Origin of the sequence: Intrasporangium calvum (assembly GCF_028446585.1) — a bacterium.
Taxonomy (GTDB): Bacteria; Actinomycetota; Actinomycetes; order Actinomycetales; family Dermatophilaceae; genus Intrasporangium; species Intrasporangium calvum_A.
The window spans coordinates 1-52,551 of the sequence record NZ_JAPFQL010000009.1 but is presented as its reverse complement, the minus strand read 5'-3'; the positions used below and the strand labels follow the sequence as shown (position 1 = coordinate 52,551).

Below are 52,551 nucleotides of genomic sequence, written 5' to 3'. Positions count from 1 at the left end.
AGCTCGTCCGCCCGGGCCGGTGTCCGGAGCGGACGAGCTGCTCTTTCGGTGTGGAAGCCGAGACCAGCGGGCCCCGGAGGGTCCGCGGTATCGGCGGCGCGACTTTCCCGCCTGGGCCCGAACCGGACAGCCCGACACTCCCGCACGTGCGGGAAAGTGGTCGAGCCTGGACGCCCAGCGGGCTACTCGGCGGGGCCGCCGTAGGCCTGGGGACGCTCGTAGTCGCCGAGGATCTCGGCGAGGGCAAGCGGGCGCGCCGCCTCCGCGTGACGCCCGGCCCGCTGCAACGTCCGACCGAGCAGCAGGTGCGCATAGCCGTCCGTGGGCGACTCCTCGATGAGGCCGCGCAGGACCGCCTCGGCCTTGCGGAACTGAGCCGAGTGGAAGTAGGCCCGTGCCAGGAACTCTCTCAGGTCGGTGGTCGAGTGCAGGAAGGGCTGCGTGTCGTCGGTGGCGGCTGCTTCGGCCTCGGCCAGGAGTTCGGCGAAAGCCGAGGCCGCTGCGAGGTGATCACCGCTCTCGAAGAGGCCTCGGGCCCATCCGTAACGCAGGCTGAAGGGCGTCGAGGTGGCGTTCATGCCCACCAGAACGCCGGGTCCAGCCTCAACATTCCACCGCCCGCGGGGCCCAGAGGCCCGGGCGCCACGGCTACTCGTAGTGCGGCGGACGCTGGTCCTGGAGCCACTGGTCGCGCGACCCGCTCTCGAGCGTCTCTCCCCAACCGCGATCGGTGTCGTCCGCGGTCGAGCCGTAGGACTCGTCGGTGGCCGACTCGGCCGTGCCCTTGCGAAACACTCGTCGGCGGCGACGACGTCCCGGGACCGGCTCGGCACCGTCTTCAAGAGGCGAACCGTTGCGGGACGGGGGCGCGCCGTCGGGACCCCCACCAGCCGGCTCGTCTCGTGCGGGCTCGGCCTGAACCGACTCGGGACGCGGCGGCGCGGCCACGGGCGGCTCGCCGAGCATCGTCGGCCGCCGATCATCCCGAGCCACCCGCACGATGCGAGAGATCTCGCGGGCAGGGTCGCGGAACAGGTCGGTGGTCCACACCCGCAGGTGGAGCCAGCCGAGGCGGGACAGCTGCTCGGGACGGAGTCGATCCCGGTCGCGCGTGCTGCGCATCGACGCGTAGCGCGGCCCGTCGGTCTCGACGGCCACGAGCACCCGACCGCGATGGTAGGGGTCCTCGATCGCGAGGTCGATCCGCTGGTCGGCGCTGCCGTAGTCCTCGTGGACCACGAAGCCCTCGCGACGCAGCCGGGCGGCCAGGTCGTCCCGCAGGGCATCGCGGCTGGGCTCGCGCGCGGCGGTAGCGGTCCCGGGCAGCGAAGCGCCCCTGGACTCCGCGTAGGCGAGGAAGTCACGGAGCATCACCGCGCCGCGTGCCCTCAGCCGAGCCGGATCGAGGTCGGCCGCCAGCAGGGACGAGACGACGGTCATCCGCGCACGGGCCCGCGTGATCGCGACGTTGAGCCGGCGCTCACCGCCCTCCGTGTTGAGAGGGCCGAACCGGTGCAGCACCCGGCCGTGCGGCGTCTTGCCGTAGCCGATGGACAGGATGATGGCGTCGCGCTCGTCGCCCTGGACCCGCTCGAGGTTCTTGACGAAGAAGTGCTCGTCCCGGTCCGGGTCGAAGAAGCCGGCCACCTCGGGGGCATCGCGCAGCGCCGCGGTGATGGCCTCCTCGAGGCGGTTCGCGTGCTTGATGCCGAGAGCGATCACCCCCAGCGACTCCTTCGGCCGGCGCCGAGCATGGTCGAGCACGAGGCTGACGACTCGCTCGACCTCGGCAGTCGTGGACTCGATGGTCTGCTCGCCGGGTTGTACGACGGCCTGCCCGTCCACCGGCTCGAACGTCAGGGCCGACTCGACCGCGGTGCCCGGGAACGTGGTCAGGCCGCCGTCATACATCGCGGCGTTCGCGAACGCGATGAGGCGCTCGTCGCGGCTGCGGTAGTGCCAACCCAGCCGCCGCGTCGGGAGGGCGGCGGCCAGCACATCGAGCACCGACTCGAACCCCGCGGTGAGCACGTCCTCCTCGGGTGGGACGGCACCCTCGTCGTCGGAGACGACGGTGAAGAAGTTCGTCGGCGGCAGTTGTCGCTCGTCGCCGGCGACGACGACCTGCCGCCCGCGCGAGACGGCGGAGATCGCCTGGGCCGGCTGGACCTGGGACGCCTCGTCGAAGATGACGACGTCGAACCAGCGCCCGGGAGGCAGCGTCGAGGCGACGACGAGCGGGCTCATCGCCCAGCACGGCTTGATGGCGGTCAGTGCTGCCGAAGCGGCGGGCATGAGGTCTCGGAGGGGCTTGTGCCGGCGGGCTCGCCCGGCTTCGGCGCGCACGAGCGCCTCCTGGGCCGGGTTGTCCCCCAGCACCTCACGGATGTTCCGGGCAACGGCCTCACGGACGCGCTGCACCGTGGCGCGCAGGTGCGCGCGGTCGGCAGCCGCGAACTCCTCGGCGACGCGACGCAGCCCTTCCCCGTCGTGGGCACCGTAGGCCGGGTCGCGCAGGCTGATCTCCTGCGCCAGTGACGCCCACCAGACGAGGTCGACCTCGGCGGGGACCGCGGCGGGGGCGACGCCGCGCGCAGCCAGGTCGTCCACCAGCGGCCCGAGCCCGGCTGCCCGGAGCTCGTCGAGGACCGCAGTGACGTGCGGCAGGACGGCGACCCGCTCGGGGCGAGCCGCCAGGGCGACCAACCGGTCGCGCAGATTCGCGAGAGAAAGCCCGGTGAGCTCGCCGCCACCGTCACCGTCGGTCGGCAGCCGTTCCTCGAGCCAGCGGAGGTCGGCGAGAAGCCGGTCGCGCACCTCGAGCGCCTCGTCGAGTCGGGGCGAGATGGAGGGCCGGCCCCCGCCGCCGACGAGGGCGAACCACTGCCGTCGCTGCTCCCTGGCGGAGACCAGCTCGGCGTGCAGGTCCTCGGGCGGCCTACCCGGACGCAGCAGCCGCTTGGCCTGCTGCCGCACCTTCCAGCGGGTGACCCAGCCCATGTCGACGTCGTGCTCGGCCCGCCACTGCGCACTCGCCGTCGCTGCGATGTGCTCGTCGAGCGGGATGTCGAACACTTCGGGCCGGAAGACCTCCAGGGTGTGCCGCACCGCCGACATCGTCTCGAGGGCCGACTGCCACTCGGCGATGGAGCTGGCCGCCGGGACGTGCGACTCGCCGAGGATGGCCCCCAGCCGGGCAGCCGCCTCGTCGAGCTCGGCCGTGCTGTAGCGGGTGGCGATGTCGAGCGCCCTCGCCGCCTCGTCGGGGGTGAGGATGCGCGCCCCGAACCACGGGTCGTCGCCCTCCTGCGACCAGGCCCCCAGCCCGGCGGCGTCGCGCAGCCGACCAGAGAGGGCGCGGATCCGGTCACGGTCGATGCCGGCCAGGGTCGCGCCGCTGAGCCGGACGCGCGACGTCGGCGACGGCTGCCTCGTGGCCAGCTCCGCGAGGGCTTCCTGGACCTGGTGCACCGACACGCCCCACGGCTGCCGTACCGCGTGCATCGCCCGGGTGTGCGCCACGAGCCGGCCCCGCCGGTCGCGCAGGACCGACACGGGGATGTCGGCCTCGCCGCGTCCGGGCGCCGACGCCACGTCGAGACCTGGCACGTCACGGTCCTCGCGCATGGCCCAGTCGAGCGTGCGGGCGAACTGCTGGGCAGCCGCACGCCGGTTGGTCATGCCGTCGTAGGCGTCGAGCACGAGGTCGCCGAGCCCGAGACGGTCGAGCCGGCCGACGACGGCGTCGATGGCGGCGCGCTTCTCGGCGACGAAGAGCGTGGACTTGCCCTCGGCGGCGAGAGCGGCGATGAGGTTGGCGATGGTCTGGGACTTGCCGGTGCCCGGCGGACCCTTGATGACGAGGTGCGCGCCGGCCCGGACGGCGTCGATCGCCGCGTGCTGCGACGAGTCGGCGTCGAGGACGAGGTGCTCGTGCTCCGGGTCGGGCTCGGGGTCGGACTCGGGCACGCGCAGCCGCACCGCCGCCAGCGCCGACTCGTCCCCGGCGAGGGCCGCGACGACGTCATGGTCTGCGAGGTCGGAGCCCTGGAGCGCGAGGTCCGCGACCATCGGCAGCTTGGCGTAGGAGAAGGTGCCGACGACGAGGCGTGGCGCGATGGCGAGGTCCGGCACGTGGGCGCACTGGGACTGGAGCGCGGCGAAGACGGGATAGGGGTCGAACGTGTCACCCCGGGTGGCGAGGTCGGCGAGCGCCTCGCCGTCGATCTCGAGCCCTTGCTCGGACCGCAGGTACTCGATCAGGACCGGGTTGAACTCGACCTCGGGCCCCAGGACGATGTCGAAGTCCTCCTGTGCCGGACCGGTAGGGCGCAGCTCGAGCGGCCAGAGCAGGACGGGCGCCGCCGGGGGCCGAGGTGCCCGCGCGACCGTCCAGGTGGCCATGCCGATCGCGAGGAAGCCGGCCGCGATGCCCCGCTCCTCCTTCAGCTCCTGCGCCTTGGCGCGGATCGCCCGGGCGCGCCGCCTCGCCTCGGCGAGCGCGGCCGGCTCGCGCATGAGGTCGGACAGCCGGGTACGACGGCCGGCGAGAAGCATGGAGACACCGCCGGGGTGGGCGGTGGTGAGGTCGAGGGTGCCGGATGGCAGGTCGCGATACCAGAGCAGGGTGTTGCGGCCGCCGAGATCGACGAGCGAACGCTGCCACGCCTTCACCGCTGCCGCGACTCGGTCGGCGCGTGGGTCCCCCGACATCGCCTCGGCCGGCTGGGCGGCGGGTCGTGGGGCGTCGGTCATTCCTGCAGGCTAACCAAGAAGGTCACCCCAGAGGCCACCGGCAGGCGCCGCAACACGCCCGGCGCCACAAAACTCACACCGGTGGCAGCACGGTGAGTTCACCGGTTCCGGGCGTGTTGCGTCACAGGGTGGGTCCGGACATGGCCGCCAGATGTCGTATGCCGCTGAGCCGGCCCCGCGCCCAAAGGTGGCGTCCGTGCGGGGCGAGCCCAGCGGCATACGGCTCAGGTGGGTCCTTCGGCGTCCTCGAGACGACCTGACATCGCGCGCTCCGGCGGGAGGGTCAGGTGAACGACACCGCCGTCGAGGTCCACCCACGTCTTGTGGGGGTCACCCTCGGAGCCTGGAGTCGGAGCCTCGATGCGCTTGCGGTCACGCAGCCGGGTCACGGGAGCAGGTGGTCGAGCACGCGACCCATCACGGCGACGCGTCCCTCCGAACCCGTCACACCCTCGAGGCCGAAGCCCATGAGCAGCGTGTCCGGGGTGGAGATGGCGGCCCCGACGGGGAAGCCGGAGGCGTCGGTGGCGATCCAGTCGTTCGCGTTGGAGCCGCCGCCCTCAGGCGCGCCGCTGACGTCCCAGCCCTCGAGCCCGGATTCGAAGGACGTGTTTCCCTCTCCGGTCGACACGACGATGTCGTCGACGAACACGCCCAGGCCCTGGACGGCCCAGTCGCTCGCATAGGCGATGGAGACCTCGACCTGGCCACCGGCGTAGGCGGACAGGTCGACGGACCACTGCTGCCAGGCACCGGAGTTGCCGCTCGCGGCGTTCCACGAGCCGGTCGTGCCGGTCGGCGTGCACGCGCCCGTCTCGCTGTCCCACGTCTGGTAGTGGTCGAGCTGCGGGTGCAGGTCACGCCAGCCCTCGGCACAGCTGTCGCCGGTGGAGGTGGTGGTGTGGCCGTTCTGGTCCGGAAGTGTCGTCCAGTCCTCCCCGCCGGCGGTGCGGGCCTCGACGAAGAGGTAGTCCCAGGCCGGCTCGGTGTCGTAGGAGGTCCAGAAGGAGAGGGTGGTCCCCCCGGACGGCACGGTGATGGTGCGGGTCAGTCGCTTGTAGGAGATGTCGGCGATCTGCGAGTAGGCGTACTGCTCCCCGGTGTGCGGGGCGTAGGGCCCGCCCGGCTTGTCCCACACGGCCGACGGCCAGCTCTCGAACTCCTTGAACTCCTCGACCGGGAGGATCCCGCTCGTCGCGACATAGGACATCGTGTCGTCCTGGTTCTTGGCGCTCTTGGGCCCGTTGAGGGTCCAGGTGAGGCCGGTGAAGGGGTCGTCGATGCCGTTCACGCCGAAGGTCTTGCCCTGGGCGTCGAGCCCGTCCCCCTCGACGGCGACGTAGCCGCCGAACCAGTACTGCAGGACGTCGTTGGTCCCGTCACCCGAACCGGCGAGCGGCAGGCAGCGACGCTCGTCGACGCCGGCTGGCAATGGCACACAGGCGATCTCGCCCTTGGGGTCGTAGAGCTGGCCGCCGACATTGCCGGTGTACTGGTTGCCGGCGAAGTCGCTCGTGTAGGCGACCCTGCCGCCCTCGTTGAGGTAGGCGCGGAACTCGAGCATCTCGTCGAGCGCGAGCCGGTCGACGTTGCCCGGCCCGCGGCCGGGGGTGCGGGTGATGATGTCGTCGGCCGAGTACCAGATCGCGGCGTCGTAGTGACTCAGCACGCCGAGCAGGTCGGGAGCCGTGCGGCCCCGGGCGTCGACGTCGTAGACGTCGGCCTGCACGCCGTTGGCCTTGAGCGCGTCGAGGTAGTAGTCGACGTAGTGGGGACCGGTCCCCTTCTGCAGCGGGGAGGCCCCGGTGTAGTCCTCGGCCGCGACGACGACGACGCGGTTGCCGGTCTCGGACACAGCCTGGTAGGTGAACGACGGGCTGGTGGCGCCGCCGCCCTCGAACCAGACCTTGACCGAGTCGCCGGGACTCGTGCCCGTGACGACGCCGCGCATCTGGCGGTAGTGAGTGGCGGCCGGCGAGTATCGCTCTCCCCCAGCCCACTCGGACGTGGGGGCAGACTTGACGGCACCGCCGTTGACCTGCCACTTCACCGTGACCGCGCCGAGGCTGCGCTTGGCGATGACGGCCACGGGCTGCGGGTCGCCGTAGGAGTAGGCGAAGGTCAGATCCGTGTGCGGGTTGCCCCTCTTGTACGGGTCGTCGCTCTCCAAATAGAAGGGCTTGGTGTCGATGCCGAGCACGGACACCGGGTCGTCCGGGTCAAGGGCCGACTTCGCCACGGACTGGGCGAAGGGCAGGTTGCGCTCGAACTCCTCCTGCACGAGGGTCTCGTCGTCCGGGAAGACGAAGCCACAGCCGTCACACCCAGCCGACAGCTCGGGGGTCCAGGCGAGGGCGCCCGTCGCGACGTGGGCGTAGTCGGTCGTCTCGCCGTTGGTGACGTAGAGGACGTCCGAGCTGAGGCCGGGGTGGAAGTCCTTGATGGCGGGCTCGTCGAGGTTGCCCGACATGGCGTAGTAGATCGGGTCGTCGGCGGTGGGCGTGCCGATCTGCCAGCCCTCGGCGTAGAGCAGCCACTGGCCGTTGGAGTGGTAGTTGACCTGGAAGGCGAACCCGATCTTGTCCAGCAGGCCCTTCATCGCGGCCGTCTCCGGCTCGGACACGGGCGCGGTGCCCCGGTAGGTCTCGCTCGACTGGATGGAGGAGGAGCCCTCCTCGTCGTAGGCCCAGTGGTTGGGGAAGTTGCGGTTGAGGTCGACGCCGTCACCGGTGGCGATCAGGCCGTCATTGTTGTTGTCGCGCAGGTTCTTTCGCCACAGACGCTCGACCTCGAACGTGTACTGGTAGCCGTCCGGGTTGGCGACCGGGACGAACCACAGCTCCGTCGACTGCAGGAGGCTGCGCACGGCGGGGTCGTTGGCGCGCCACCGGTCGATGTACCAGTTCATCAGCCGACGGTCGATCTCGGTGGAGATCCACTCGCGAGCGTGCTGGGTCGCGCTGTAGAGGACGGCGGGGCGGCTCCCGTCGGCGATGCCGTTCGCGCCCTGGGTCAGCTTGATCGCGAGGATGTCGCGGCCCTGGACTGTCGTGCCGATCTTGACGAGCTTGGCGACCTGCGGGTTGGCGGCGGCCGCCTGCACGAGCTGGTCCCTGATGCCGCCCGGCTCGTCCCACGAACGCCACACGGTGAAGCCGCCGGCCGCCTCAGCAGCCGCGAACTCCTTGACCGTCTTGCCGCCCTTGACGCGCGTCAGCTGCGGGTCGATGCCCTGCTTGCGCAGCTGGTCCCGCTGGGCCGGGGTCAGGATGAGGTCGACAGTGACCTCGTTGGCGCTCGTCGTGCGCCCCTCGTGGAGGTCATGCCCTTGTCTCGCCAGCTCACCCAGCTGCTCGGGCGTGACGACCGCCGTGTAGGCGTCGAGCTCTCCACCGCCCGGCGGGCTGCTCGACGCCGCCGGGGTCAGCCCGACGAGCAGCGCGCCGACCATTGCCGAGACAAGCATGAACACACGCAGACGCCGCATCGCATCCCCCTGCAGTTCGTGATGTCAGCTTCCGTGGCGAAGTGACTCAGATCACACTGCCACTCTCGCGGAGATCGCGCCACCCCAACCTCTTGGTCGACGACAGAGGCTGCCGTATGCCGCTGAGCCGGCTCCGCTCCCAGGGTCGGGTGGGCGCGGGGCGAGCCCAGCGGCATACGGCCCGGAGTTCTTGGGCGGCACCGCACACGAGTGCCGGCAGTGCCTCGGCGACCAATTCGGAGCACAGTGGGACGACCTGACACAATGGCCGGGCTGTCCCGCCCTCGTAGCTCAGGGGATAGAGCACCGCTCTCCTAAAGCGGGTGTCGCAGGTTCGAATCCTGCCGGGGGCACTCCGCGCCATTGTGGCCCTGACCTGCGAAAACGCGAATCTATCAGGCCTTCCAGAGCCGTCTGAGTGTGGCCTGAGAGACCCGAAGTTCCGCCAGAATTCCGTCAGAGATTTCGCGAGCGGTCGGATGAACCCGCGTCAGTCAGTGTCAAAGCCTGACAGGAGCGTCTCGAGACGCTCGGGCGCGTCGTCCTCCTGCTGGCTCGCCACATGCGCGTAGACGGACAGGGTGATGGAGGTCGATGCATGGCCGCACCACTGCGATACCTCCTTGACGGAGAATCCGCCGGAGATGAGCAACGACGCATATCCATGGCGCATGCTGTGCGGCGTGAGCTCGGCTGGGAGCCCGGCGCTCTTGAGAGCAGGGCGCCAGACGCGGCGTAGGAAGTTCTGCCGGTTCAGTGGGGTGTCCGCCGCGGTCGTCACAAGGAGAGACTCCGCCGAGGTGTCCGTGTACGCGTCCATGTACTCGCAGAGCTCTCGCATGACGGTCCGCGACACGGGCACAGTGCGCCGTCCGGCCCCGGTTTTGGGTGGACCGAACGTGATCCTCCCACTCGCCTGCTGAGCGGTCCGGCGAACCAGGATGCGGGATCGCTCGACGTCCACGTCACACCGGCGCAGTGCACTGAGCTCTCCGAACCTCAGGCCGCACCAGTAGCCGAGGAGGACGACCGCGCGGTACTTGGGGTCGATGGCATCACGAAGGGCGACGGCCTCCTCGAGGGACATCCACGCTCGCTCTGCGCCGTGATCGGCCGGCATCGGTACGCGAGCGGCAGGGTTGACGGCGAGCCGGCGGTCGTCCACGGCGGCGGACAAGAGCTGCCGGAACGCAAGAAGTACCTTCCGCGCGGTTCGAGGTGCGAGGTGATGCTGCAGATCTGCCGACCAGCGCCGCACCTCAGCGTTCGTGATGTGGTCGAGCTGCCGCTGCCCCCACCACGGCCGGATATGGCGGTCGCAGATGGACTGCAGTCGCTCGAATGAGGTGGCTCGCAGGTCCGACCTACGCGTGGGCAGCCAGATATCGATCCACTTGTCGACGGCTATGCGTGACCGCCTGGGATCCATCCACGCACCGCGCTGAATGTCCTGCTCGGCGCTGCGCGCCCAGGCCACGGCGTCGACCTTTCGGTCAAAGCTCTTCGAGAACTCGCGACCGTAGGCCGTGTAGGTGGCCTGCCAGCGACCGCTCGGCCGACGGACGATGGAGGCCATCAGTCACGCCATTCTGCGTCGCGGCATGACCGGCGGCGCCGGGTGCCTGCCGCCACCTGTTGCTCCCTCATCTACGCCACCTGGTCTAGGGCCCAACGCTTCACCGCGCCAGGGTCGAATCGCAGGTGCCGGCCGAGGCGCATAGCCGGCGGCCCCTCCCCTCGATGGCGCCACTGGTACAGCGTGCCAACTGGGACAGCCAGGAAGGTCGAAACGTCGTGAATGGTCCACAGGGGCGGAGTCGATGTGTCGACCCCGCTCGGCTTTTCGCTCGTCATGTTCGGCACCTCTCACGGGGACTTCGAGTGGGTCTCACTAGCCCTAAGGGACTGAGTCGCGCTTACACGATCACGGCCCAGCGGGTCGTCCACGTGGCGTCCGAAGTTTCTCCCGTTCAGGTGACCGCCGGACCGTGGCATCCCTCCATAGGGATGGTGGAGAGGAGGCCCCCGTGTCGTGTCAACGCCGTCCGGCTCGTCGAGCCAGCAGCACAGATCCCGGCCACTCTTCAGACGGCCCACAAGGAGGTAGCACCACCGTGGGCATGGCCAGACACGTGGGGTTCCCTCCCCAAGCGGACGTGACCGCCACCTCGAGCAGCGGGGCCGAGGGGCTGCCCATGGGCTAGCCACGGTATGACGCGGCGCTGGACAGGCCCTCAGCCGCGACACCAAAACGATGACGGCCCCGGTGATTGACCTCTAGGCCCACGAACCGGCGTGGGTCGCCCTCGGTGCGGGCGTGCGCACACCCTCCGAGGGTCAGCGAACAGCCTGCTCTCGAAAGGAGGGCGGGCTCGACGGCGTGGGCTGGAATCGACGCGAGGTCGGCCTTTGGGGGGGATTCCCACACACATGTCCACTTCAAGTAGACACACACCCAGCACCTGCACGCCTCCCCGCGGGACTGGGCAGCTGGCAGAGGCCGCATTGACTCTGATGGGAGAGCGTCTGCGGCGCGCCAAGGTGGACAGTGACCTCGACAGGACAGGTATCGAGCCAACGAGCGGCAGGACGACGCGGCCCCTGCCAGCAAGTGGGCAGGGGCCGCAGCGGTCGATCTACGTGTCGATTTGGGTTCTAGATCCTGAGGGTCCAACTACGCCACATCGCGCCCGACGGGCGAGGCGCGCGCGGCGACCAGGTCATGAGATCGCCGGCCCACACAGACTGGCAGCCGGCGAGGGGACGTGCACGGCGTGCCGGCTTTGGGTCGCTTCGGGCTGGGTGCCCGCGGGCGATCGCGGGCGCCAGTGCGCACTGACAGCGGAGGACGCATCGGCGGCCCGCTCGATGTTCTCAGCGCTGCTTCGAGCGAGTACGTCGCGGACCCGGGCTATCAGCGGGATCAGCCGGTTGTGGTGAAGGTCGCTCGCGCTGACGCTCTCCCCGAGGTCGTCGAGGTCGCCTGGTCCTGGGGCAGCCATCGCCTGGCGGGCCAACTTGATCATTGCCTGAGCGGGCCCTGTGAGCGTCCTATCGTTCACGGCATCACGGACGGCGCAGCCGAGCTCCACAGCTGCGGCGGTCGCGACCGCGACGACCGGTGCAGCCTCTCGGAGATCTGCACGCTGGGCGATCAGTGTGGGTTCGGCGAGCACCGTCTTGTCGTGGATGAGTTCACGCGTCGCAGCTTGGAGTTCTGCATCGGCGGACCACAGCAGCGGGTCCACCCGGCGCGTCTGTGGGCTGGTCAGGGCGCTCCACTGGCTGGCCACATGGCTGGCGGTCCGCATCGCGGCCTCCAGAGCGGGCGCACTGCGGTCCTCAAACGTCGTCGGGTCGGCGACGCCGGTGTGTGCGGCAGCTCGCATCAGCACGAGACACGCGCGGTGCACCATGGCTTGGGACCGCGCGATCGCGGCCAAGTTCGCGGGCGTCACGGCCGCGGCCAAGGTCCGGTGGGCCTGCAGGTCCCAGCGGGCGATTGCGTCCGAGAGACGGGCGAGACCGGCATACCCGTCTTGACGTTCACCGCTCAGGGCCGTGGCGAGCCCGGCGCCGAGGTGGCTGCCGGCGAGCTGCTCGAACGCCATGAGGCGCTTCAGCGCTTCCTGCCCGCGCGGGATGCCACGTGAGGCGCCGGTCCAGGCCTTCTCGATGCCTGGCGTCTCCTTCAGGTCACGGATGTGCTCGCGGACAGCGACGCCGACGGCGTGGGCACCGACGTAGAGGGCGTGCATGGTCCGGGTCCGGGCGGCTTCGACGTCCCGCATCGACTCAGCCGATCGCGGGACGGACCTGGACGAGGTGTGGCGCGCCACCAGATCCCGTGCAGCACTGAAGTTCTCGGCTACGCGCAGGAGCCGCTCGTCGGACGGACCCTCCCCGGGCCAGCCCTGCCGCAGCTGGGTGCGGTGCATCCCTTGGGAGATGGCGTGGAGCTGGTTCATGCGCTGGCCACGGCCCGACTGGTCCCCAGGGAGGGCCGGCAGTGCCGACCACAGTTCGGCAGCGGCCTGGACCACTTCACCCCACGTGCGCAGCATGGCCGGCGCGTCGTCTCCGGTGACGTCGAACAACAGCGCTCGGGTCCCAGTGTCGGCCTCGAGCAGGAGCTCCCCGACGCTACGGCTGACTCGGGCGCTCATCCGCGGACCTCGCGAACCAGCTCCGCCAGCCGCACCACAACTTGGGAGGCCCCGGGAGGCAGCGCGTCGACGGGAACGCCGCTCAGCAGCGCATCCACCTCCCGCAGCGCCTCCACCGGGTCCGCTGGAAGCCGCACCTCGTCGAGCCCAAGAACCTGCACGTCCGGCGGGACGAGCCCTGCGGTGAGCGCGGCAGTCAGATGGATGTCCTGGGCGAGGGTGTACCTCGGAGTGAGCGGGCCCTCGGCTTCGGCTTGCGCCCACACACGTCGCGCGGTCGCCTCCAGCAGCTCACCCACGCGACCAAAGACCTGGATGGGGTCTGGGTAGGTCACAGTGTTCGGATCAGACATGGTCGCTCCTTCTCGGCTCGGCCTCCCGCATCAACGGGGAAGCCCTCACGCGACCTAAGGCGTTTCTCGGCGTCGGACGGTCGGCGTGCAGGAGTTAGCCAACGTCCGCCACGACCCGGCCCGAAGCCGCGCTAGCTAACCTGGCGCAGGCCACTCACGCGCGTCCTCGAGGTGGCGCGTGTGCGAATGAGTACAAGCACTGGCGGGGCGCCGATCCGAAGATTCCCGAGCGGGCGACGCAGCCACGATGCCAAGGTTCGCAAGGCCTCGTGGGGAGTCACCCGGCGGATCACACCGTTGAGTTCCGAGCAGACTCACACACAACTGCACTAGCGGGAGGACGTCACAGAAGGATGGGAGACTACATGCATGGGAGACGTCAGGCAGCTACATAGGCCGCTCGGCTGGTTCCATGCCGTCTCGACGCGTGACGGCGAAGCGTGTGCGCGCGACGGGGCGCCTTTCTACTGCGTGAACGCACTCAGGAGCCAGACGGGTCGACTTTCGGAGATTCAGTTCGGCGATGGCACGTGGATGATCGCCACATCCGATGACTTGGAGTGGGCGGCTTCGCCCTAGGCCTTCGGTCGGTCGGTCAAGGCTGCCCGCCAAGGTCTCCGGCAGCTGCGCCTGATCGTTCCGAATTCAAAGTCGCCGGAGTTGAGTCCATACCGTTGGTGTACAACACCGGTCCGTCAAGTCGCCGGGCACTCTTGGGCCCACCAATGCGAGTGTCCCTGTGGAGTGATACTCCTATACCGTGGATGAAGTACGCAGGGACGGCTCCCGCGAGCCAGCAAGCTGGCTACTCATGGCGGTCGGCAAAGACCGAGAGCACGGCGGAAACGACGGCTACACGGATGATCCGTCAACGGTTTACCGTTGGGACTCCACAGTGCAGAACCACGCGGCCGTCTCTCCGGGCGATCGCATCGCACTCTGGGACAAGCATGTGCTCTTGGGTGCCTCGGTGATTGAGGACGTCAGGGTCGGCACTGCTGTGAAGGCATTACACCGCTGCCCGCATTGCGGGAAGGCAGGGATCAAGGCACGGCGCACCAAGTCGCCACGGTATAAGTGCTACAAGTGCTTGGGGATCTTTGACACTCCGAAGACCGTGGAAGTGGACGTCACGACCTACGAATCAATCCATGACGTCGCGTGGACCGACCTAATGGGTACGCTTACGGGCGCGGATCTGCGCCCGCTCTGTTACTCGCCGAAGTCGCAACTCAGCATGCGCCCGCTCCGGTGGTCTGCGTTCGACGCCGCGATACGCACGATCGGCTTGGGCCTCAACTTTGATTCCATCGAATCCGCCACACGGAGGCTGGGAGAAGGGCATCGGGAGCGAACTGTCCGGGTGCGGGTAGGGCAAGCGGCCTTCCGTCAGAGCCTCATGAAGGAGTTCGGCTCCGTTTGTGCACTCACCGGCCCCACCCCACCGACCGCTCTCGAGGCAGGCCACCTCTATAGCTATGCGGGGATCGGCAGGCATTATGACGGAGGCGGACTTCTGCTCCGTAGGGACTTGCATCGCCTTTTCGACTTGGGGCTCGTTGCCGTCAACCCTAGTACCAACCGCATAGACGTAGCGCCGGAACTGGGTGAATACCCTGCGTATGCGGACCTTGACGGTTCACCGCTAAAAGTCAGCGTTGGGGACAGCCACTTGGAGTGGTTCGCAGCCCACTGGGCGCAACACCGCCGACAAGGTTCGGTGGTAGCCGCAGGTGGCTTCGTCGAAGCGCAGGCCGCGCAACCCTCTGCCAGTGGAGTGAGAAGTGCGAGAAGGCTACCGCCGGGCGACCGTTGACTGCCGTTCTGTCGACCGCGGCGTCATCGAAGCCGCCGTGCATCTATCAGTTATCAGGTGGCGCCGACACTTCTGAGGGCGCAAACCCCAAACGTTTGGCTTCGCCAAGGATTTTCTCGCCCTGAACTGCCTGCTTGCGGGAGTTCGACTTACCGGCCGCCGCGTTCTTTCCCAGGCTGAAGGCCAGGCTTCGCTGCCAAGGCATCAGGTTGTTGGTTTGTTTGGCCCATTGGCTCAGTTCGAACCAAGTCTGGGCGGCGACGGCCGACACGGTCAGCATCGCAATCTTCTCCGCATCGCTGAGGATCTCACCCACGCTCGAATCAGTCGTGGTCGCCGTTCGACGCCCTGCTTGCAACAAGGTGGCTACGAGTTCACGACTCGGCTGCCACTCGATCGCTTGAACCGCCTTCCAGCAGTCCTCCTTCTTCGCCCACTCGCTGATGTTGCGTGCCCCGGCAGAGGCCACGAGCTTCGCGTGAACAAGTGAAGCGAGCTCTTCGATGGCGTGCACGAGTGGAGACGAGATCTCTTGGGCTCTCCAGATCGCGTCGAGATCGACGCGCTGAGCGGTCACGTTGAGAAGCTTCGCGAGCGTATAGGTGACCGCCTGCGCGCGGTAGCCTCCAAGCTGAAGACTGCCAATGGTGCGCTCAGCGCTGCGGAACAGGATGGCCTTGGCCACCAACGTCTGGAAGTACTCCGGGGTGAGCGTGAACCGGCCCCGCTTCTCCAGCCGCAACATGAACTCTCGGAAGTTCTTCTCCGCGCCTAGGGAAACGAGCCAAGGCAACTGGTCCCACGTATTCTCGAACTTCGCGACATCTGTCTTGGTGAACTTCTGACTGAGAGGGTGGACTTTCTTAAACTCCCGCTGTCTCGCCGGAGTCCGTTCACGCGCGTGCGCGTCGGCGTATTGCCCCCGGGCCCGCTCGTAGTACCAGCGAGTCATGTGAGGTCCTCCGCCGGAGCCAGGCGCCCAGACGATCCGTGAGAGCTTCTCAAGCTCCACGTGGAAGGGGTCGTTCGCCGTGAAGTCAGCCATATTCACGCGATTCTGACTGTTGGCGAACTGGCTTATGAGCGGTACCAGCTCGCTGAGGCGGTCGGGCTCGACAACAGAGAGCTTCGACTCCACGTGCACTTCGGACAGATCGGCTTTGGTCTTCACTTTTGCGTAGTGCAACGATGCCGTCGTCTGGCCGCCATTGACTATCTGCAGGTCATGGATGCCTGCGATGGCTCGCCCCCCGCCGGGTGCGTCCACGAGCTCCACTGCAGATGCCGTCATGGATATGCCGTTGTTGTATGCCAAGAAGCGCGCGGGCTCGTTACGGATCGTCTCCTGGATGCCGCGATTGACCTTTCCCCGAGACTGGAGGAAGGATCGCACGTTCAACTCCAACAGTCGCGGCCCATACAGTTCATACACGCTCGCCAAGAACTCACCCGGGAGCGTCAGTAGGTACGCCTCGTAGCTGTCCTTTTGACCATGTGGCCCCAAGCAGGGGATTGGCTCGCCCCACAGTTCGACTACGTTCACGGTGATGGGCTCCTGTGCTCGACCACTTGAGTCGAGCTTTCGGAGTCGGCCCAAATCCCAAACGTCATAGCGCACCCCTCGACCCTCGAAGTCGGTGGGCTCGGGCACGTTTGTCTTGAGTTCGGCGTTGGTCAGTAACGTGAGGCGAAGTTCTCCCACGTTCTTCCAAGCCTCATGGATGCGCTGGGCCATGTCCCAACCTGTGGATGTTTCTTCTAGAGTGCGCCACAGCCCATCCTTCGCCTGTTCGACGAACCGCAGAAGGCGCTTGAACTGGGCATCAAGATCGCCCTTTCCCAAGCTCTCTACGCCGTTCGCGGAACGATAGTCCGCAAGGAACATGTGGAGCGTTCCCTCGTCTTCGCTTAGCTCGAACCCGGACGCGCGAGCGCCCCTAGCCGCATATGATGCGGCCCTAGCGTCGTCTGTTTCACCTGCCTCCGTGAGCACGTCAAGCATGTACTCGACGAATCGTGATGGCAGCGTTGCCTCGTTCCCCTCTTCAGAGGCCGCGAGGATCACCGCTTGCTGCAGGCGCTCGTTGAACTCGGCAAGGCTGTCATTCATTCGTGAATCCCAAGACTCTGGTCATGTGGTCGATGGTTACGAGGAAGGGCTCGAGGGCCGATCGGTCGATGCGGTAGTGCACGTTGCCTATCCCTGCAGGCAGCATGGTTGGGACCAAGCGTGGGAAGTCGTTGAGCACTTGGAAGATCTCGACCGATCGCAGCGCGTATCGTTCGGTCCGAACGTCCGCGTGGCTCCCTCGCCACCCGGCACTCAACAGCTTGTCCCCCAGTTGCGAGGCCGCATACGGCGAGAGCTTCACCAAGTCGTGTGAGGCATTCACGATGTCGGACAGCGTTGCGCCTGTACCGTCCTGACGCTCATCCAGCTCCAAATAGGCGAGGAACAGGTTGTCGGCCCCGGTGGTGTCCAGTTGCCGCTCTGAGCTGATGTGGAGTTGCCCCGAGCCGGTGCCGCGGTATGACTTCACCTCTATCGCACCGTCCGCGAACTGGAAGTCTTGGAGACCGGGATCCGGGCCGGTCCAATGGTCCACAGCCCGCGAGGGTCCCAAGGCCGGGATCATTGTCTCGTTGAGGAGGGTGAGCTCTGCGAAGAGACCGGCCGCTGCCTCCGCGGAAAGGGGCGAGTCCCGACGAGCGAAGAAGTCCTGCCAGGCGATCACTCGCTCGATGATTCGGCTCGCAGCGCCATCGCCGGGCGAGTCATCGAGGAGGGCGAGGATGTCGGAGACCAGGTCCTCGAACTGACCCGTGCGCATGGGCGTGGTCTCCCGCAGCTGGATGACTGCACGGCGCGGGGTCTCGAGGACCACCTTGACGTCTAGGCCCCGCATCTTCGGCACCCTCTTGGGCATGCTGCCGATAGTTGCACCGGTGAGGCGCAGCTCGACAAAGCGCTCTCGTGATGGTCGGTGCTGGCCGACGAACGCATCGTGCTCGAGATGGGGAAGAACACGCCGCACGAGCGAGCCGTCAGCTAGTGGGTCGCCTTCGATTTCGGCCCACACCGTCTGATAGTCATTCATACGCCGTCCTCGTCATCCTCGCCCCCGTACGAGCCGTATTCCTGCTCCCAGAAGACCTTGTTGACTTGGTAGGAGATCGGCTGGGCCCGGTCGGACGCCGGGAACGAGATCGCGAAACCGACCAAGGGTGTTTCCAAGACTTCCCGCGGATCCACGATCGCCGACGGGTGATCACCGTCACCCGTCAGTCGCACCCGGGCAGGGTCCGGATCGAGCGGGTACAGGATCAGCAGGCCCTTGTCTGCTGGGCGGGAGAGCCGCTCGAACAGACCACCGGGAACGGAGGGTGCAGACTCGGACTTGTTTTTTCTCGTGCTCTCGTTCCAAGCCCTGACCGTCTGCCGCAGCAGGTCATTCCACAGATCCGTGTTCTTGTCCAGATCGACAATTTCGTGCCGTGGACTGCCGACGCGCCGGACGGTGTAGCGGTCCAAGCTGACCTCGAGAGGCGCACGTCGTGTCAAGCCGATCCGAAGGCCGGCGATATCCTCGACCGTCGCCTCTTTGGACGATACATCGGCCAACGCCACCGTCCACGTCGTGAGTTCGCCATCAGCCAAACGGGATTGGATGTAGTCGATGAGAGCCTTGGGTTGGGTTTGGATGGCGGCCTTGTCGGGAACATAGTCCTTTACGAACGATATGACCGGATCGGGGGGGACGTGACGCCAGACCCTGAGTCCTGCGGTTGCCCTCGGGGCCGGGCCGAGCGCGCCGAGGAGCCGCTCCAGCTGTGACCAATTGTCCTTTGCGGCGCTCTTTGCAAACGAGATGGTCTCGGAGATTGTCGCCGAGTAACTGATCTTCAGGCTGGTGGAATGGCGCAGCTTCGACGGCGATGTGACGAGCAGACCATCCGGATGCTGACGCACTCGAAGTCCGTACTGTTCGGGTGTCCGACCGATGGCCGCCATGGCCTCGAACTCGGACTGGAGTTCGGCGGCCGCCGCGGTGATCGCTACATACCACCTTGTCAGATGGGCGGTGGTGTACAGGCGGCAAACGTCTAGGTATCCCGGGCGGTACCCGAACCAGCGTCCCATCTGCATCAGGGTGTCGTACATCTTGCTGGCTCGGAGGTAGTAGCTGACGCTGAGGCCCTCCAAGGTCAGGCCACGCGACAACTTGTCCCCGCCGATGGCAATGACACTGAGACCGTCAGGGTGATCCACATACTCGAGGGCGTCTTGCGACGTTCCGTTCACGGTGTGAACACGAGTGCGGGCTGCGACTGTGGCCATCTCGGCCCAGACGCTTTCGAAGTCAGGAAGCTCCGAGACTAGCTCCGCCACATCCTCCGTGCCCAACAGCTCCCGGGTCGTCGGCAGGTGGTCGCTGGTGAAGAGGGCGTGCGCCGCCGTGCGAAGGGCGGGGTTGTTCCCCTCCCCGTACTGGAGGCGGTCCGTGTAATCCTCCAAGGTGGCCTTGACCTGGTCGGCGACCTGTCTCTGGACGTTTGTGTAGCGGGTGACGTGGATGAGCATCGAATTGTGCTTGGCACCTTGGCCGCGAAGGCTGCGCACCGCCCCGCCGATGAGGAAGGAGAGGATCGCTTCTCGGAGGCTGCCGGGCAGGTCGCCTTGGAGGGTGACGTCTGCCTTGTGCCCGTCGGGTAGCCATGCGTCGTAGTCGGCGACATGACGGACGATGGGCAGCGAATCAATGTGCTCCCGTGCTGCAGAGCCGTCGTCCTGCACCCCAAACACTCGCGCCGGACCGATGTAGCTGCTGGGGGCGGGAAGGCTGACTATGAAGCTGCGGGGAAAGAGGTCCTCTCCCGCCACCCGGTGTTGTTTGTCCGGGGAAATGAAAATGTTGGCGTACGGTGTCGCGGTGTATGCCACGTAGGCGGACTGCTCGAAGGTGTCCAAGAATTTGCGAATCAGGCCGTTGATCGTGGTCGGGTCCACCTCCTTGGGGTCTTGGCCCCGCTTGGGTCCGTTGGTGTCGACACTGGCGTAATCGGCCTCGTCGTCGATTACAAGCACGGGCACGCCCCGGACGATTGGCCGGCCGGTTTCGGGGTTGGTCTCCTTGCGTAGCGCAGTCGCCCACTCATAGAGGTTCGTGAGAATGGACCTGTGCTTTTTGACGACCAACACGATCGGGTCGTTTCCGCCCACAACAACGCCGATGTTCTTCGCTACCGCGAGACTGAAGTCGCCGGTTTCCTTGGATGATGTGAACGAGTTGACGGGAAGGAATCTGCCACCGAATCGGCCGACACCGATGAGACTGCTGCCTTCAGTCTGGTCGAAGCGGAGGTTCTTTCGGGTGTCGAAGCCGAGGATGCCTTCGTCTATTCGAGCTTGCGTCTGGCTGCGCAGGCTGTTGTGCACGCCAGCCAGCACGACCACGAGCTTGTATCCGCTGTCCAAGGCCTTGGCCACTAAGCCCGTGTAGTTTCCAGTTTTGCCCGACTGTACTTGGCCGGCCACCAGACCTCTTCGGTCCCATGCGCCCGGTCGATTTGGTGCCTCGAGGCGTCCCAAGATGTCGTCGGTCGTTTCCGCCACGCTCTTCACGCTGGCCGAGGGGAGCTGCTGATGCTCTCTCATGAATCGTTGGTATCGGTCCCAGAAGGCCCATTTGATCTCGGGACGGCGTTCCTCCAGCCACTTGACGTGATCCCCATCATCCGCCAAGGAGGTCCAGTTGCCCACGTAGACGTTGTAGTCAGCCTCCAGGTCGCGGACGAGCTGCTCCAGTTCGTCAGAGTTGTTTTGGCCGTCGGCGCCTAGAAGTTTGGCAACCTTGTGAACCCATTCATGGATCAGGTCAGTTGTGATCTCATCGCTGCTCTGTTTAGCCGCGTCAAGCCGCACGAGGACCATCGAGCGCACTTCTTGGATGGACCCACTCATGCGATGCTCTCCCTAAATGCTTCGACGACTTCCGGATACTGGATGAATGGCTCTGCAGCAGCGATTCTGGCGAGTGCATCTGCATTGTCGAGCCCTTCGTCTACCAAGCCGTCGAACACGAAGCGCAGTAACGGGGCGAGTTCCGGACGGCTCTCGGAGAAGGGTACGGGCTGTTGGTCGAGCGCGTCCGCGATGGAGACCCCGATCATGGTCGTCGGAATGGTCTCCTCTATGAACCTTAGCGACCGCTCAACGATCCGCTTATTGTCGCCGCTTGCGTCGAGGAGTGCTCTGATGACTGGGTGCGCTCGGTTCACGCGATAGCGAAGCTCGCCATCGCGTGTCTTATACTGGAGCCACGCCATCACGAAGTCCTGCGACGTTCTGCGCACCATGAGCTTGCCTCTGTGCCGGTATATTTCCTCCGCCTGCCTGCGCGTCGCCGTCGCGATGCGTCGGAGATCAGCCTGGAGCGGACCTGGGGCCCTCGCTGAGGATTTCTTCACATCCACTTGCCACTCGTGATCTAGAGTGGTGGGGATATCCACGGCGATTCGTGCCAGTTTCGTGTGCTCCTCCTTGGCGAATCCGAGCCCCAGCCAGTCGCCTTGCACGAGCAGACGGTCGCCTCGGTATAGGTAGAATCCCTGCTGTTGGTTCCAGCCCGCCTCGCCGGCACCGTCCCGTTGCTCTATGTCCGTCAACTTGGATCGGTGGGGTAGCACCAGCGGGGTCACGTCGACGTGCGAACCCTTCAACGGAAGTCTTTCCGTGCCCAAGTTCTGCGTGGCTGGATGAGATTCCATGAAGGGGTCCCACGGCTGCAACGTGGTCCCGTTGAGCCTAATGGTGACCTTGCCCCGGCCCACCATGAACCGATGGAAGACGGCGGCAAGGTGGACGCCCACCTTGCGAGCGACTTGGTTAAAGCGAGACTGTGCCTTGGTGTCGGCTACGTCGGCTTGGCCAACGAGACGGTCGCATTTGGTCCAGACGACCAAGGTGCCGGGGCCGAGGCCGAGATCTTCGCCGGCCAAGGACGCAGGAGCGGATCTGAGCAGGCGCCATTCGCCGGATGCCCCAACCAGGTCCAGGTCCCACCGCCGCACCGACTTCTCCGAGTCAGCAGTTCGGGTGATGACTGTGAGCTCGCGCGCTTGTGAGAACGAGGCCGTCTTGAGCCCGAGCCCGAACCTTCCCAAGTCCTTCGGGTCGCGTTCTTCGAGCGGGCTCGCGCTCCCTGGTCGCATGGCGTCAAAGAGTGCGGCGCTGTCCATGCCGCGGCCGTCATCGCGGACGGCGACGTGGGATTCGGCGCCGTTCCAGTAAAACTCAACGTCGATGGTGCGTGCGCCGGCCGAGATGCTGTTGTCGAGAAGATCTGCGACAGCCGCCTCGGGCGAGTAGCCGAAGGCGCGCAGAGACTCGATCAGAGCGTCTGCTCGCGGTTCAGCGATGTCCCAGTCGTCCACTCGCCTGTCCCCCTGTTCATGGTTGGGTCTTTTCATCGCCGAAATGACCCTAGCTGACCCGGCCGATGCTCCTGTGAGCCCGTCGGGTCTCCGAGGGTCCAGCGACCACGGTGGAGGGACCGACACTCACACGCAACCGGATTGGCATTTCTACGAGCCGTTCCCGCACTTCGCCCGCCGTAGCTGACGCGGGTCAGGCGCGGCCGAGGATTCCAGCCACCACTTCCGCCAGGGCACGCGCTAGGAGCGGCGGCACGGCGTTGCCCACCTGCTGATATTGCTGAGTGCGGTTGCCCATGAAGAAGTAATTGTCGGGGAATGTCTGCAGGCGGGCCGCCTCGCGGACCGACAGACTCCTCATCTGCGAGGCATCGTAGTGAATGTAGTAGTGCCCGTCCTTTGCGATGTGGGACACCACCGTCGTGCTCGGTTCATGACGCAGCTGAACGCGGAACCTGTCGTTGAACGGAGCGTCGGGACTGGCGGCGTTACGGTGCTCTGGTCGAAGGTTCACGGGAAGGTCGCCGAGCCGCGGCGACCTCTTCTCGTGCTTAGCTCGCTCCGCCAGGTACCCGTATCGCACGAGGTCGGCGGCCATGTGGGCACGGCTCTCGTGGAGGGTCACGCCCGCGATCCTGCCGTCCAGCAACCAGTCGGCAAGTGGGCCCGCCGGCAGTTTGGGGACATAGCCCGGCATGAAGGGTTCTCCGACAGGTGGTATCCGGCGACCCGTGGATGGAGGCTTGCCAGCAGTCGAGAGCGCGATCAGGCGCTGCTCGGCCCAGGCACTCTCGGAATCTCGGGTCCGAGGGGTCAGACGCGATCGTATGGGGGGGAGGTCGCCGATTGCGGCCGATACCGGAATGAGGGGAAGTGGGATCAGCTGCCTGGGTGCGGGGAGGGCTGTAGCGCGTAGCACTCCCAAAAGGATTACCCGGTGTCGCTTTTGAGGTACACCGTAGAGCTCGCTGCGGATGATGAAGTCCTTCGGCTGAAGTTCAGCGCGTCCGGGTGCCACGAACGAGTAGACGTCGTACCCCTCGTCACCATCCGGTCCACGGAGGTCGTCCATGATCTTTCTGAAGATCGCGCCCCCCTCGTGCTGCGACGACAGCATCCCCTTGACGTTCTCCATCACAAAGATGGCAGGCCTGAACTTGCGGATGATGTGGAGATACTCGCGGTAGAGCAAGTGTTTCTCGTCCGTGGCGAATGTCGGGTCACCCGTCCGACGCGCGCGCCCCACGAGTGAGTACGCTTGGCACGGTGGGCCGCCGATCAGGACCCAAGGCTCATCGTGGCCACCCGCGGCTGCCAGTGCCGTCCCGATCAGCTCATCCGTCTCTTCGCGTGTCGAAGGGCCGAGCTTGATCTGGTGCACTTCGCTGGTTGCGTGCTTCATGGCCTGAGCGATGTGCGGAATGTCCACGAACTCCGGGTAGGTCAGCTCCCGTCTGAGGAAGGAGTAATACTCTTCTGGAAAATGCCCGGCGTCTTCAGCGACGAGACGCATTGCTGTACGCAACACCAGTGTCGAATGAGCGCTTTGCTCCATTTCAAATGAGGCCACCGTCCTGAACTTCCGGCCCCCCTCGCCGCGGAGCGATGAGAAACCCTCGTTGAGGCCCCCTGGACCTGCGAACAGATCGATAACGGGAACGGGCTTCATGGATCCCCCAGTTGGTCGATTGGTGCCGCACGTGCCCTTGCGAACGTCGCGGTGGTGCCAGGGTACCAGGTGCCAAGGACAGTCCGGGTACCCTCACCCTCATGGCGGGACGCAGCTCGTGGGCATCATCCCCTGCAGTTCGCGCGACGATGAGGGGCAACCGCGGGCGAGACACAGGCCCGGAGTTGGCGCTGCGGCGAGCCCTGCACGCCCGAGGGCTTCGGTACTTCGTGAACCGGCGGCCGGTACCCACCATCAGGCGAACCGCCGACCTCGTCTTCCCCACGGCCCGTTTGGCCGTGTTTGTCGATGGCTGCTTCTGGCACGGTTGCCCAACGCACCACGTTGCTGCCAAGGCCAACGCTGAGTTCTGGGCGGAGAAAGTCCGGCGCACCCGCGAGCGAGACGCGGAAACAGATCTCCATCTGGCTGAGGAGGGCTGGACAGTGCTTCGGATATGGGAGCACGTCGCAGTCGAGCAAGCGGCTGACCTCGTTCACGAAGCTGTTCTCAACGGCCGCGCGATCGGGGGCAGCCGGGGCCATCCTGCCGCCCGTTGAACCCACGCGCTGAGCGCACTCACTCAGAAACCCACGCCCCTTGGACTTGCTCCGTTCGGACGGCAGTACTCGACCATGGCCGTTCTCCACCCCGGCGTTCGGGCGGAACGACGCCCGTAGGTGGGGATAACGCGGCGCCGACCTAGCGGAGATCAGGCGCCTCGCTCGCGATGTCGTCGAAGAGCACGCCGAACACACGCTTGGATGACATCTCGGCCTGCTTCTCGGCCCTCGTGTCGAGACAATCGGCACTACACCCTGGCTTGCTAGCCAATGTCATCCTCCGCTCCGGACCGGGTGTTCGGCCGTCGGCTGGGTGCGGTGACGCGCTCCTACTCCCCCATCGGGATCTGGCCGATGGCCAGCCTTAGCAAGCGATTCACCTCCCGATATGTCAGGTCCTCGCCACACCAAGTCACCACGTCTCGCGCTGAGAGGCCCTCGACGTCGGTGAGCTTCTGCAGAGCGAGGCCGGCACGCCGTTCGCAGTCAGCGATGGCGGCCTTGCGCTCCTCGAGGGCGGTGAGGGCGTCGACGGCGAGGGCTTCGATGCGCTTGTCGCGTTCGGCACGTTCCCGCCGACGCTGGGCTTGAGCATCGAGAGCTGCTCGTCGAGCGGCCTGCCGCGTTGATTGCTGTCCCATTTCGGATCTCCTTTCGAGGGTGCTCCCCTCCCGAAGGCTGACGCCGCCCTCACACGGTCACCGCCACAGACCCGCATCTGCGTACCCCGCCGCGAAGCGACCGACCCCCTGTCCCACACACCTCTTGCATTCCCGGGGCGACCTTGGCCGAAGTTGCATCTGATGCAACGACCGCAGGGAGGCCGCGGGCTCCTTCGGGCTGGTGTGACGATGTCGATCCACAAGCTGACCGCGGGGTCGGGGTATGACTACCTGACCCGGCAGGTGGCTGCTCTGGACGCGACGGAGCGCGGTCACACGGGGTTGGCGAGCTACTACACCGCCAAGGGCGAGGCGCCCGGCGTGTGGGTCGGTTCGGGCCTGGACGGTATCGAGGGTCTGGCCGCCGGGGACGTGGTCACGGCGGAGCAGATGCAAGCCCTGTTCGGGTCCGGCCACCACCCGTTGGCGCACGAGCGCCGCGCCCGCTTGGCCGGCGACGCGAGCGACGAGCAGGTGCAGGCGGTCACCCGACTGGGCCAGCCGTACAAGGTCTACGCCGGGGACGTGAGCGCGTTCCGGCTCGAGGTCGCCAAGCGGATCGCCGCCTTGAACACAGAAGCCGGCCTGCCGCAGGACTCGCCTGTCGCTCTGGAGGAGAGGGCTCGGGTCCGCACCGAGGTCGCGACCGAGTTGTTCCGCGCCGAGCACGGCCGGGACCCGGAGGATGCCCGGGAGGTCGCCGCGACCATCGCGAAGCATTCGCGTCCGCGGACGAACGCGGTGGCCGGCTACGACCTGACCTTCTCCCCGGTGAAGGCGGTCAGCTCGCTGTGGGCGATCGCCTCCCCCGAGGTCGCGGCGCGGATCGAGCGGGCCCATCAGGCCGCGGTCAAGGACGCCCTGACCTTCATCGAGGAGCAAGCCCTGTTCACCCGGACCGGGACGAACGGGGTCCGTCAGGTCGACGTGCTGGGGCTGGTGGCGACGGCGTTCACGCACCGTGACTCCCGCGCCGGTGACCCGGACCTGCACACGCACGTCGCGGTCGCGAACAAGGTGCAGACCCTTGACGGGCGGTGGTTGAGCATCGACGGTCGGGTGCTGTTCAAGGCGACCGTGGCCGCGTCGGAGACGTACAACACCGCCTTGGAGCAGCACCTGCGCGCCGACCTGGGCGTGACGTTCGCGGAGCGCCCGCAAGAGGACGCGCGCAAGCGGCCGGTGCGCGAGGTGGTCGGTGTGGACCCGCGGCTGAACGAGCGCTGGTCCTCCCGCCGGCGCAGCATCGAGGCGCGCCGCAGCGAGCTCGCGGCCGACTTCCAGGCCGCTCACGGGCGGCCGCCGACGCCGGTCGAGTCGATCCAGTTGGCGCAGCAGGCGACCCTCGAGACCCGTGAGGCGAAGCACGAGCCGCGCAGCCTCACGGAGCAGCGGCAGGCGTGGCGGGCACAGGCGATCGAGGTCCTCGGCGGCGCCGACGCCCTCGACACCATGGCCCACGACGCCCTGTCCCGCGAGCCCGAGCGGGCCGTCCGGGTGGACGACGCGTGGGTCGAGGCGGCCGCCCAGCAGGTCGTGAAGGCTGTCGAGTCCCGGCGCGCGACGTGGCAGGTGTGGCACGTCCGGGCCGAGGCGCAGCGCCGGGTCCGCGCCGCCGGCCTGGCCGCGGGTGAGTCGGAGCAGGCCGTGGACCGGGTCGTCGAGCAGGCCCTGACCGGCGGCTCGGTGTCCCTCGCCCGCCCTGATGACGGCCTCGTCGAGCCGCCTGCGTTGCGCCGTCGCGACGGGGCGAGCGTGTACACGGTGGCCGGCGCCGACCAGTACACCTCGGCGCGGGTGCTGGCCGCCGAGCAGCGGCTCGTCGCCACGGCCGGGCTCGCGGACGGGTATGCCGCAGGGGCGGCGAGCGTGGACCTTGCACTGCTCGAGGCGACCGCGAACGGCACCACCCTCAACGCCGGGCAGGCGGCGCTGGTGCGCTCGATGGCGACCTCCGGCGCGCGGCTGCAGCTGGCGATCGCGCCCGCCGGGGCCGGGAAGACCACCGCGATGCGGGCCCTCGCCGGGGCGTGGACCGACGCCGGCGGCGAGGTCATCGGGCTCGCGCCGTCCGCGGCCGCGGCCGCCGCGCTGCGCGAGCACACCGGCACCAACACGGACACCCTCGCCAAGCTTGTCTGGTCCATCGAGCACGACGACCTGCCCGACTGGGCCGCCACCATCGGCCCACAGACGCTGGTCGTCATCGACGAGGCCGGCATGGCCGACACCCTCTCCCTCGACGCCGCGGTCGCGTTCGTCGTCGCCCGCGGCGGCAGCGTCCGCCTCATCGGCGACGACCAGCAGCTCGCCGCGATCGGCGCCGGCGGGGTGCTGCGCGACATCGAAGCGAGCCACGGCGCGGCGCGCCTGACCGAGCTGATGCGGTTCGCCGACCCCGCCGAGGGCGCCGCCTCCCTCGCGCTGCGCGACGGGCGACCGGAGGCGCTCGGGTTCTACCTCGACCACGGCCGCGTCCACGTCGGTGACCTCGCGACGATGACCGAGGACGTGTTCACCGCCTGGCAGAACGACCGCGCCGAGGGTCGCGACGCGATCATGCTGGCCCCCACCCGCGAGCTCGTCGCCGAGCTGAACCAGCGCGCCCGCGCCCACCGCCTCACCCAGGAAGCCATCCCGGCAGCCCGTCATCGACGTGTCCCGGCGCCCGCTGGGCGGGGCCCAGGGAGCGAGTCCAGCGGCATACGCGGCACCAGCCATGACAACCGGGCGGCGCGTCTGGCGGACGGGAACGAGGCGTCCGTCGGGGACCTGATCATCACCCGCGCCAACGAGCGACGGCTGCGGATCTCGGCCACCGACTGGGTCAAGAACGGCGACCGGTGGACCGTCCGCGCGGTCGGCGCGGACGGCGGGCTGTCGGTGCAGCACACCCGCACCGGGCGCCTGGTCACCCTGCCCGCGCGGTACGTGACCGCCTCGACCGAGCTCGGCTACGCGACCACGGTCCACGGGGCGCAGGGCGTGTCCGTCGACGTCATGCACGGCCTGGCCACCGGCGCCGAGTCACGGCAGCAGCTCTACACGATGCTCACCCGGGGCCGGCACGCGAACCACGTCTACCTGCAGGTCGTCGGCGACGGCGACCCGCACACCGTCATCCGCCCCGAGACCATCAGCCCGCCGACCCCGACCGATCTGCTCGAGACGGTCCTCATCCGCGACGACTCCCCCACCTCCGCCAGCACCCTGCTGCGCGAGGCCGCCGACCCGGCCGTGCTGCTCGGGCAGGCCACCTCCCGGTACGTCGACGCGCTGTATGCCGCCGCCGAGGACTTGCTCGGACCCGAGGCCATCGCCTCGGTCGCGTCCACCGCGGAGGCCCTGGTTCCCGGGGTGCGCGAGGAGGCGGCGTGGCCGACGCTGCGCGCGCACCTGCTGCTGCTCGGCGCGTCCGGGACCGACCCGGCCGCGGCGTTGCGGGCCGCGATCGAGGGCCGCGAGCTCGACACCGCGGGCGACCGGGCGGCCGTGCTCGACTGGCGCCTGGACGACTCCGGGCTGCGCAACGCCGGCCCGTTGACAGGAGTGGCGCCGCTGCCCTGGGTGCCCGCCGTTCCCGCTCGGCTGGCGGCGGATCCGGTGTGGGGCCAGTACCTGACCCGGCGCGCCGATCTCGTCGGCGACCTCGCCGCGCAGGTCCGAGCCGCGGCCAGCCAAGCCGAGACCCCGGCGTGGGCGACCGGACTGGGGCGGCGCGTCGACGCCGCCTTGACTGCAGAGGTTGACGTGTGGCGGGCCGCGATGCAGGTCCCGGAATCGGACCGCCGGCCGACCGGGCCGCGGCAGCTCGCGAAGGCGCCGGCGCTCTGGCAGCGCGACCTCGACGCGCACCTGGCGGCCGGGCACGCGCCCGCCATGGACGAGTGGGCACCGCTGCTGCGGCGGGTCGCGCCCAGGCTGGCGGGTGACGAGTTCGCCCCGATCCTCGCCGAACGGCTCGCCGCGCTGTCCCGCGCCGGCGTCGACGCCAGAGCCCTACTCGAGCGGGTGGCGGCGCAGGGGCCGCTGCCGGACGACCACGCCGCGGCCGCGCTGTGGTGGCGGATCAGCCACCACGTCGAGCCCGCGGTCGCCACGGCCGCTGACCCCTCTGGCGGGCTGAGCGCCCCCTGGACGCACCGGCTCACCGCGCACGTCGGAGCCGACCGCGCCGCCGCCATCCAGACCAGCGCGTGGTGGCCGGCGCTCGTCACGGCCGTCGACCACGCGCTGGCTCGCGGCAACCGAATCGACGACCTGCTCGACACCGCCGGACGCCACCTGGACGGCGTCGATGTCGACGAATGCCACGCCATGGTCTGGCGCATCTCCGTGCTGACCGAGCCGGCCAGTCACGAGCCCCACGACGGCGAGGATCTTGAGGTCGCGCCGGAGGACCTGCTCGTCGACGTCGAACCGCCCGCCGACGCGCCGACGGCCGCGGAGTGGGAGGCATACCTCACCGGCCACGGCGAAGGACTGGAACCGCTGACCGAGGACGGCTCGCCAGCGCAGGCGGTGGAGGCGGAGCTGCAGCTCGCGGCCCTGGTCCGCGACACGATGGGACCGCTCGACCCGTCCGAGCCCGAGATCCAGCACCTGCTCGAGCGGGCGCACGAGTGGGACCACTGCCCCGTCACCCGGGAGCGGATGGTTGAGGTCAACGAGCTGAGCCTGGCGTTCTTCGAGGCGCGGTTCGAGCGCAGCTGGGTCCGTGACTACCTGGCCGCCCGCTTTCACGAGGACCTGGCCGGCCACCTCGCTTTGGGGGCCGACTACCGGCCCGGCTACGCCCCCGCCGGGTGGACCGGCCTCGTCGAGCACCTGCGTTCCCTCGGCGTCACCGACAAGGAGATGACCCTCACCGGAGTCGCCACCATCGTCCGGACCGGGCGGCTCATCGACCGGTTCCGCGACCGTGCCGTGCTGCCCATCATCGACGGCGGGCAGGTGCTCGGCTTCGTCGGCCGCCGCCACCCCCACCTGACCGACGCCGACAACGCGGGCCCGAAGTACCTCAACACCGCCGACACGCCCCTGTTCCACAAGGGCGCCCAGCTCTTCGGGGTCCTCCCCTGGCTCCGCGATGCAGGAGCGGTTCCGGTGCTCGTCGAGGGCCCGATGGATGCCATCGCGGTCACCCTCGCCACCGGCGGCAGCCACATCGGGGTCGCACCGCTCGGCACCGCCCTGACCGAGGCGCAGGCGAGGCAGTTGGTCGGCCTCGCCACCTCAGCGGGCACCGGCCCGGTCGTCGCGACCGACGGAGACCTCGCCGGCTGGATGGCGGCCGAGCGGGCGTACTGGCTACTTGCCCAGCACGGCGCAGAGCCGCTGTCGGTGCGCCTCGACGACGGAACCGACCCGGCGCAGCTGCTCGCGGCCGAAGGCCCGGCAGGCCTGTCCGCGCTGCTGCGCATGCCGCGGCCGCTCGGCCATGTCCTCGTCCATGAGCGGCTCGCGAACCTACCCGGGCAGCAGGCGGTCGAGGCTGCCGCGGCCATCGTCGCAGCCCAGCCCAGCTCCGTCTGGGAACCGGCGGTGGGCGACATAGCCGCGGCGACGGGTGCCCACCCGCGAGAGGTCCGGCGGGCTCTGCTCGCCGCCTCCCGGGCATGGAACGCCGACCCCCGCCCGGTCGCGCAGCAGCAGCTGGCCGGACTGCACGAGGTCCGGACCCGGATGGGACAGGGACCCGGGGAGCCAGCCCAGCGGCATACGCAACGACGGACGCCGCGGGAGAGCCCCGCCGAAGAGGCACTGCGGCCCCGCCCGGTTCCCAACAGGGCGGACGCCCAAGCCCCCGCGGCGCCGCGGCGCTGAGGCTCGAGCACGTGGATCGAGTCGTGCGTGAAGCGAAATCAGGCCATGGCGATGGCTTCGGGGGATGGTTCCGCAGACCGCGGCGGCGGAGCGGTGGACTCGCGAACGATCACAGCGGTGTGCAGCTTCTGGTGCGGGTGGCGTGCGTTGCCGTGGATGGTCGAGACCAGGAAGTCCGCGGCGACGCGCCCCTTGGCTTCGGTTGGCTGGCGGACCGTGCTCAGTCGGGGACGGACCCACATGGCCTCCGGCTGGTCGTCAAAGCCTGCGACGGACACCTCAGCCGGGACTGCCACACCCAGTTCGTAGGCCGCATCTAGGACGCCTGCTGCGAGGATGTCTGAGAGGGCGAACACTGCCGTGGGACGGTTGGTCCCCCGGAGCAGCTCGAGTCCCGCCTTGTAGCCCTCAGCTCTGGTGCAGGGCACCTCCGTCAGGGTCACGTTGTCGTTGTCGCGGCTGAGCCCGACGGCGGCGAGTGCCTGGTCGATGCCGGTGACGCGTCGTCCCAGCGGCCCGCGGTACTCTCCGGCGGCGTTCTCGGGACCGGACTCGAATGCGAGGATGGCGATGCGCCGGTGGCCCAGGTCGAGTAGGTGGGTCATCATTGCCGCCGCGCCGGCCGTGTCATCGACCTCGACGCTGGGCGAGGTGTGGTCGCCGTCGCTGTCGACGAGGACGTAGGGGATGCCGCGTCGCTCGAGCTCCGCGACTTCGCCGCGGTCCTTCTCGAGTCCGGAGACGATGAATCCGTCTACGGCCGCGTAGGGAATGGCTTCGAGCATGGAGTTGCGCAGTGGTGGGACGAGCAGCAGCGTGTAGCCCTCTTGGTGGCACACCTGACCCACGCCGATGATGAACTGGGTGTAGTACGGGTTCTCCATGGCTTGCGGAATATCCTGTGGCAGAAGGATGCCCAGCGAATTCGTACGGCCGTGCACGAGCATTCTTGCGACAGGGTCCGGTCGGTAGCCCAGTTCTTCGGCCGCCTTCAGAATGCGTTGACGTGTGGCGTCACCGAGTCGCGCAGGGTCGTTGAAGGCGAAGGACACGGATGTACGCGACACGCCTGCGGCCTTGGCGACGTCCTTGGCCGTAGCTCTTCGCACGCCGTCACTCAAGCTTGACAATGGAAACCCCCATCCCTGGCACAGCGACATCGTCGCACCTGACCTGCTCTCCGGTGAGCAGATCGGTTCCGGGGCGGCCAGCGAAACCTGCGACCGCGACATGCACGCCAGTCCGAGCTCGGTTTGCCAGGATGAGCAGTTCCTCCTCGGGGTGGACGCGGGCTCGCACGATGGTGTTCTCGGCGGCTTGGATGGTGCGCTCGCTGCCGCGGCGGAGGGCGACGTGCGCCTGCCTCAAGGCCGCGAGTTGACGTACCCAGGCGAGCAGTTCATGGTTCCAACGGGCTGCGTCCCAGATCATGGCGCCACGGCAGTCCGGGTCGTTGAACCCGGTCATGCCGATCTCGTCGCCGTAGTACACCATGGGGGCTCCCTCTGCGGTGAACAGCAGCGCGAAGGCGAGCTTTGTTGCCTCGACGTCGCCGCCGCAGTGGGTCAGGACGCGTTCGGTGTCGTGGCTCCCGAGCAGGTTCAACATGAGTCCCTTCGCGTCGGGCGGGATCTCCTTGTCGATCTCATCGAGCTCGGCGGCGAACGACTCACCTCCGCCTCTCCACTCCGAGACGAAGTTCAAGATGGCGTCACGCAGGCGGTAGTTCATGGCCGCATCAGAGGTGGCTCCGGTGGTCCACTCGGTGGCCTTCTCCCAGACCTCAGCGACGATGTACTGCTCCGGGTCGTGCCCCTTGACCACGGCGCGGAACTGCTCCCAGAACCGCGGGTTCTCGAGCATGTAGGGCACGTCCAGACGCCAGCCGTCGATTCCCGCGCTCATCCATTTCTGGGCAGCGCCGAAGAGGTGGTCGCGCACGTCGGGGTTGTGCACGTTGAGCTTGGGCAGGTACCAGCAGCCCGAGCAGGTGAGGTAGTTCGGCTCCGGGTTCGCGCTGACGGGGAACTGGGCCACCGAGAACCAGTTGACGTACTCCGACTGGTCGCCGCGGGCGATGACGTCCTGGAAGAAGGGGTGGTCGTAGCCGCAGTGATGGAACACGGCGTCGAGCAGAACGCGGAGCCCCATGTCGTGCGCCGAGTCGAGGAATGTCGCGAATGCGGTATCGCCGCCCAGCCGCGGGTCGATCGTGTAGTAGTCGGTGGCGTCGTAGCGATGGTTCGTCGTGGCGCTGAAGACCGGGGTCAGGTACAGGGCGTTGGCCCCGAGCGATCGGAGGTGTTCCAGCCGTCGGGTGATCCCGGGCAGATCCCCGCCCATGAGGTTGTCGCGGGTGGGTGGCGTTCCCCACGGCTCGACGCCAGGAGGGTCGGTCGCGGGGTCCGCGTTGTCGAACCGCTCCGGGAAGATCTGGTAGAAGATCGCGTCACGTACCCAGTCGGGTCCACGCCTGTCGGGGCTGTCGGTCACGAGGTTTCACTCCTTGACTGCGGTGGCGGCGAGGCCGCGCACCAGGCTGCGCTGCAGGTACATGAAGATGGCGATGGCGGGCACGGCCGCGATGACGGTGCCGGCCATCAGATAGTGCGGATACGGCCCGTACTTGCTGGTGAAGGCGGCCAGGCCCAGCTGGATCGTCCGGTACTGGTCGTCGCTGGTGACCAGTAGTGGCCAAAGGAAGTCGTTCCAGGCGAAGAGGAACGAGAAGACGGCGACGCTGACCAGTGCCGGCTTGCTCAAGGGCAGGAGGATCCGAAACAGGATCTGCATCCGGTTGGCCCCATCGATCCTGGCCGCCTCGTCGAGCTCCATGGGAAGAGATAGCAGGTACCCGCGGATCACGACAATCCCGAAGACGTCCGCGAGCCGGGGCACGATGAGCGCGGCATAGCTGTTGAACCACCCGAAGCGGATGACCAGGTCGAACGCGGGCAGCACCGTCAGGAACGTCGGTACCAGCATCGTCGCGACCAGCCCCAGGAAGATCGCGTTCCGACCCGGGAACCGCAGCCGGGCAAGCGCGTAGGCGGCCAGCGTGTCGAGCAGCAGGTGGCCGGCCACGATGCCCGCCGCCATGACCACCGAGTTCAGGTAGTAGCCGGCGAAGGGGGCCGCGGCCAAGGCCTGCGGGTAGTTGGACCACTCGAACTGCTCCGGGACCAGATAGGGAGGCTGGTGCACCTTGTCGAAGGACTTGAGGCTGGTAGTGATCATCCATGCGAATGGCGCCACGATCAGGACGGAGAGGCCGAGCAGGAGCAGGTGACGGCCAAGAGCGCGTGCGGCGGCATACGGCCTGCTCATGTCTGGTCCTTCCCACCCAGGCGCCACTGGATCCAGGTCAGCGCGAAGACCAGCGCGAAGCCGGCATAGGCGATGGTGGCTCCGTAACCGAACTGCCCGGTGACGAACGCCGTCCGGTATACGAGGAATCCGACGACCTCGGTGCCGCCCATCGGGCCGCCCGCGGTCAGCTGGTAAACCAGATCGAAGGACTGGAACGTCACGACAAGTGCTTGGACGACGACGAAAAAGGTCATCGGTGCAAGCAGGGGAAGCGTGATGTGCCTCATCCGCTGCCAGGGTCCGGCGCCGTCGAGGGCAGCCGCCTCGTACACCTGGGCGGGAAGGGCCTGCATGGCCGTGAGGTAGAGAACCGTGTTCAGGCCGAGCTGCTTCCAGACCGTTAGCAACGTCAGGCTCACCAAGGCCAGATGCGGATCACCGAGCCAGTTGGTTTCGCCCAGCCCGACCTGCTCGAGGGCGGAGTTGACCGGACCGCTGACATCGAAGAGGTACCTCCAGACCGCGGCTGCGGCAATCGAGGAAGTGACGACAGGCAGGAAGAACGCGGTGCGGTATACCGCGCGGCCACGGAAGGCACTGTTGAGCAGTGCTGCCGCGCCCACCCCCGTGATGACGCTGAGGACGCTGACTCCGAGCCCGTAAAGGACCGTGACGACCATCGAGTTGCGGAAGGCCGGATCGGCCATGAGCTTGCCGTAGTTGTCCAGTCCCACGAATGGCCGGTCCGGGCTGATGCCGTCCCAGCTGGTCAGTGAGAGCAGTCCCGTGGCCACCAAGGGGTACACCACGAACAGCCCGATGACCAGCAGTGCCGGGGCCAGACACAAGGCCGCGGTTATCAGGTCGCCACGGCGATAACTCCGGCGGACGCGGCGGGGGGCGGCCCCGGCTCGTTGCACGGCCGGGTGCGTGATGGGCGTGCTTGGCCCGCGGCCAACCTCAGCCGTTCGGTCACGCACGCCCATCACGACCGTCTCACTTGCCGCTGAGGATCGCGTTGACCTGGGTCTCTGCGTCTGCCAGTGCCTGGTCAACAGCCTTGCCATGCAGGGCCTCCTCCACCTGCTTGGCGAAGGCGAGGGAGACCTGCGGGTAGAGCGGGGTTGCCGGACGGGCCTTCGCCGTCGGGAGGGCGTCGACGAACGGCTGCAGCTCGGGAAGGGTGTTCTTGACGAAGTCCTTGTACTCGGCCGACTCGGCGACTGACTTGCGGACAGGCAGGAATCCGGTCTTCTCACTCCAGGAGGTGTTCTGGGCCGGGTCGACGAACCAGGTCAGGAATTCGCCGGCGGCCTTCTGCTCTACCTTGTCCTGCGTGAACACGACCGCCTGCTCGCCACCCATGTTGGTGGCGGGTTGCCCGTCGGCCGGGTGCGGGATCTGTGCCACGCCAAAGTCGAACGGCGGCTTCGGCTTCCAGATGCCAGCCATCCATGAGCCTTCCTGTGCGGAGGCGGCCTTGCCCTTCTCGAACTCGCCCCAAGGAGCGAGTGGGCTGTCCTTGGCCTTGACCAGGTCGACCCAGAACTGAAGGGCCTTCTTCCCTGCCTCCGAGTTGAACGCGGCCTTGGTGTTGTCCTGGTTGAGGAACTCGCCGCCGGCCTGCCACAGGGAGACCTGGAAGTTCCAGGTCACGCCTTCGCCGTCAGTGCCGGGCGTCGTGAACAGCTCGAAGCCGGGCTTGCCCGTCGCCTGTCGGATCTTGGCCGAGGCCGCCTTGAGCTCGTCCCATGTCTGGGGCGGGTTGGCCGGGTCCAGGCCGGCCTTGGTGAAGTCGGTCTTGTTGAACATCCACGCCAGAGTGTTGGAGGAGACAGGGATGGAGATTTGCTTTCCGTCCTGGCTGCCGAACTTCAGCATCTCGGGGTAGATGTCGGACCACGTGTTCTCGCCGACGAGGGGCTTGAGGTCGACGGCCTGCCCGGTCTTGGCCATGCGCGGCACGGTCACCAGGTCGCCGATGACGATGTCGGGAAGGGTGCGTGACTGCGCTGCAGCCTGCAGCTTGGTGAGCAGATCCGAGCCGGGAACGTTGACCAGTTTCAGCGTGGTGTTCGGGTGGGAGCCCTCGAAGGTCTTGGCCATGGAGGCGAATGTGTCGCCGTTGTTGCCGTCCCAGTAGTGCCACACGGTCAGCTCGGCCTTGCCGTTCCCGGCGGAGCCGGCCGCGGGTGCCGATCCACCACCACAGGCCGCGGTGGCCATCACTCCGAGAGAGGCCGCCAAAGCGACCGCCACCCGTACAGACTTCCTTGTCATGCCGGATACCTCCTTGGTTAGTAACTCGGTTTACTAACCGGAACCTTTGACCATGGGGTGGGCGCTGTCAAGACCCTTCGCGGAGGATCTTCTGGCCACTCCCCCACCCGCTCCCTGCAGGAGGGTCCAGCGACCGACCCTCCCCGAGCTTCGTCAAGGCACCCAGTCCTCGTTGACTTCGCCGGTCTCGAGGTCGACGACGGACAGTCGCTGCGGCGACACGCCCCGATGGACGCCGGCTGTTGCAGCGGCGACGTCGCCACGGAACAGGTCGGCGCGTTCGGCCCGGCTCGCTTGATCGGTGTGCCGGATGTGGCGGCCCTTGCTGGGCCACGCCTGGTGGCCCTCGTCGCAGTGGTTCCGCAGGCGGGCGCGCATCCGGTCTAGGAAGCCGGGCAGTGTGGAGCGGTGCCAGTCCTCGAGCAGGTCGCTGGTCAGGGTGGCGCCGGCGCGGCGGCGCTGGTCGGCCAGCACGGCGAGCTCGCGGACCAGGTGCGGGTGGTGGGGCCAGCACGGCGGGATGACCGCAGCGACGTCCCAGAGGTGCTCGTGATTGACCCATTCGACGACGGCGTCGAGCCAGGCCCACACCTCGGCGCGCAGGTCGGGGTGGCGGCAGGTGGCCGGGTCCCACGGCCGCGGCAGCCGCGCCGGATCACCGAGGGCACGGATCTGCTGCTCGCTGCCGGCTGCGAGGATGCCCAGCTCGCGGTAGGCGACCCGCATCAGCGGGCCCACCTCCGGGAAAGGCATGACCATGGGCCGGGCCCGCTCGTCGGTGCCGTCGGTCAGGGTCGGCGGGTTCAGCGCCACGTCTCGATGCTCTCCGGGGCCAGGCCCCGCCGGCGTGCCTCGGCCAGCGCGTCGGCGGCTCGAGCGGCCGCGGCGGGGGCGGTGCGGCGGGCGGTCGCCAGCTCGTCGCGGGCCCGGGCTTGGTCGCGCAGGAGACGCCGGCCGTCCTTGCCGTCGATGCAGCGGCTCAGGCGGGCGATGATCGGTCGCCCGTTCTCGGCGACGACCAGGGCGTGACGGTCGGGGATCTGGCGGATCTCCTCCGGACGCAGGATCGGGATGTCCTCGCCGGAGGTGGACCGCCCGCCCCGGCTGCCGCCGCTGCCGCTCTGCCAGGTGGTGCGCCTGACGCGGGTGGTGCCGACGAGGTCGGAGACCTCCTGGTTGAACGCGACGTCCTTGGAGCCGCCGAAGATGACCAGCACGTTGCTCAGGCCGAACAGGGCCCTGGCTTCCTGCTCGCCCAAGATCGCGGCCAGCTGCCGCCACGTCTGCGCGGCGTAGATGAAAGAGATGCCGAGCGCGCGCTCGTTCGCCATCCGGGTGCGCAGCGTCGGCAGCGGCGCGGTCGAGGGCAGCTCGTCCAGACAGGCGAGCATCGGCGGGCAGAGCCGCCCCCACGGGGACCGGTTCGCCAGGGCGAGGGCGGTGTCGAGGACGTGCTCCGCCAGCGCCGTCATCAGCGGGGACGCGGACGCGTAGGGGTCCTCCCGGCCGAGCAGGTAGATCGTGCCGCGGGCCTCGATCAGCTTCGCGATGTCGGTGGCCGGGTATCCCTGCCGGGGGACGCAGCGGCGGCGGATGTCCTCCTGGAAGAACAGGCTCATCGCCTGCTGGACGGTGGTGATCGTGTTGCCGGCGGTCCGGTCGTCGCCGTGCAGGGCGCCGTGCAGCAGGCCATGCCAGAACGGTGCCGCGTGCGGGTGGGCTCGCAGGATCTCGGTCGGCTCGGACGCCGCGTGCGGGTTCGCGACCCAGCGCAACACGTCCTCGAGGGTGCGCCCGGTCAACGCGGCGGCGTGGAAGTACGCCTGGAGCACCTTCGCGGCCTCAGCCGCGTAGAACCGCGCCGCGTCATCGCCCTGGCCGACCTGGACGGCGCCCTTGACGGTGCCGGCGGTGAACGCCTTCGCGCGCCGCTCGGCGACCATCGGATCGACGCACCCGTCGATCGGGTCCCACACCAGCTCCGGCACCCCGGGCGCGAGGCCGAACGGGTCGAGCACCACGCACGGCCGGCCCTCGCCGGAGCGCGCCGCCAAGGTCAGGAGCAAATCGTCGAGCTTCGTGAGCGTGACCAGCCCAGCGCCGGGCGCGGCCAGCAGTGCCGGGGTGAGCAGATCGAGGGTCTTGCCCGAGCCCTGCGGACCGATCACCCCAGCGGTGCGATCCCACGGCACCCACAGGTCGCCGCCACGCGGCTCGTGAGCCCGCCCGAGCGGCCAGCCGATCGCGGCCGGGTCGATCCGACGGACCAGGGTGACGGTCTTCATGCTCGCCCCCGGCCCTTGCCGTACAGGTCGGGGCGGACGATCGCCGCATGGCGGCGCAGCCGGGACCGGCCGAGCAGCCGCTCCGCCTCCTCCCGGGTCGCCACGCCCCGAACCCTGGACGGGCCCCAGAGTCGAAGGCCGGCCCTGATCCCGGCGACGATCAGCCCCAGGACGACCAGCTCGACAGCGGCAATGCAGACCCACAGCACGGTGGACGGCGCGACCGTCGGGTGCGCCGCCGTCAAGCCCGCACTGGCGTCACCCCCGAGAAGACCGGGGAGGCTGGTGAACAAGTCCGCCCGGTCCGGGAACTCCCACCAGCCGGCGCTGAGCAGGTTGGCGACCCCCCGACCGACGTGGGCGCCCACCACGATGAGGAGAAGCGCTCCGACGACGATCGCGAGCGGCACCTCCCACGGGGTCGGGTGAGGATCGTTGCGACGAGCGCGCTGCATGGCCAAGCTCCCTTCCGTTCTTCTCCCCGGAAGGGGCGGCAGGCGCGGCCACGGTCACCCGACGAGCGAGCAATGCAGGCTTGTCACCGGCAGGCCAGACTCGGTGACTCGGGTCGATACGGGTGGCTGGGGCGAAGCGGCCCCTACCGTGCGGGTTGCAGCAGCGCTCCGTCCAGCCACTGCGTCACGACGACGGGGCTGCCCTGGTCGTCCACGACATAGGTCACGAGAGCCGACCACCCCTCGCTGCCCCTGCGCCACTCGATCACGAGCCCGGCATGAACGGCCTCATCGCCGGTGGCGCTGTACACCCAGCAGTGCCTGGCCCGCCGGGCTTGGCCCGCGGCCTCGGTCTGGGCTTGGCCCGCGGCCTTGGTCTGGGCTCCGGGCCCAGCAACGGGCCGATCCTTCAGGGGCACCCCTCCCCCGGACGGAGGTGTCATGCCGCCAGTCATCCCTCCATGGTGCCACGGACCAGAACACCCGTTCGAACTCACTCTGGACGCCGGCGACACGCGTCCGTCGCGCAACAAGGTCCGCGAGTCGCCCCGTAGGCTTGCCGCAGCGCCGCAACGACACCCCCCTGAGTCCAGCGGCGCATGACCGGCCCTCGTCGCCCCCCGATACGAGGGCCGGTCCCACTTCGCCGGCCTGTGCGAAGGGAACCGGGCCGAGATGCCGCGTAGTGCAGGATGTCGCCGTGCCGATTGAACCCGAGCCCTTCGAGGAGGGCCTGCCCCACCGCTTCTTCACCCTCAAGCAGGTCGCGGCGATGCTTGCCACCAGCGAAGCCCAGGTGTACGCGCTGGTGCGGGCTGGGGACCTGCCCGCCATCAAGATCGGCGGTCGTGGCCAGTGGCGCGTCGAGAACCGGGAGCTCGACCAGTGGATCCAAGCGCAATACCGCAAGACGCGGGTCGGCGACGAGGACGCACTTGACCGAGAGGATGTCAGCGACAGCGATGCCGACCGCGACATCCGGGTTCAGGCGTCGCGTAGAGAGAACTGACGCACACGATCGTCGGGAACCGTGAGCTCCCCCACGACGGGAGTGCCCGCGCGGGCGACCTGCGATGGAGTCGGCGCCGATGGGCTGGCCGAGCGACACACTGGCTGGAACGGCCCCAGTCAACGCTCAAACCCGGGTTGCCGCGACCAGCGCCAACAGTCGTCGGCCCACCAAGATGGCGAACACCGCCCAAGGCAGCAGCGAGGCGAGGGAGAAGACGAGACCCGCAGTCCCGAAGTTCGACGGGACCGCCATCAACACTGCCGCTGCCAACCCCCACACCGCCGCGGACCTGCCGAGCACTCGGCTGCGATACATCAGCAGCGCCAGGACGAGCAGCGTCACCAGATTGAAGAAGTAGTAGACGTCGAACGCCGTGCCCTTCCACGTCGCGAGCATGCCGTCACCGACGGCGAGCAGCGCCTCCCGCCCGGCCGTGCCGGCGGCCGCGTAGGAGTGCGCCAGCTGCAGCATCTCCACCGGGCGGGGCGAGGCCATGTACGCGGCCATCCCGAGCACTCCGAACGCGAGGGCCAGCACCACCGCCGACCGACTCACCCGCCAGAGCACGACAGCGAGCGCGAAGTACAGCAGGTACGCCAGAAGGTTGCTGACCACGTAGAGCACATCCAGCGCGATGAGCCCGAGCAGCGGATTCTGGACCAACAGCTCGAACATCCCCTGCGCCGTGTCGGGCGGCGGCCACACCGTGAAGATCGCCACCTGGACCACGATCATCGCCACACTGGCCAGGGCCGCCCAGGCCCCCGTGAGCACCAGCCCAGACCATTGGCGGACATCCGCCACAAGGGCCTCGGCCGCGCCTTCGGATGCAGTCCCGTTGGGCGCCGACACGACATCATCGTCCTGCTAGGAGCTCCCGCCAGCAGCTTGATGTCGCCAGCATCACCAGCCCGAGCGGCAGATCTCGATGCGTCCGTTTCGCGGCGATGTGGGGCACTACAGCAGGGGTCTTCCCGTCCACTCGGCCATCCGCCCGACAGCTGTCTGGACACGGCGGGTTGAGCCCGGGATGACGCGATAGGTCGCGAGGCCACTGATCTCTATCCGGGTTCCATCGGCGAGAACGATGCCCGGCTGGATCTGCATCAACGGCAGCGTGTGGTGCTCCACCTCGTCGATGATGAAACCGGTGATGTCTTCGGGACACAGCGGCCGCGCGCGGCTGAAGAGCTGCCGGACCCGCAGGCACTGGCCATCTCGAAGGATTCCCATCCGTGCACCGCCCCAGACGAAGGGCAGGCCCAGCACGACGCAAACCGCGCCGATCACCAGGCCGCTGACATAGGTCGGCTGTGTGACGCCGGGTTCCCTCGGCATCGTTAGCATCACGACCCCAAGCATTGAGAACGTCAGGCCGACGAGGACCACCATCGGCGACCACAACGAGCGCACGGACCCACGAAGACAGATGATCACATGGCTCTCCGAACTCGTCTTACGCCAACGTCCGGGAGCGTACAGGCCCGGGCACCCTGACCTCAGAAGCGTCCCGTGAGCACGCCCGGCAGGCGGCGGACAGACTCACGTCGCGCGACCCTGCTGATTGCGGCAAATGAGTACGGATGTGCCGCGCCGCAGTTGCCAGTTGGAGCAAACCACTGTGACACGCTCATCCCGTGCCTCTGCTCCCCAGCCTCGACCGGGCGACCCGTATGTTCTGGCGCTTGCGCGGACAGCCAGTCGATCTCGCGGGTGAGCACCGGTGGCTGCAGGCGCCCATGCACGACGGCTCGACGGTCGGCGACGGCTGGCTTGAGCGAGCTGCGCTCCAGCTCGGTGGCAAGGTAGCGAAAGATCAGTCTGGCGCTGGCCTCCTCGCCGACATGCAGCAACTCGACGGCCCAGAGTTCCAAGCGGCTGCACTCCACCCCAGGATTCGCGATTTCTATGAGCACACCTCGGATTGGCGCATGGAGGTATGGACACAATGGAATCCGCTGTTCCAGCCGGGCGGCGAACTCATCTCACGGCTGTGGGGACGCCGGGTCCAGCAACTGGCGTTGCCAACGCGGCCCCTCGATGTCGCCTACGGGATGGACAGCCGGGTCGAGCTCATCCTTGACGCGAATGGCGAACCCGTTTCGGCCGGCTGGCTACGAACGCTCCGTGCCACAGGCGAATACGTCTACAGCGGCTGCTACTCGACCCGGCTGCTGCCCGGCGAGCCGCAACCAAGCGTGCACGTCGCCTTCCCGCTCGAACACGGCAACGTGCAAGTGTTCTTGAAGCCACGAATTCTGCCCGGGGGCGGTCTTGAACTGAACTCGCCGGCTGGACCCTTCGGAAGCAACGGCGCCTATGTCGTCGTCGACGAGCACGGGACCCATGCTGCGCGCGTACCCATCCACGAGACGTTCAAGGTCTATATCGACGACGAGGGAACCCTGCGAACCGACCACCATCTGAGGCTCTCGTCGGCATCGGTTGTGCGACTGCACTACAAGCTCATCCCGCTCGGCGACTGACGAGCTCCCAGCGGCAGACTCGGGAAAGGGAGGACGCCGACAGGCGGCGTTGTGACGCGGATTCCCAGCCCAGGCTCCGCGGCATGACGAGGAGAGGTATTGCATGCCCGCTCCGTCGGCGTCTCTCTACCCGTCGCCCCACGCAACGACGGCGAGCAGAAGGCCACCAGCGACGTACCAGGGAAGGCCCCGGATGAAGCCGCCCCAAGACACCGGGCGCAGGGTTCCGCCGAGGGGCCCGTTGGGTGCGCCCTTCTCGCGCGCTGAACGAGCAACGTCACGAAACACACCGACGGCCAAGAGGACGAGCGCCACGACCAGAGTCGCGTCCCGAGACGTCATGGCGGCATCCTGCCAGCCATCGCGCAACTCCCGGTACCGGCGCCGTAGTGGAAACTCGGCTTGGTCGACAGGCGGCGGGGTGACGCACTACGGGTTGGGGGTTGCGGTTGCCCATTTGTCCCATGTGGATTGGCCTGTTGCTTCGGCTTCGGTGTCGTCGTAGGGCTGGGGTGTGCGGCCCACTTCGAGGGGGATGCCGAGCTTGGTGACGAGTTTGGTGCCGTGGGTGCTGAGGTGGCCGTCGTGGGTGAGGTCGGGGAACTTTGCCCAGATCGCGGTCGCGAGGGTGGGGGCGTAGCCGTTGCCGCGATGGTTGGTTGGGGTCCAGATCAGTTTGAGTGATGCTGGGCGGCCGATGTCGCCGTCCATGTCGTACTGGGTTTCGCCGACGCAGGCCAGGCAGACGGGTGTGTTGTCTTTGAACAGGACGTACTGGCGATTGTCGTTGGGGCCGTAGTCGCGGACGTCGGGTTCGAGGGTCACGGGTGCTCCTGGGACGGGGTTGGTGAGTTCAGTTTGGCGGGCCGAACGAGGCGGTCTGGTCGGAACGTCTTGGATATGTTCGTCGCCGGCCTTCTTGGCATGGACTGGCCCGCGCCTCACAGCAGGGCGACGTCCGTGGGCGGCATTCGTCTGACTTGCTTCGGGCCGGTACCCCGCTGAAGCTCCCGCCCTTGGAGTCGGCTGGCCGGTGAGAAGTCGCCCACCGGGGAGGAAGATCCCGTCGCCAAAGGCGCCGGCTCACGTAGCGTTGAACCGTGGCCGAAGCGCACGACCCCGCGACCGAGAGCACCAGCTCGACAGGAGAACCTGCCGAGCCGACAGGCACGGCCACCTTCGGCACCCCGCTTGAGCGTCACCAGGAACTGGCCACCCTGATGTGGATGGGCCGCGACACGTTCTTGTCCTCATCAACCACGTTCCACTGGAAGCCGGCGCCAGGTTCCCAGGCGGCCCTGGACCAGGCCGTCCTCGAGAAGTTCGATCCGAATGAGTTTATGGACGGCATCTGGGCCGGCTTTCACCTGGTCTCCGAGGTGGTCGCCACCTACCTCTCCATCGGCGGCGGCCACCTCGCCGCGATGGCCGTGCTGTTCGAGACCGGCGAGGTGCACTTCGCGCCCAAGCCGCTCGCACGTAGCACCATCGAGAACTGTGCCCGAGCGATGTGGGTTCTGGGGAAGCCCAGCGACGCCGCCGAGCAGCGACTGGCGCGCGCGTACCTGGAGGAGCTCCTGAGCTCGGAGATCGCCAAGCGCACCGCTGGGCATCTGGGGGAGAAGACCGACCCCGTCCACCAGGACGCTCAGAAACGGTGGAAGGAGGTCCGCCGCCGCATGATCGCGGCGTACCCCGGAGCCGATGCGACCTCGATCTCCAAGGGTGAGCTCGGTGATCAGGTCCGTCCCGGAGTCGAGGACGGGGTGACGTGGTTCTACGCGCTGCTCCGCGACCACGCGGGCGGGAACCTGAGCGACGACCAGGCCAGCGGCATGTATGACTTCCTGTCCAGCGGTACTCACCCGACGCTGTACCAGGCCCGGCAGATGCGGCACTGGGACGAGGACCACGGTGACCACGTCAGCAGCCTGTTCGTCGTCGACACCGAGTTCCTCGAGCGGCTCTGTACGGCGGCGGTCGTTGCGTACTTCCAAGTGCTGGCGGCGACCTTCAGCTACTTCGGCGCGGATCCGACGCCGGTGGAGAAGTTCGCCGACGCGATCGAGAGGGTCCTCCCGGGGGTCCTGAAGCCGGCCGCTTCAGCGACCTGACCGTCAGCTGCCGTTGGGCAGGTCCGTCCGGTCGGCCTGCATGCTCTGCACTCGGGTGGCGTGAGTTCGGCGCGACGCCTTCCCTGCAACCCTCTGCAAAGAATCGAGTCTGCACGGCTTGGGTGGGTGGCGAGGCGCGGGCCAGACTCGGTTTCGTGAGTAGGCGGAGCGGACGGTCGAGGCCGGCGCGGAAACTGTCCGGGCACGCGCCAGGTGGTGTGACGGCAAGAGGCTGGGCGCGTCGTTGGGTGCCTTGGCCGAGGAGTGCTTGAAGGTTGGCGAGGCGTGGGGGTGGGAGCCGGCGCTCGGGTCGGCGGCCGCGAACGACTGGACCGTCGCGGGTGAGGACTCGCTCGCGTGGATGGGTGGTGCCTTTGGCCACGAAGCGCGGTGACGAGGTGCGCGTGCTCGGCGACACCCATCACTTCATTACTGGCGGTCTCTGGGACGAGTCGGCGCCGTTCATGGTCGCTCTCGATGCCGTGTCAGCGGGCCCCGGGATGCTCGGGCGGGACTTGGCCTAAAGGCGTATCCCTCCCGGTGGGGGCGTGGTCCCCAGCACGATGTGGCTCGATACGCAGGAAACCATGTACGAGCGTGGGCCCGCACTCTGCCGGTCTGATCGAGGTCTGGTCAAAACGCGTCGGCCAAGACCGAGACCCCGTGCGTCACTCTGGGCGGTGTGACGCGCCCTTTTGACGGAACTCCCGGGCGGCCTTCGGGCCTCCGTTCACCGTCGCGAGGGGCTGGGGCATCGGACATATGTGCCCGTGAGGCCACCCGCCCTGTAGGCCTGGGCGTAGTAGAGGACGTCGTTTACGTACCAGTCGGCGTGGTTGTAGGCATAAAGCGCCCGGCGGACTCCGTCGGCGCCGGTTCGGGCTCCGGTGTGGTCGAGGTAGTTTGCGGCGGAGTGGATGCTGTCGGCGTTGTTGGTCATGTCGGCTCGTCGGTCCCCGTCTCCGTCGATGCCGTAGGTGGCCCAGGTGGCGGGCATGAACTGCATGACCCCTCTGGCGCCGGCCGACGAGACGCCGGTGAGGCGGCCGTGGGCGGTCTCTTCCATGCCGATCCCGGCGAGCAGCTGCCAGGGGATCCGGTACTTCCGGCCGGCCTCGATGTAGAGCCGGAGGATGTCGTCGGGGATCGGCTGGGGCGGGTTGTGCAGGGAGTTCCGCCTCGGCTGCCCCGGTGGTGGCAGCGGCGCGGTTGATGCGTCCGACGGAGCCGCCTCGCGTGGTCCCCCCGCCACCGGGCCGGAGGGTCCGACGGCGCGCCCGTCGAGGGGGGCGCCGTGGTCGCGCATGAACGCGATCGGGTCGACGCGTTCGCCGCGTACGGCAACTTCGAAGTGGAGGTGGTTGCCGGTGCTGGCGCCGGTGGAGCCCTCGACGCCCAGCTGCTGCCCGACGGTGACGGTTGCGCCGGCAGCGATGGCGGGGTCGATGGTGGCGAGGTGGGCGTAGCGGGTCTGGATGCCGCCGCCGTGCTGGAGATCGACGACGTTGCCGTAGCCGGTGGTGTCCCAGCCGGCGCGGACGACGCGGCCGGTCGCGACGGCGACGACCGGGCCGGGTCCGGGCTGGGAGGACATGTCCTGCCCGCCGTGGAAGTTCATGCGTTTGAAGACGGGGTGGTAGCGCCAGCCGATGCCGCGCGGCGACAACGTGTAGGCCTGCACGAACGGCGGCCGCCACGAGCCGGTCGCGGGCACCGCTCCCCCGCACGTCCCGGCCGCGGAGGCGGCCGCCGACCCCGCGGCCCCGGCGACCATAAGCGCGACGAGCAGCGGGGGGCACACGACCGCGACGACGAGCGCTGCAACGGCGAGGACCTTGCCCACGAGGACGCCCGGGCTCAGGCGGCGCCGGTGAGGGCGTCATTGGTGAACGCGATCTCCAGCTCTGCGGTATGCAGGACGGTCTGGACCTTGTAGGCCTGTTCTCCGACGCACCAGAGGGCTCGGCCTTTGCCGTGCATGGCCCAGCCGGTGACCAGGTCGCGGGCGATGGGTCCGAGGCCGAGGATGGTCTCGAGCTCGTCGGCGACGGCGGCGTCCTGGCCGTGGAGGATCTTGATGTCGGCCAGGTGCAGCAGGTCCTTGGCGATGGTGACGGCTTGGGAACCGGTGTCGCCGGCGGAGAGCAGGTCCGAGGGTTTGTGAGCGACGGCGAACTGAATGTCGCCGTCGCGGCGGGACATGCGCAGGTCGGCGTCGAAGCTCTTGACGGCCTCGGGCCCGAGCCGCAGCTGCTTCCACGACTCGTCCCGGACGACGATGCGCAGGTCGCCGGGGGCGGCGGTTTCGCGCATGGCGCGCCCCCAGGAGTTGAGGCAGGTCAGGGCGATGCCGACGGCGTCGTCGCCGAGGGGCTCGAGCCGGGACAGGCTCAGGGACTGGATGGGCGCCGCCCAGTCCACGTCGATGGTGGTGTGGTCGTCGAACAGGCCGGCCAGGGCCCCGGTGACGAGCTGGCCGAGGGCGTCGCGCAGTAGCCGGGTGTCGTCGAGGAACTGCTGCCGGGTCGCGTACCGGCATTCGGTGACGAGGGCGTCGGTGGGCGTATCGAGCGCCTGCCACAGCTGGGGGATGGTGACCTCCCGCAGCCAGGTCTGCCCGTGGGCGTAGCCGGTGAGGTCCGCGAGGGCAGTCTTGACGACGACCTCGTCGCAGGGCCCGAACGGCACCCGGTGCTCGCCGATGCGTTGGCTGCCGACCAGGCCGCGGATCAGGGTGAGCCAGCGGGCGAAGACCACCGCGGCCCGGGCCTGCGCAGCGGCGGGGTCGAGGTGCTCCCACCCGTGGCCGAGCGGCCCGAACGCGAGCGGGTTGATCCGGGCGGGCAAGCCGTGGCCGATCGCGAAGGGCTGCACGCCGAGGGCGTGGCAGAGCTTCTCGTACTCGTCCTTCGGGTCGCCCACGACGAGGGTGCGGTAGCCGAAGTCCATCATCCGCAGCACGAACGCCTTGACGGTCGCACTCTTGCCGCGGCCGGGTTTGCCGAACGCGAAGACGTTCGGGTTGGTGACGGGCACGTCGTCGCGCAGCACCCAGCCGAGCGGGTCGGCGTAGAAGCTGCCGCCGGAGAGCTGGTCGATGCCCATCTGCGCGCCGGTCGGCGGCAGCCCGGGCGCGGAGATGAACGGCCACAGGACCGGCGCCTGGTCGGAGGTCATCCGCCACGCCGCCACGGAGGCGGTCGCGGCCGCCCACCCCCGTCCGGTATGCCGTTGACCGCGCCTGGGGGCGTAGCGGAACAATCGCGGGTCGCGCGCGCTGCGGACCGGCTGCGGTGAGACGGGCAGATCGTGGCCGAAGTCGGCGAGCAGCCGGGCTACTCCCCTACCCCGTCGCCCCGCGCCTCGGGACGAGGTCCCGGGGGTCATGCGTCGCCCTTGCGGGTCAGGCTGACCCCGAGCGGGATGCAGCTGGCGGCGAAGCCGACGTCCTGGGCGAGATCCAGCCGCAGCGGGGCGTACCCGGCGCGGCGGACGGCGGCGTCGAGCCGGCGCCCGTACTCGCTGATCCGGGCCGTCTTGGGGACGGTGACGGTGGCGACGGCGTACGGGCGGGTCATGGCGTGGCCCCGGGCGAGCTTGGCGTCCATGCCGCGGGTCCGGTCGGCCTCGGCTCTCGCTTTGGCGCGCTGCTTGACCTTGGCCTTGGCGCGCAGCTCGTCGCCGAGGTCGGCGGCCCACTCGCTGGTCGCCGAGCGCCGGTCCGCGGAGCTCTGCCGCAGGATCGGGTAGGCGACGAGCACGCTGCGCCGTTCGCCGGGCTCGGTCGGGGTCAGCACCGGGGCGAGCGCGCCCATTGCGGCGCCGCGGGCGGGCAGCTTGAGGGTGGCGCTGATGGAGTTCCACGCGTCGTGGCTGTAGTGCCGCAGGATGGGGTCGGCGCCGGACGGGCCGGCCAGCGCCCAGGGCACGTCCGCGTTCACACCCGGGTCGGTCTCGTGGGCGGCGAGGGCCTCGATGATCCCGGCCCGGTCGCCGGGGGCGAAGCCGGTCCGGCAGGCCAGCGCCAGCTCGGGTGAGGTGAGCCAGTGGACGCTGGTCATGGCCATCGCGCCGCGCAGGTGGGCTTCGACCTCGGCCATGAGGCCGTGCAGGACGCGGGCGCGTCCGTCGATGCCGCCGCCGGACTCTCTGGCGTCACGGCTCATCCGGGTCTCGGGGGCGACCAGGGTGATGAAGGCCTCGGTGCGCACCGATGCCGTCGTGAGGCCGGCCTGCAGGTCGTCGTTGACCCGGCGGGCCAGCGCGGGCCCGGGGTTTGAGTGGTGGGGGTGGCGGTGGCGGGCGGTCCACAGGTCGCGTTCGGCGCCGTCCTCGGGGACGGTGCGCACGGTGAAGAGGATCTCGTCGACGAGCTCGGTCCGGGAGGCAAGGTCGAGCAGCTCGGCCAGGCCCGCGCCCTGCCGGGCCCGGTCGCCAGCCTCGGTCAGGCCGATGCCGGGGTGCACGATGGCGGCGGTGACGGCCCAGGTCCGGGCGGCGTGGTCCTGGATGATCGCGACCCGCTCCAGGGCGGGCCCGGTCGGTGGGCCGTCGTGGACCTGGACGCCCTGCAGGACCCCGGGCAGGTCCGGGACGCTCAGGTCGCCCGCGCGTCCGGCGGCGGCGCGGGCGGTGAACCGGGTCCAGCCGGTCAGGCCGCCGATGGTGTGGGCGAGGGTGGCGAGCAGCCAGCCTGTCGCGGAGCGGCCGCGGATCGGGGTGACGGTCACGACGAGGACGAGCACCCACAGGGCGAGGAACGCCAGCGCGGAGCGCCACAGGCCCTGCTGGATGGACCAGAAGACCGGCAGGCTCGCCGCGGCGATGGTGGCGAGCTGCCGCCCGGACAGGCCGAAGAACCAGCCGATCCTGTCGCGGCGGTAGTCGCTGTAGATGACGGCCATGCGCGTTGCTCGCCTTCCTAGACGGGGATGATCGGGGTCGCGGCTGCGGCGCCACCGGCTGCCCCGGCGCCACCGGTCGAGGCGGCTGCCGGTGACGCTGCGGGGGATCCGCCGGCCGGGCCGCTGCTCGGGGCGTCGCCCGCGCCGTGGCCGGTGCGGGCTGCGGCGGGCAGGTCCTGCCCAGTGCCGGTCGGGGATGGCGCGGTGGGTGGTGGAGTTGGCGGGAGCGTGGACGGGGCGGGACCACCCGAGAATCCGCCGGCAGCGTAGGTACCGCCGGCATCGTCGCCGCCGCCATCGGGGCGCCCCGCGCTGCCGGAGTCGGTTCGGCGGCTGGCGGGCATGCCGCCGAAGTCGGGGTGCCAGGACTGGTGCCCGGCGCCGGTCTGGTTGGTGACGTCGGCTCCGATCGCGGCGCCCTTGGCGCCGACGGCCTGCATCAGCCCAAGCCCTTGCGCTGCGAGGCCGCCGACGGGGCCGGCCAGGCCGAGCAGGCCCCGCTCGGCCTGCCCGAACCGGGCACCGGTTGAGGCCTCCCCCGCGCTCTCGGCGTGGGAGCGGCCCTGCCCGTCGGTGCTCGACGCCGCCGACGACGTCGACGCGGCCCCGGCGCCAGGGCGGCCGGCGAGCAGGCCCTGGATCCCGCCCTGCGCGGACAGGCCGGCGCGCAGCGCCGCGCCGGACGGGGTGCCGGGGTCGACGAACGCCAGGAGCTTGAACAGCGCGAGCGGGGAGACGGCGCCGATGAGGATGAGGATCACTCCGGGAAGGGCGGTGCCGACCGCTGACATGGCCTTGTCGGCCAGGCCGTTGGCGACGCCGGTGGTCATCTGCACGCCGAGACCGAGGACCAGGACCATCAGGACCGGGGTGAACGCGGCGGCGTGGAACCAGCGCAGGCTCTTCCAGAACCACGACCGGCCCGCCTCGGAGACAAGCCCGCCCGCGGAGATCGGGGTCGTGGCGACGAGGACCATGAGCGCGCCGGCGCGGGTGAGCATGACGAGCAGGTGCCCGATCGCGGCGAGCCACAGCAGCAGCCCCATCAGGCCAAGGACGGTGGCGACGGTGGCGTCGACGAGGTCACCGACCTGCAGCGGCTTCCACGGCTGCCACGCCGACCAGGACTGCACCGACAGCAGCGTGTCCATCAGCGCCCGGGTCAGTCCCCCGCAGGCGGCGACGACCGCGACCCCGTAGACGATCCACCCGGCCCAGACGATGACGAACTGGCCGGCGCCGACCAGCACGGTCGCCAGCGATTTGCCGTCGCGGCGCAGGGCGGCGACGCCGAGCTGGACCATCGCCATCGTGACCACGAGGGTGGCTGCGATCCAGAACGTCACCCGGTAGACCTGCGCTCCGGGGCCGTCCTCACTCAGGTCCGGGGTGAGGAAGGCGTCCATCAAGTTGAGGACGAGCCGCATCATCCACAGGCCGGCGTTCCAGAGGCCGAGCATCGCGACGGTCCATGCGTCGGCGACGGCCTTGCCGGCCGCGCCAGCCAGGCCAGCGAACAGGTCGATGATCCCGGGTCCCACGGCTCACCCCCGGTCCTCGGCCGCACCCGCGCCGTCAGTGGGGACGGTGGCGGCGGGATCGTGGCTGCCGGGGGCCGCTGCGGGCTCGGCGTCGACCCACGTCTGCCACCCGGCCGCGATCGCCGGCTCGGTGCCCGGCCAGGTCGATGGGGCCGGGGCGGGCGGGTCACCGGGGGCGATCATCCACCGCCCTCCAGCCGTGCCGGTCTGGTCGCCGGTGTCGGGCTGCCATTGCATCCGTTCGCAGTGGCCGTAGCCGATCCGGGCCTCGGACTCGATCACTGCGCGCACCTCGAGCAGCACGCAGGCGAGCACCCAGTCGGGCCCGTCGGTGCCCTTGACCTGCGCCGCGGCCGGGGTGGCCATCACGACGGTGCGCAGGTCCTTCTCCGCGCCCATCCGGGCGGCGCCGAGGAAGGATCGGACGTGGCCGGTCAGCGACCAGTCATCCGCTCCCGTCCCGCCTGGCAGGGCCCAGGCGTCGTGGACGGCGTGCGCGACGGGGATGGACATCGCCTGCAGCACCGTGGTCTCGATCGCGGCCAGCTGGGCGACCGCGCCCTCCGGGGTCCGCGGGAACCCGGACGGCACCATCGCCGGCCCTGCCGTCGTGGCGGGCGGGATGGTGATCGGCTCGGCCAGCTCGGTCGCCGGCGGGGCCGGCTGCGCGTCCGCTGGCGCGGCCGGGGGCATCGGGGCGGCGGCGATCCGGTCCCGCCGCTCGTCGGTCGAGAGCCCGGCGGCGGGTGTGCCAGTGGGGCGTATGCCGCCGGGCTGGCTCACCTGGCTGCCCTCGCCGGGCGCCGGTGTCGTCTGCTCGGCCGGGGTGATCGCGAAGTGGATCGCGTAGCCGAGGCCGGTCAGCATCAGCAGCGCCGCGGTCGTGGCGGCGGCGAGGATGGCGATCAGCTTCCTGCGCCCCCAGCCGGGGTCAGGCTCGAGGGCGGAGGTGGAGGACTGCGCCGCAGTGAGCTGCGTGGCCGATGTCCGGGGCGGCGTCATCAGATGCACCCCTGGCCGGTGATGGCCGCGACCATGCCGGGCAGCACCATGTAGGCGACCGCGGCGAGGAAGACGACCACGACGGCGACGACGCCGGCCTTCGACGCGTGCGGCATCGAGAAGACGCGGCCCGCGACAATGGCGCCGATGCCGACGATGATGCCGACCCCGAAGAGGACGAGGACGCCCCAGAGCACGTATCCGGTGATCTGGTCGGCATACAGCTGGGCGTCGCCGGGGGCTTTGGGGCAGATACGCGCGGCTACGTCGGCGCGCCAAGCTGCCGACACGGTTGTGAAGGTCGTGGTGGTGGCGGTGGTCATGACGGTGTTGATCCCTTCCGGGCAGAGAACGGAGCGGCGGGGCTTGGCAGGTCGGCGGTGGGCATAAGCTCGAGGGCGGTGGCGGCGGCCGCCGCGACGACCGCGGAGG

General features: G+C 68.8%; 40 protein-coding genes, 1 tRNA gene and 1 pseudogene. 8 read left to right on the top strand and 34 right to left on the bottom strand.

The features are described from left to right. Positions 1-182 precede the first annotated feature (182 nt). The 4 genes from OO014_RS03590 to OO014_RS03575 form a co-directional block, all read right to left on the bottom strand. Positions 183-578, bottom strand: a complete 396-nt coding sequence (locus OO014_RS03590; protein ID WP_272460899.1) for a tetratricopeptide repeat protein — start codon at positions 576-578, stop codon at positions 183-185. Between the two features lie 70 nt (positions 579-648). After that, positions 649-4,755, bottom strand: a complete 4,107-nt coding sequence (locus tag OO014_RS03585; protein WP_272460898.1) for an AAA domain-containing protein — start codon at positions 4,753-4,755, stop codon at positions 649-651. 224 nt (positions 4,756-4,979) lie between these two features. Continuing rightward, positions 4,980-5,144 carry a hypothetical protein gene (locus OO014_RS03580; RefSeq protein WP_272460897.1) on the bottom strand — a complete coding sequence of 55 codons (165 nt, stop codon included), beginning with the start codon at positions 5,142-5,144 and terminating at the stop codon, positions 4,980-4,982. Continuing rightward, positions 5,141-8,221 (bottom strand): M14 family metallopeptidase, encoded by a 3,081-nt coding sequence (locus tag OO014_RS03575; RefSeq protein ID WP_272460896.1) that lies wholly within the window; start codon positions 8,219-8,221, stop codon positions 5,141-5,143. The genes OO014_RS03580 and OO014_RS03575 overlap by 4 nt, the downstream gene beginning before the upstream one ends. Before the next feature lie 301 nt (positions 8,222-8,522). Here OO014_RS03575 and OO014_RS03570 point away from each other — a divergent pair. After that, positions 8,523-8,595, top strand: a tRNA-Arg gene (locus OO014_RS03570). 137 nt (positions 8,596-8,732) lie between these two features. Here OO014_RS03570 and OO014_RS03565 read toward each other — a convergent pair. The 5 genes and pseudogenes from OO014_RS03565 to OO014_RS03550 form a co-directional block, all read right to left on the bottom strand. Beyond that, entirely contained in the window at positions 8,733-9,329 is a 597-nt protein-coding gene (locus tag OO014_RS03565; protein WP_272460895.1) for a site-specific integrase, read from the bottom strand. Positions 9,330-9,488: 159 nt separating this feature from the next. Next, positions 9,489-9,671, bottom strand: a pseudogene (locus OO014_RS19350) (hypothetical protein); the annotation flags it as partial. A 218-nt stretch (positions 9,672-9,889) separates the two neighbouring features. Further along, the gene (locus OO014_RS03560; protein ID WP_272460894.1) at positions 9,890-10,096 is read right to left on the bottom strand and encodes a helix-turn-helix transcriptional regulator; all 207 of its coding nucleotides are present in this window, start codon (positions 10,094-10,096) and stop codon (positions 9,890-9,892) included. 866 nt (positions 10,097-10,962) lie between these two features. After that, a complete protein-coding gene (locus tag OO014_RS03555) occupies positions 10,963-12,408 on the bottom strand; it encodes a hypothetical protein (RefSeq protein WP_272460893.1) in 1,446 nt (481 codons plus the stop codon). Next, positions 12,405-12,761: a hypothetical protein gene (locus OO014_RS03550; RefSeq protein ID WP_272460892.1), complete on the bottom strand. Its 357-nt coding sequence runs from the start codon at positions 12,759-12,761 to the stop codon at positions 12,405-12,407. Before OO014_RS03550 ends, OO014_RS03555 begins: the two co-directional genes overlap by 4 nt. Positions 12,762-13,572: 811 nt before the next feature. Between OO014_RS03550 and OO014_RS19345 the strand changes: the two genes are divergently transcribed. Continuing rightward, positions 13,573-14,577: an HNH endonuclease gene (locus tag OO014_RS19345; protein ID WP_420485473.1), complete on the top strand. Its 1,005-nt coding sequence runs from the start codon at positions 13,573-13,575 to the stop codon at positions 14,575-14,577. A 46-nt stretch (positions 14,578-14,623) separates the two neighbouring features. Here OO014_RS19345 and OO014_RS03545 read toward each other — a convergent pair whose 3' ends face one another. From OO014_RS03545 to OO014_RS03525, 5 genes are all read right to left on the bottom strand, one after another. Then, a complete protein-coding gene (locus OO014_RS03545; protein WP_272460891.1) occupies positions 14,624-16,687 on the bottom strand; it encodes an AIPR family protein in 2,064 nt (687 codons plus the stop codon). Continuing rightward, positions 16,680-17,675: a PD-(D/E)XK motif protein gene (locus tag OO014_RS03540; protein WP_272460890.1), complete on the bottom strand. Its 996-nt coding sequence runs from the start codon at positions 17,673-17,675 to the stop codon at positions 16,680-16,682. The genes OO014_RS03545 and OO014_RS03540 overlap by 8 nt, the downstream gene beginning before the upstream one ends. Then, positions 17,672-20,539 (bottom strand): Z1 domain-containing protein, encoded by a 2,868-nt coding sequence (locus OO014_RS03535; RefSeq protein ID WP_272460889.1) that lies wholly within the window; start codon positions 20,537-20,539, stop codon positions 17,672-17,674. The genes OO014_RS03540 and OO014_RS03535 overlap by 4 nt, the downstream gene beginning before the upstream one ends. Then, the gene (locus OO014_RS03530; protein ID WP_272460888.1) at positions 20,536-22,011 is read right to left on the bottom strand and encodes an ATP-binding protein; all 1,476 of its coding nucleotides are present in this window, start codon (positions 22,009-22,011) and stop codon (positions 20,536-20,538) included. The genes OO014_RS03535 and OO014_RS03530 overlap by 4 nt, the downstream gene beginning before the upstream one ends. Positions 22,012-22,204: 193 nt before the next feature. Further along, positions 22,205-23,524, bottom strand: coding sequence for a DNA cytosine methyltransferase (locus OO014_RS03525; RefSeq protein ID WP_272460887.1), 1,320 nt, complete (start codon positions 23,522-23,524; stop codon positions 22,205-22,207). A 257-nt stretch (positions 23,525-23,781) separates the two neighbouring features. Between OO014_RS03525 and OO014_RS03520 the strand changes: the two genes are divergently transcribed. Then, entirely contained in the window at positions 23,782-24,240 is a 459-nt protein-coding gene (locus OO014_RS03520; protein ID WP_272460886.1) for a very short patch repair endonuclease, read from the top strand. A gap of 332 nt (positions 24,241-24,572) precedes the next feature. On the opposite strand, the gene OO014_RS03515 is transcribed toward OO014_RS03520, so the two are convergent. Continuing rightward, the gene (locus OO014_RS03515; protein ID WP_272460885.1) at positions 24,573-24,884 is read right to left on the bottom strand and encodes a hypothetical protein; all 312 of its coding nucleotides are present in this window, start codon (positions 24,882-24,884) and stop codon (positions 24,573-24,575) included. A 210-nt stretch (positions 24,885-25,094) separates the two neighbouring features. Between OO014_RS03515 and mobF the strand changes: the two genes are divergently transcribed. Then, a complete protein-coding gene (gene mobF / locus OO014_RS03510) occupies positions 25,095-30,731 on the top strand; it encodes a MobF family relaxase (protein ID WP_272460884.1) in 5,637 nt (1,878 codons plus the stop codon). A gap of 38 nt (positions 30,732-30,769) precedes the next feature. Here the strand turns inward: mobF and OO014_RS03505 are convergent, their stop codons facing one another. The 9 genes from OO014_RS03505 to OO014_RS03465 form a co-directional block, all read right to left on the bottom strand. Next, positions 30,770-31,891: a LacI family DNA-binding transcriptional regulator gene (locus OO014_RS03505; protein WP_272460883.1), complete on the bottom strand. Its 1,122-nt coding sequence runs from the start codon at positions 31,889-31,891 to the stop codon at positions 30,770-30,772. Continuing rightward, the gene (locus tag OO014_RS03500; RefSeq protein WP_272460882.1) at positions 31,845-33,224 is read right to left on the bottom strand and encodes a glycoside hydrolase family 13 protein; all 1,380 of its coding nucleotides are present in this window, start codon (positions 33,222-33,224) and stop codon (positions 31,845-31,847) included. Before OO014_RS03500 ends, OO014_RS03505 begins: the two co-directional genes overlap by 47 nt. Before the next feature lie 6 nt (positions 33,225-33,230). Then, entirely contained in the window at positions 33,231-34,058 is an 828-nt protein-coding gene (locus OO014_RS03495) for a carbohydrate ABC transporter permease (RefSeq protein WP_272460881.1), read from the bottom strand. Further along, entirely contained in the window at positions 34,055-35,026 is a 972-nt protein-coding gene (locus OO014_RS03490; RefSeq protein WP_272460901.1) for a carbohydrate ABC transporter permease, read from the bottom strand. The genes OO014_RS03495 and OO014_RS03490 overlap by 4 nt, the downstream gene beginning before the upstream one ends. 10 nt (positions 35,027-35,036) lie before the next feature. Beyond that, the gene (locus tag OO014_RS03485; protein ID WP_272460880.1) at positions 35,037-36,320 is read right to left on the bottom strand and encodes an ABC transporter substrate-binding protein; all 1,284 of its coding nucleotides are present in this window, start codon (positions 36,318-36,320) and stop codon (positions 35,037-35,039) included. A gap of 153 nt (positions 36,321-36,473) precedes the next feature. Continuing rightward, positions 36,474-37,133: a hypothetical protein gene (locus OO014_RS03480; RefSeq protein WP_272460879.1), complete on the bottom strand. Its 660-nt coding sequence runs from the start codon at positions 37,131-37,133 to the stop codon at positions 36,474-36,476. Continuing rightward, on the bottom strand, positions 37,124-38,605 hold the full coding sequence (locus OO014_RS03475; protein ID WP_272460878.1) for a type IV secretory system conjugative DNA transfer family protein: 1,482 nt from the start codon (positions 38,603-38,605) through the stop codon (positions 37,124-37,126). Before OO014_RS03475 ends, OO014_RS03480 begins: the two co-directional genes overlap by 10 nt. Next, positions 38,602-39,060 (bottom strand): hypothetical protein, encoded by a 459-nt coding sequence (locus OO014_RS03470; protein ID WP_272460877.1) that lies wholly within the window; start codon positions 39,058-39,060, stop codon positions 38,602-38,604. Before OO014_RS03470 ends, OO014_RS03475 begins: the two co-directional genes overlap by 4 nt. Before the next feature lie 143 nt (positions 39,061-39,203). Beyond that, entirely contained in the window at positions 39,204-39,515 is a 312-nt protein-coding gene (locus tag OO014_RS03465; protein WP_272460876.1) for a hypothetical protein, read from the bottom strand. A 245-nt stretch (positions 39,516-39,760) separates the two neighbouring features. On the opposite strand from OO014_RS03465, the gene OO014_RS03460 reads away from it, so the two are divergent. Beyond that, the gene (locus OO014_RS03460) at positions 39,761-40,069 is read left to right on the top strand and encodes a helix-turn-helix domain-containing protein (RefSeq protein ID WP_334685027.1); all 309 of its coding nucleotides are present in this window, start codon (positions 39,761-39,763) and stop codon (positions 40,067-40,069) included. Positions 40,070-40,195: 126 nt separating this feature from the next. On the opposite strand, the gene OO014_RS03455 is transcribed toward OO014_RS03460, so the two are convergent. Then, entirely contained in the window at positions 40,196-40,924 is a 729-nt protein-coding gene (locus OO014_RS03455) for a DUF4386 family protein (RefSeq protein ID WP_272460875.1), read from the bottom strand. Positions 40,925-41,029: 105 nt separating this feature from the next. Then, positions 41,030-41,464: a hypothetical protein gene (locus OO014_RS03450; protein WP_272460874.1), complete on the bottom strand. Its 435-nt coding sequence runs from the start codon at positions 41,462-41,464 to the stop codon at positions 41,030-41,032. 245 nt (positions 41,465-41,709) lie between these two features. Here OO014_RS03450 and OO014_RS03445 point away from each other — a divergent pair, with 245 nt between their 5' ends. Beyond that, positions 41,710-42,558, top strand: coding sequence for a hypothetical protein (locus tag OO014_RS03445; protein WP_272460873.1), 849 nt, complete (start codon positions 41,710-41,712; stop codon positions 42,556-42,558). A gap of 126 nt (positions 42,559-42,684) precedes the next feature. Here the strand turns inward: OO014_RS03445 and OO014_RS03440 are convergent, their stop codons facing one another. Continuing rightward, the gene (locus OO014_RS03440) at positions 42,685-42,900 is read right to left on the bottom strand and encodes a hypothetical protein (RefSeq protein ID WP_272460872.1); all 216 of its coding nucleotides are present in this window, start codon (positions 42,898-42,900) and stop codon (positions 42,685-42,687) included. Between the two features lie 87 nt (positions 42,901-42,987). Then, positions 42,988-43,383 (bottom strand): hypothetical protein, encoded by a 396-nt coding sequence (locus tag OO014_RS03435; protein WP_272460871.1) that lies wholly within the window; start codon positions 43,381-43,383, stop codon positions 42,988-42,990. 275 nt (positions 43,384-43,658) lie between these two features. On the opposite strand from OO014_RS03435, the gene OO014_RS03430 reads away from it, so the two are divergent. Together OO014_RS03430 and OO014_RS03425 are read left to right on the top strand one after the other, a co-directional pair. Then, positions 43,659-44,672, top strand: a complete 1,014-nt coding sequence (locus tag OO014_RS03430) for a hypothetical protein (protein ID WP_272460870.1) — start codon at positions 43,659-43,661, stop codon at positions 44,670-44,672. 374 nt (positions 44,673-45,046) lie between these two features. After that, positions 45,047-45,196 carry a hypothetical protein gene (locus tag OO014_RS03425; RefSeq protein WP_272460869.1) on the top strand — a complete coding sequence of 50 codons (150 nt, stop codon included), beginning with the start codon at positions 45,047-45,049 and terminating at the stop codon, positions 45,194-45,196. A gap of 206 nt (positions 45,197-45,402) precedes the next feature. On the opposite strand, the gene OO014_RS03420 is transcribed toward OO014_RS03425, so the two are convergent. Genes OO014_RS03420 through OO014_RS03395 form a run of 6 tightly spaced genes read right to left on the bottom strand, consistent with a single transcriptional unit; the run spans position 45,403 to position 52,442 of the window. Further along, positions 45,403-46,515, bottom strand: coding sequence for a peptidoglycan DD-metalloendopeptidase family protein (locus tag OO014_RS03420; protein ID WP_272460868.1), 1,113 nt, complete (start codon positions 46,513-46,515; stop codon positions 45,403-45,405). A 14-nt stretch (positions 46,516-46,529) separates the two neighbouring features. Further along, on the bottom strand, positions 46,530-48,059 hold the full coding sequence (locus OO014_RS03415) for an ATP-binding protein (RefSeq protein WP_272460867.1): 1,530 nt from the start codon (positions 48,057-48,059) through the stop codon (positions 46,530-46,532). Then, positions 48,056-49,576: an SCO6880 family protein gene (locus tag OO014_RS03410; RefSeq protein ID WP_272460866.1), complete on the bottom strand. Its 1,521-nt coding sequence runs from the start codon at positions 49,574-49,576 to the stop codon at positions 48,056-48,058. Before OO014_RS03410 ends, OO014_RS03415 begins: the two co-directional genes overlap by 4 nt. A 17-nt stretch (positions 49,577-49,593) precedes the next feature. After that, the gene (locus tag OO014_RS03405; protein ID WP_272460865.1) at positions 49,594-51,117 is read right to left on the bottom strand and encodes a hypothetical protein; all 1,524 of its coding nucleotides are present in this window, start codon (positions 51,115-51,117) and stop codon (positions 49,594-49,596) included. A gap of 3 nt (positions 51,118-51,120) precedes the next feature. Next, positions 51,121-52,119, bottom strand: coding sequence for a hypothetical protein (locus tag OO014_RS03400; RefSeq protein ID WP_272460864.1), 999 nt, complete (start codon positions 52,117-52,119; stop codon positions 51,121-51,123). Then, positions 52,119-52,442, bottom strand: coding sequence for a hypothetical protein (locus OO014_RS03395; RefSeq protein WP_272460863.1), 324 nt, complete (start codon positions 52,440-52,442; stop codon positions 52,119-52,121). Before OO014_RS03395 ends, OO014_RS03400 begins: the two co-directional genes overlap by 1 nt. Positions 52,443-52,551: the final 109 nt, after the last annotated feature.

Excerpts from the sequence above, each read along its gene's own strand:
- OO014_RS03585 (WP_272460898.1), bottom strand. The coding sequence starts at position 4,755 with ATGACCGACGCCCCACGACCCGCCGCCCAGCCGGCCGAGGCGATGTCG.
- OO014_RS03415 (WP_272460867.1), bottom strand. The coding sequence starts at position 48,059 with ATGACCCCCGGGACCTCGTCCCGAGGCGCGGGGCGACGGGGTAGGGGA.
- OO014_RS19345 (WP_420485473.1), top strand. The coding sequence starts at position 13,573 with ATGGCGGTCGGCAAAGACCGAGAGCACGGCGGAAACGACGGCTACACG.
- OO014_RS03550 (WP_272460892.1), bottom strand. The coding sequence starts at position 12,761 with ATGTCTGATCCGAACACTGTGACCTACCCAGACCCCATCCAGGTCTTT.
- OO014_RS03555 (WP_272460893.1), bottom strand. The coding sequence starts at position 12,408 with ATGAGCGCCCGAGTCAGCCGTAGCGTCGGGGAGCTCCTGCTCGAGGCC.
- OO014_RS03565 (WP_272460895.1), bottom strand. The coding sequence starts at position 9,329 with ATGTCCCTCGAGGAGGCCGTCGCCCTTCGTGATGCCATCGACCCCAAG.
- OO014_RS03590 (WP_272460899.1), bottom strand. The coding sequence starts at position 578 with ATGAACGCCACCTCGACGCCCTTCAGCCTGCGTTACGGATGGGCCCGA.
- OO014_RS03525 (WP_272460887.1), bottom strand. The coding sequence starts at position 23,524 with ATGCGTCTCGTCGCTGAAGACGCCGGGCATTTTCCAGAAGAGTATTAC.
- OO014_RS03450 (WP_272460874.1), bottom strand. The coding sequence starts at position 41,464 with ATGGTGGTCCTCGTCGGCCTGACGTTCTCAATGCTTGGGGTCGTGATG.
- OO014_RS03395 (WP_272460863.1), bottom strand. The coding sequence starts at position 52,442 with ATGACCACCGCCACCACCACGACCTTCACAACCGTGTCGGCAGCTTGG.
- OO014_RS03490 (WP_272460901.1), bottom strand. The coding sequence starts at position 35,026 with ATGGGCGTGCGTGACCGAACGGCTGAGGTTGGCCGCGGGCCAAGCACG.
- OO014_RS03400 (WP_272460864.1), bottom strand. The coding sequence starts at position 52,119 with ATGACGCCGCCCCGGACATCGGCCACGCAGCTCACTGCGGCGCAGTCC.
- OO014_RS03470 (WP_272460877.1), bottom strand. The coding sequence starts at position 39,060 with ATGCAGCGCGCTCGTCGCAACGATCCTCACCCGACCCCGTGGGAGGTG.
- OO014_RS03465 (WP_272460876.1), bottom strand. The coding sequence starts at position 39,515 with ATGACTGGCGGCATGACACCTCCGTCCGGGGGAGGGGTGCCCCTGAAG.
- OO014_RS03475 (WP_272460878.1), bottom strand. The coding sequence starts at position 38,605 with ATGAAGACCGTCACCCTGGTCCGTCGGATCGACCCGGCCGCGATCGGC.
- OO014_RS03575 (WP_272460896.1), bottom strand. The coding sequence starts at position 8,221 with ATGCTTGTCTCGGCAATGGTCGGCGCGCTGCTCGTCGGGCTGACCCCG.
- mobF (WP_272460884.1), top strand. The coding sequence starts at position 25,095 with ATGTCGATCCACAAGCTGACCGCGGGGTCGGGGTATGACTACCTGACC.
- OO014_RS03495 (WP_272460881.1), bottom strand. The coding sequence starts at position 34,058 with ATGAGCAGGCCGTATGCCGCCGCACGCGCTCTTGGCCGTCACCTGCTC.
- OO014_RS03440 (WP_272460872.1), bottom strand. The coding sequence starts at position 42,900 with ATGACGTCTCGGGACGCGACTCTGGTCGTGGCGCTCGTCCTCTTGGCC.
- OO014_RS03535 (WP_272460889.1), bottom strand. The coding sequence starts at position 20,539 with ATGAGTGGGTCCATCCAAGAAGTGCGCTCGATGGTCCTCGTGCGGCTT.
- OO014_RS03560 (WP_272460894.1), bottom strand. The coding sequence starts at position 10,096 with ATGACGAGCGAAAAGCCGAGCGGGGTCGACACATCGACTCCGCCCCTG.
- OO014_RS03545 (WP_272460891.1), bottom strand. The coding sequence starts at position 16,687 with ATGAATGACAGCCTTGCCGAGTTCAACGAGCGCCTGCAGCAAGCGGTG.
- OO014_RS03515 (WP_272460885.1), bottom strand. The coding sequence starts at position 24,884 with ATGGGACAGCAATCAACGCGGCAGGCCGCTCGACGAGCAGCTCTCGAT.
- OO014_RS03540 (WP_272460890.1), bottom strand. The coding sequence starts at position 17,675 with ATGAATGACTATCAGACGGTGTGGGCCGAAATCGAAGGCGACCCACTA.
- OO014_RS03505 (WP_272460883.1), bottom strand. The coding sequence starts at position 31,891 with ATGTCGCTGTGCCAGGGATGGGGGTTTCCATTGTCAAGCTTGAGTGAC.
- OO014_RS03485 (WP_272460880.1), bottom strand. The coding sequence starts at position 36,320 with ATGACAAGGAAGTCTGTACGGGTGGCGGTCGCTTTGGCGGCCTCTCTC.
- OO014_RS03410 (WP_272460866.1), bottom strand. The coding sequence starts at position 49,576 with ATGGCCGTCATCTACAGCGACTACCGCCGCGACAGGATCGGCTGGTTC.
- OO014_RS03520 (WP_272460886.1), top strand. The coding sequence starts at position 23,782 with ATGGCGGGACGCAGCTCGTGGGCATCATCCCCTGCAGTTCGCGCGACG.